At 68.7% G+C, this 45,662-nt stretch carries 67 protein-coding genes; 52 read left to right on the forward strand and 15 right to left on the reverse strand.

From position 1 onward, the window contains the following. Nucleotides 1-125: 125 nt before the first annotated feature. The 4 genes from DQW85_RS04480 to DQW85_RS04495 all read right to left on the reverse strand — a co-directional run bounded on the left by DQW85_RS04480 (nucleotide 126) and on the right by DQW85_RS04495 (nucleotide 2,625). Nucleotides 126-1,343, reverse strand: a complete 1,218-nt coding sequence (locus tag DQW85_RS04480; RefSeq protein WP_113699147.1) for a tyrosine-type recombinase/integrase — start codon at nucleotides 1,341-1,343, stop codon at nucleotides 126-128. Next, nucleotides 1,343-1,624: a hypothetical protein gene (locus tag DQW85_RS04485; RefSeq protein ID WP_113699148.1), complete on the reverse strand. Its 282-nt coding sequence runs from the start codon at nucleotides 1,622-1,624 to the stop codon at nucleotides 1,343-1,345. The genes DQW85_RS04480 and DQW85_RS04485 overlap by 1 nt, the downstream gene beginning before the upstream one ends. A gap of 17 nt (nucleotides 1,625-1,641) precedes the next feature. Further along, on the reverse strand, nucleotides 1,642-1,926 hold the full coding sequence (locus DQW85_RS04490) for a hypothetical protein (protein WP_162794723.1): 285 nt from the start codon (nucleotides 1,924-1,926) through the stop codon (nucleotides 1,642-1,644). A 246-nt stretch (nucleotides 1,927-2,172) separates the two neighbouring features. Further along, nucleotides 2,173-2,625, reverse strand: a complete 453-nt coding sequence (locus DQW85_RS04495) for a hypothetical protein (RefSeq protein ID WP_162794724.1) — start codon at nucleotides 2,623-2,625, stop codon at nucleotides 2,173-2,175. A 272-nt stretch (nucleotides 2,626-2,897) separates the two neighbouring features. Between DQW85_RS04495 and DQW85_RS04500 the strand changes: the two genes are divergently transcribed. From DQW85_RS04500 to DQW85_RS04605, 24 genes are all read left to right on the forward strand, one after another. Continuing rightward, nucleotides 2,898-3,320, forward strand: coding sequence for a helix-turn-helix domain-containing protein (locus DQW85_RS04500; protein WP_113699151.1), 423 nt, complete (start codon nucleotides 2,898-2,900; stop codon nucleotides 3,318-3,320). Nucleotides 3,321-3,395: 75 nt separating this feature from the next. Continuing rightward, complete coding sequence (locus DQW85_RS04505) at nucleotides 3,396-3,998, forward strand: hypothetical protein (RefSeq protein ID WP_113699152.1); 603 nt, start codon at nucleotides 3,396-3,398, stop codon at nucleotides 3,996-3,998. Continuing rightward, nucleotides 3,998-4,213: a hypothetical protein gene (locus tag DQW85_RS04510; RefSeq protein ID WP_113699153.1), complete on the forward strand. Its 216-nt coding sequence runs from the start codon at nucleotides 3,998-4,000 to the stop codon at nucleotides 4,211-4,213. Before DQW85_RS04505 ends, DQW85_RS04510 begins: the two co-directional genes overlap by 1 nt. Continuing rightward, the gene (locus tag DQW85_RS04515) at nucleotides 4,213-5,118 is read left to right on the forward strand and encodes a hypothetical protein (RefSeq protein WP_113699154.1); all 906 of its coding nucleotides are present in this window, start codon (nucleotides 4,213-4,215) and stop codon (nucleotides 5,116-5,118) included. Before DQW85_RS04510 ends, DQW85_RS04515 begins: the two co-directional genes overlap by 1 nt. Then, entirely contained in the window at nucleotides 5,115-5,291 is a 177-nt protein-coding gene (locus DQW85_RS44135; protein WP_162794725.1) for a zinc finger domain-containing protein, read from the forward strand. The genes DQW85_RS04515 and DQW85_RS44135 overlap by 4 nt, the downstream gene beginning before the upstream one ends. Next, a complete protein-coding gene (locus DQW85_RS04520) occupies nucleotides 5,288-5,488 on the forward strand; it encodes a hypothetical protein (protein ID WP_113699155.1) in 201 nt (66 codons plus the stop codon). Before DQW85_RS44135 ends, DQW85_RS04520 begins: the two co-directional genes overlap by 4 nt. Then, complete coding sequence (locus tag DQW85_RS04525; RefSeq protein ID WP_113699156.1) at nucleotides 5,485-6,477, forward strand: hypothetical protein; 993 nt, start codon at nucleotides 5,485-5,487, stop codon at nucleotides 6,475-6,477. Before DQW85_RS04520 ends, DQW85_RS04525 begins: the two co-directional genes overlap by 4 nt. Nucleotides 6,478-6,479: 2 nt before the next feature. Further along, complete coding sequence (locus DQW85_RS04530; RefSeq protein ID WP_113699157.1) at nucleotides 6,480-7,586, forward strand: recombination directionality factor; 1,107 nt, start codon at nucleotides 6,480-6,482, stop codon at nucleotides 7,584-7,586. Further along, on the forward strand, nucleotides 7,586-8,314 hold the full coding sequence (locus tag DQW85_RS04535; protein ID WP_113699158.1) for a 3'-5' exonuclease: 729 nt from the start codon (nucleotides 7,586-7,588) through the stop codon (nucleotides 8,312-8,314). Before DQW85_RS04530 ends, DQW85_RS04535 begins: the two co-directional genes overlap by 1 nt. After that, the gene (locus DQW85_RS04540) at nucleotides 8,311-8,724 is read left to right on the forward strand and encodes a hypothetical protein (RefSeq protein ID WP_113699159.1); all 414 of its coding nucleotides are present in this window, start codon (nucleotides 8,311-8,313) and stop codon (nucleotides 8,722-8,724) included. Before DQW85_RS04535 ends, DQW85_RS04540 begins: the two co-directional genes overlap by 4 nt. Further along, on the forward strand, nucleotides 8,721-9,248 hold the full coding sequence (locus DQW85_RS04545) for a RuvC family protein (protein WP_113699160.1): 528 nt from the start codon (nucleotides 8,721-8,723) through the stop codon (nucleotides 9,246-9,248). The genes DQW85_RS04540 and DQW85_RS04545 overlap by 4 nt, the downstream gene beginning before the upstream one ends. Continuing rightward, nucleotides 9,245-9,538, forward strand: coding sequence for a hypothetical protein (locus DQW85_RS04550; RefSeq protein ID WP_162794726.1), 294 nt, complete (start codon nucleotides 9,245-9,247; stop codon nucleotides 9,536-9,538). The genes DQW85_RS04545 and DQW85_RS04550 overlap by 4 nt, the downstream gene beginning before the upstream one ends. Then, nucleotides 9,535-10,053 (forward strand): WhiB family transcriptional regulator, encoded by a 519-nt coding sequence (locus DQW85_RS04555; RefSeq protein WP_113699162.1) that lies wholly within the window; start codon nucleotides 9,535-9,537, stop codon nucleotides 10,051-10,053. Before DQW85_RS04550 ends, DQW85_RS04555 begins: the two co-directional genes overlap by 4 nt. A gap of 55 nt (nucleotides 10,054-10,108) precedes the next feature. Then, entirely contained in the window at nucleotides 10,109-10,450 is a 342-nt protein-coding gene (locus DQW85_RS04560) for a hypothetical protein (RefSeq protein ID WP_162794727.1), read from the forward strand. Then, nucleotides 10,447-10,794 carry a hypothetical protein gene (locus DQW85_RS04565; protein WP_113699164.1) on the forward strand — a complete coding sequence of 116 codons (348 nt, stop codon included), beginning with the start codon at nucleotides 10,447-10,449 and terminating at the stop codon, nucleotides 10,792-10,794. Before DQW85_RS04560 ends, DQW85_RS04565 begins: the two co-directional genes overlap by 4 nt. 175 nt (nucleotides 10,795-10,969) lie before the next feature. Beyond that, nucleotides 10,970-12,376 (forward strand): AAA family ATPase, encoded by a 1,407-nt coding sequence (locus DQW85_RS04570; protein ID WP_113699165.1) that lies wholly within the window; start codon nucleotides 10,970-10,972, stop codon nucleotides 12,374-12,376. Between the two features lie 530 nt (nucleotides 12,377-12,906). Continuing rightward, a complete protein-coding gene (locus DQW85_RS44140) occupies nucleotides 12,907-13,122 on the forward strand; it encodes a hypothetical protein (RefSeq protein WP_162794728.1) in 216 nt (71 codons plus the stop codon). Further along, nucleotides 13,119-13,346 (forward strand): helix-turn-helix transcriptional regulator, encoded by a 228-nt coding sequence (locus DQW85_RS04575; RefSeq protein ID WP_113699166.1) that lies wholly within the window; start codon nucleotides 13,119-13,121, stop codon nucleotides 13,344-13,346. The genes DQW85_RS44140 and DQW85_RS04575 overlap by 4 nt, the downstream gene beginning before the upstream one ends. Further along, the gene (locus DQW85_RS04580; RefSeq protein WP_113699167.1) at nucleotides 13,339-13,602 is read left to right on the forward strand and encodes a hypothetical protein; all 264 of its coding nucleotides are present in this window, start codon (nucleotides 13,339-13,341) and stop codon (nucleotides 13,600-13,602) included. Before DQW85_RS04575 ends, DQW85_RS04580 begins: the two co-directional genes overlap by 8 nt. Continuing rightward, nucleotides 13,599-13,952, forward strand: a complete 354-nt coding sequence (locus tag DQW85_RS04585) for a hypothetical protein (protein ID WP_113699168.1) — start codon at nucleotides 13,599-13,601, stop codon at nucleotides 13,950-13,952. Before DQW85_RS04580 ends, DQW85_RS04585 begins: the two co-directional genes overlap by 4 nt. A 22-nt stretch (nucleotides 13,953-13,974) precedes the next feature. Next, entirely contained in the window at nucleotides 13,975-14,706 is a 732-nt protein-coding gene (locus tag DQW85_RS04590) for a hypothetical protein (RefSeq protein WP_113699169.1), read from the forward strand. Continuing rightward, nucleotides 14,703-15,200, forward strand: coding sequence for a hypothetical protein (locus tag DQW85_RS04595; protein ID WP_113699170.1), 498 nt, complete (start codon nucleotides 14,703-14,705; stop codon nucleotides 15,198-15,200). Before DQW85_RS04590 ends, DQW85_RS04595 begins: the two co-directional genes overlap by 4 nt. A 146-nt stretch (nucleotides 15,201-15,346) precedes the next feature. Next, a complete protein-coding gene (locus tag DQW85_RS04600; protein ID WP_113699171.1) occupies nucleotides 15,347-15,820 on the forward strand; it encodes a helix-turn-helix domain-containing protein in 474 nt (157 codons plus the stop codon). Next, entirely contained in the window at nucleotides 15,817-17,085 is a 1,269-nt protein-coding gene (locus tag DQW85_RS04605) for a PBSX family phage terminase large subunit (protein ID WP_240196920.1), read from the forward strand. The genes DQW85_RS04600 and DQW85_RS04605 overlap by 4 nt, the downstream gene beginning before the upstream one ends. 3 nt (nucleotides 17,086-17,088) lie before the next feature. Here DQW85_RS04605 and DQW85_RS04610 read toward each other — a convergent pair whose 3' ends face one another. Then, the gene (locus DQW85_RS04610; protein ID WP_113699172.1) at nucleotides 17,089-17,643 is read right to left on the reverse strand and encodes a hypothetical protein; all 555 of its coding nucleotides are present in this window, start codon (nucleotides 17,641-17,643) and stop codon (nucleotides 17,089-17,091) included. Between the two features lie 131 nt (nucleotides 17,644-17,774). Continuing rightward, complete coding sequence (locus DQW85_RS44145) at nucleotides 17,775-18,206, reverse strand: hypothetical protein (protein ID WP_162794729.1); 432 nt, start codon at nucleotides 18,204-18,206, stop codon at nucleotides 17,775-17,777. Between the two features lie 34 nt (nucleotides 18,207-18,240). On the opposite strand from DQW85_RS44145, the gene DQW85_RS04615 reads away from it, so the two are divergent. The 26 genes from DQW85_RS04615 to DQW85_RS04740 all read left to right on the forward strand — a co-directional run bounded on the left by DQW85_RS04615 (nucleotide 18,241) and on the right by DQW85_RS04740 (nucleotide 37,648). Continuing rightward, a complete protein-coding gene (locus DQW85_RS04615) occupies nucleotides 18,241-19,791 on the forward strand; it encodes a hypothetical protein (protein ID WP_113699173.1) in 1,551 nt (516 codons plus the stop codon). 21 nt (nucleotides 19,792-19,812) lie between these two features. Beyond that, nucleotides 19,813-21,852, forward strand: a complete 2,040-nt coding sequence (locus tag DQW85_RS04620) for a phage minor capsid protein (RefSeq protein ID WP_113699174.1) — start codon at nucleotides 19,813-19,815, stop codon at nucleotides 21,850-21,852. 11 nt (nucleotides 21,853-21,863) lie between these two features. After that, a complete protein-coding gene (locus DQW85_RS04625) occupies nucleotides 21,864-22,196 on the forward strand; it encodes a hypothetical protein (RefSeq protein ID WP_113699175.1) in 333 nt (110 codons plus the stop codon). Nucleotides 22,197-22,283: 87 nt separating this feature from the next. Further along, nucleotides 22,284-22,886, forward strand: coding sequence for a hypothetical protein (locus DQW85_RS04630; RefSeq protein ID WP_113699176.1), 603 nt, complete (start codon nucleotides 22,284-22,286; stop codon nucleotides 22,884-22,886). Between the two features lie 21 nt (nucleotides 22,887-22,907). Beyond that, nucleotides 22,908-23,924 (forward strand): major capsid protein, encoded by a 1,017-nt coding sequence (locus DQW85_RS04635; RefSeq protein ID WP_113699177.1) that lies wholly within the window; start codon nucleotides 22,908-22,910, stop codon nucleotides 23,922-23,924. A gap of 10 nt (nucleotides 23,925-23,934) precedes the next feature. Next, nucleotides 23,935-24,291 carry a hypothetical protein gene (locus DQW85_RS04640; RefSeq protein WP_113699178.1) on the forward strand — a complete coding sequence of 119 codons (357 nt, stop codon included), beginning with the start codon at nucleotides 23,935-23,937 and terminating at the stop codon, nucleotides 24,289-24,291. Then, nucleotides 24,288-24,878: a hypothetical protein gene (locus DQW85_RS04645; protein WP_113699179.1), complete on the forward strand. Its 591-nt coding sequence runs from the start codon at nucleotides 24,288-24,290 to the stop codon at nucleotides 24,876-24,878. Before DQW85_RS04640 ends, DQW85_RS04645 begins: the two co-directional genes overlap by 4 nt. 54 nt (nucleotides 24,879-24,932) lie before the next feature. Further along, nucleotides 24,933-25,229: a hypothetical protein gene (locus tag DQW85_RS04650; protein ID WP_205314876.1), complete on the forward strand. Its 297-nt coding sequence runs from the start codon at nucleotides 24,933-24,935 to the stop codon at nucleotides 25,227-25,229. 78 nt (nucleotides 25,230-25,307) lie between these two features. Beyond that, nucleotides 25,308-25,730 carry a hypothetical protein gene (locus tag DQW85_RS04655; protein ID WP_113699181.1) on the forward strand — a complete coding sequence of 141 codons (423 nt, stop codon included), beginning with the start codon at nucleotides 25,308-25,310 and terminating at the stop codon, nucleotides 25,728-25,730. Further along, nucleotides 25,723-26,037, forward strand: coding sequence for a hypothetical protein (locus DQW85_RS04660; protein WP_113699182.1), 315 nt, complete (start codon nucleotides 25,723-25,725; stop codon nucleotides 26,035-26,037). Before DQW85_RS04655 ends, DQW85_RS04660 begins: the two co-directional genes overlap by 8 nt. 12 nt (nucleotides 26,038-26,049) lie before the next feature. Then, the gene (locus tag DQW85_RS04665) at nucleotides 26,050-26,403 is read left to right on the forward strand and encodes a minor capsid protein (RefSeq protein WP_205314877.1); all 354 of its coding nucleotides are present in this window, start codon (nucleotides 26,050-26,052) and stop codon (nucleotides 26,401-26,403) included. After that, nucleotides 26,400-26,807: a minor capsid protein gene (locus DQW85_RS04670; RefSeq protein WP_113699184.1), complete on the forward strand. Its 408-nt coding sequence runs from the start codon at nucleotides 26,400-26,402 to the stop codon at nucleotides 26,805-26,807. Before DQW85_RS04665 ends, DQW85_RS04670 begins: the two co-directional genes overlap by 4 nt. After that, on the forward strand, nucleotides 26,804-27,262 hold the full coding sequence (locus tag DQW85_RS04675) for a phage tail tube protein (protein WP_113699185.1): 459 nt from the start codon (nucleotides 26,804-26,806) through the stop codon (nucleotides 27,260-27,262). The genes DQW85_RS04670 and DQW85_RS04675 overlap by 4 nt, the downstream gene beginning before the upstream one ends. Nucleotides 27,263-27,265: 3 nt before the next feature. After that, nucleotides 27,266-27,778: a hypothetical protein gene (locus DQW85_RS04680; protein ID WP_113699186.1), complete on the forward strand. Its 513-nt coding sequence runs from the start codon at nucleotides 27,266-27,268 to the stop codon at nucleotides 27,776-27,778. A 162-nt stretch (nucleotides 27,779-27,940) separates the two neighbouring features. Beyond that, the gene (locus tag DQW85_RS04685) at nucleotides 27,941-29,974 is read left to right on the forward strand and encodes a phage tail protein (protein ID WP_113699187.1); all 2,034 of its coding nucleotides are present in this window, start codon (nucleotides 27,941-27,943) and stop codon (nucleotides 29,972-29,974) included. Nucleotides 29,975-30,016: 42 nt separating this feature from the next. Then, nucleotides 30,017-30,283 (forward strand): hypothetical protein, encoded by a 267-nt coding sequence (locus tag DQW85_RS04690; RefSeq protein ID WP_113699188.1) that lies wholly within the window; start codon nucleotides 30,017-30,019, stop codon nucleotides 30,281-30,283. Then, a complete protein-coding gene (locus DQW85_RS04695) occupies nucleotides 30,280-30,663 on the forward strand; it encodes a hypothetical protein (protein WP_113699189.1) in 384 nt (127 codons plus the stop codon). Before DQW85_RS04690 ends, DQW85_RS04695 begins: the two co-directional genes overlap by 4 nt. 23 nt (nucleotides 30,664-30,686) lie before the next feature. Continuing rightward, on the forward strand, nucleotides 30,687-31,109 hold the full coding sequence (locus DQW85_RS04700) for a hypothetical protein (protein ID WP_113699190.1): 423 nt from the start codon (nucleotides 30,687-30,689) through the stop codon (nucleotides 31,107-31,109). Nucleotides 31,110-31,118: 9 nt separating this feature from the next. Then, the gene (locus DQW85_RS04705; protein ID WP_113699191.1) at nucleotides 31,119-31,622 is read left to right on the forward strand and encodes a hypothetical protein; all 504 of its coding nucleotides are present in this window, start codon (nucleotides 31,119-31,121) and stop codon (nucleotides 31,620-31,622) included. Nucleotides 31,623-31,632: 10 nt separating this feature from the next. Further along, nucleotides 31,633-33,423, forward strand: a complete 1,791-nt coding sequence (locus tag DQW85_RS04710; RefSeq protein ID WP_113699192.1) for a LamG-like jellyroll fold domain-containing protein — start codon at nucleotides 31,633-31,635, stop codon at nucleotides 33,421-33,423. Between the two features lie 53 nt (nucleotides 33,424-33,476). Next, nucleotides 33,477-35,282, forward strand: coding sequence for a hypothetical protein (locus tag DQW85_RS04715; RefSeq protein WP_113699193.1), 1,806 nt, complete (start codon nucleotides 33,477-33,479; stop codon nucleotides 35,280-35,282). Continuing rightward, a complete protein-coding gene (locus tag DQW85_RS04720) occupies nucleotides 35,279-35,698 on the forward strand; it encodes a hypothetical protein (protein ID WP_113699194.1) in 420 nt (139 codons plus the stop codon). The genes DQW85_RS04715 and DQW85_RS04720 overlap by 4 nt, the downstream gene beginning before the upstream one ends. Before the next feature lie 101 nt (nucleotides 35,699-35,799). Next, on the forward strand, nucleotides 35,800-36,075 hold the full coding sequence (locus DQW85_RS04725; RefSeq protein ID WP_113699195.1) for a hypothetical protein: 276 nt from the start codon (nucleotides 35,800-35,802) through the stop codon (nucleotides 36,073-36,075). Between the two features lie 2 nt (nucleotides 36,076-36,077). Next, nucleotides 36,078-36,857, forward strand: a complete 780-nt coding sequence (locus DQW85_RS04730; RefSeq protein ID WP_113699196.1) for a peptidoglycan recognition protein family protein — start codon at nucleotides 36,078-36,080, stop codon at nucleotides 36,855-36,857. 84 nt (nucleotides 36,858-36,941) lie between these two features. Further along, on the forward strand, nucleotides 36,942-37,319 hold the full coding sequence (locus tag DQW85_RS04735) for a hypothetical protein (RefSeq protein ID WP_113699197.1): 378 nt from the start codon (nucleotides 36,942-36,944) through the stop codon (nucleotides 37,317-37,319). Between the two features lie 71 nt (nucleotides 37,320-37,390). Next, the gene (locus DQW85_RS04740) at nucleotides 37,391-37,648 is read left to right on the forward strand and encodes a holin (protein WP_113699198.1); all 258 of its coding nucleotides are present in this window, start codon (nucleotides 37,391-37,393) and stop codon (nucleotides 37,646-37,648) included. A 68-nt stretch (nucleotides 37,649-37,716) separates the two neighbouring features. Here DQW85_RS04740 and DQW85_RS04745 read toward each other — a convergent pair whose 3' ends face one another. Next, a complete protein-coding gene (locus DQW85_RS04745; protein ID WP_113699199.1) occupies nucleotides 37,717-38,148 on the reverse strand; it encodes a hypothetical protein in 432 nt (143 codons plus the stop codon). Further along, nucleotides 38,145-38,813 (reverse strand): DUF4352 domain-containing protein, encoded by a 669-nt coding sequence (locus DQW85_RS04750; protein WP_113699200.1) that lies wholly within the window; start codon nucleotides 38,811-38,813, stop codon nucleotides 38,145-38,147. Before DQW85_RS04750 ends, DQW85_RS04745 begins: the two co-directional genes overlap by 4 nt. 143 nt (nucleotides 38,814-38,956) lie before the next feature. Between DQW85_RS04750 and DQW85_RS04755 the strand changes: the two genes are divergently transcribed. Beyond that, a complete protein-coding gene (locus DQW85_RS04755; RefSeq protein ID WP_162794730.1) occupies nucleotides 38,957-39,160 on the forward strand; it encodes a hypothetical protein in 204 nt (67 codons plus the stop codon). A 595-nt stretch (nucleotides 39,161-39,755) separates the two neighbouring features. Here the strand turns inward: DQW85_RS04755 and DQW85_RS04760 are convergent. The 6 genes from DQW85_RS04760 to DQW85_RS04780 all read right to left on the reverse strand — a co-directional run bounded on the left by DQW85_RS04760 (nucleotide 39,756) and on the right by DQW85_RS04780 (nucleotide 43,959). Continuing rightward, entirely contained in the window at nucleotides 39,756-41,843 is a 2,088-nt protein-coding gene (locus DQW85_RS04760) for an FtsK/SpoIIIE domain-containing protein (RefSeq protein ID WP_205314878.1), read from the reverse strand. Continuing rightward, a complete protein-coding gene (locus DQW85_RS44150; RefSeq protein ID WP_162794731.1) occupies nucleotides 41,834-42,004 on the reverse strand; it encodes a hypothetical protein in 171 nt (56 codons plus the stop codon). The genes DQW85_RS04760 and DQW85_RS44150 overlap by 10 nt, the downstream gene beginning before the upstream one ends. After that, nucleotides 42,001-43,002: a hypothetical protein gene (locus DQW85_RS04765; RefSeq protein ID WP_113699202.1), complete on the reverse strand. Its 1,002-nt coding sequence runs from the start codon at nucleotides 43,000-43,002 to the stop codon at nucleotides 42,001-42,003. The genes DQW85_RS44150 and DQW85_RS04765 overlap by 4 nt, the downstream gene beginning before the upstream one ends. Nucleotides 43,003-43,078: 76 nt before the next feature. Beyond that, nucleotides 43,079-43,330 (reverse strand): hypothetical protein, encoded by a 252-nt coding sequence (locus DQW85_RS04770; protein WP_113699203.1) that lies wholly within the window; start codon nucleotides 43,328-43,330, stop codon nucleotides 43,079-43,081. Nucleotides 43,331-43,345: 15 nt separating this feature from the next. Then, complete coding sequence (locus DQW85_RS04775) at nucleotides 43,346-43,591, reverse strand: hypothetical protein (protein ID WP_162794732.1); 246 nt, start codon at nucleotides 43,589-43,591, stop codon at nucleotides 43,346-43,348. Then, nucleotides 43,591-43,959 (reverse strand): hypothetical protein, encoded by a 369-nt coding sequence (locus DQW85_RS04780; RefSeq protein WP_162794733.1) that lies wholly within the window; start codon nucleotides 43,957-43,959, stop codon nucleotides 43,591-43,593. Before DQW85_RS04780 ends, DQW85_RS04775 begins: the two co-directional genes overlap by 1 nt. Nucleotides 43,960-44,044: 85 nt before the next feature. Between DQW85_RS04780 and DQW85_RS04785 the strand changes: the two genes are divergently transcribed. Then, nucleotides 44,045-44,809 carry a GntR family transcriptional regulator gene (locus DQW85_RS04785; protein ID WP_205314879.1) on the forward strand — a complete coding sequence of 255 codons (765 nt, stop codon included), beginning with the start codon at nucleotides 44,045-44,047 and terminating at the stop codon, nucleotides 44,807-44,809. A gap of 494 nt (nucleotides 44,810-45,303) precedes the next feature. Here DQW85_RS04785 and DQW85_RS04790 read toward each other — a convergent pair whose 3' ends face one another. Beyond that, nucleotides 45,304-45,594: a tyrosine-type recombinase/integrase gene (locus tag DQW85_RS04790; RefSeq protein ID WP_113699207.1), complete on the reverse strand. Its 291-nt coding sequence runs from the start codon at nucleotides 45,592-45,594 to the stop codon at nucleotides 45,304-45,306. Between the last annotated feature and the right edge of the window lie 68 nt (nucleotides 45,595-45,662).

Below are 45,662 nucleotides of genomic sequence, written 5' to 3' on the forward strand. Positions count from 1 at the left end.
CGTTCGGGACGAAGAGGTCGTGGGTTCAAATCCCGCCACCCCGACCAGCCAGGTAAGAGGCCCTTTTCGGAGAGATCCGGGAAGGGCTCTTTTCATGATCATGCGTCACCGATGCGTCAAGATCGCTAACTCGTGCGTCGGCTCCACGAAGCCGTCACCTTCTCGTGCGCATCCGGCGCCAGATGCGCATAACGCTGCGTAGTCTCGAACGACTCATGCCCCAGCAGCGCCTGGACGTCGTACAACGGCACCCCATCCTGCACCAGTCTGCTCGCCGCGGTGTGCCGCGTGATCCTCGGCGGGAACCGGCGGATTCGATGCGCCGGCGCATCGCAGATCTCGCCGCACTCCCCCTCGACGAACACATCCCCGTCCGCTGCCTCGCTCGGCGATCGGTGGCCGCACAGCCGGGCCGCCTCAACTGCCGGGTACCAGACCCTGTTGCGGAAGTCTCCGTCGTCCACGGACCCGCCGCCCGGCGCGGTGAAGACCAGGGCCTCGCGCGGCCGGCCTTGCATGAGCAGGCTCATCCGCTCCAGCGTCTGGGGAGGGATGGGCACGGTGCGGTTCGACTTCATCGACTTCGGGTACTCCCGGATGCCGTCGCGGGTCGCCACCTCGACCACGGAGAGCTTCCCGCGTATCCAGTCGACGCGGTGGCCGTGGAGCCCGTAGACCTCCCCAGGGCGTAGCCCGACGTCCATGCCGAGCTCTACCAGGGTGCGCCACTTCGGCCCATGCAGGCGCTCCAGGGCGGCGTACAGCGCGGCGATCTCATCGGGCTCATAGAAGTCGATCGCTGTGGCGGACCGCTTGGGCAGCTCGAGGTCGAGGAACGGGTTGACGAGGACGATCGGCGGGTGCTCCTTCATCGCCGCCTTGTATAGGCCAGTCATGATGTGGACGATGTCGTGAATCGTCGCGGCGCTGATGAACGGGATCTCGTCCGCGTCGTCGAATGCCGAGGCGGGCCGGCCTCGGTGGCGGGCGCGCCGGGTCTCCTGCAGGTCGCCCACCCATGCCTGTGCGTCGACGCGCTGGATGGCCTGCATCGGCCAGTCGCCCCACCGATCTTTGCAGTGGGTGTTCCAGAGGCTGGCGTTCTTGGCCTTGGTCGGGGCCTCGATGACGCGGGCGGCGGTGACGCGCTCGTGCCAGGCTTTCACCTTGATCTCGCCGGCCTTGGGGTCGCGGATGTCGCCCTGGTCGAACTGGGCCTCCAACGCCTTGGCCCACTTCTCGACCTTGGACTTCAGCTTGTTGGTCTTCGTGGTGCGTTTGCCGTTGGGCATGCGGACGGTGGCCTGGTAGAGGCCGCTCGGTAGGCGGCGGATGTAGGCCATCAGTCCTCCGCTCCGGCCAGCACTTCGATGAGGAGGCGCTCGAGGACCATGGCACGGTCCATGGTGATCAGGTTTTCGGGGATGTGGATGGAGAGACCGGCCGCGGTCCAGGTGAAGGTGGCGGTGGGGGCAGCGTGGGCCAGGCGCCGTGCGGCGACCTCTGTGTTGTCCGCCCACCGCCGCGCTTCCCTACGGCTCGGGAACGTGCGTGAGCGGCGTGCGCGCCCCACCCTGACGGTTGCCTGCCAGCGGCCGGACGGGGTCTTGCGCAGGGATGACATGAGTTTCCTCCAGGGTGTCAGGCGGCCGGGACCGGGCCTTGGCCGATGATCGGCGCGTGGCGCATGATCGCTTGGAGCGCGGCGGTGCCGTGCGCCCCGAGCTGCTGTGTGATCTGGCGAGTGACGAGGTCGAAGGGCATGAACACGTTGACGGTTGCGCCTTCGATGTGGGCAGCGATCAGGTCGTCGCCGCCGAGGGTGTGATCGCGGTAGACACGGACGCGTGAGAGTGGGGCGATGCTGCCGACGTCGAGGATGCTGTCGCTGAGGCCCGCTACGACGGGACCCAGGATCGGGTCCATCTGGGCCTGGTCGACGAGAACGTGGAGGTTCCCGGCCCGGGTGCGGTGGATGCAGATCGGCCCGTATGGGAGCCGATGGGATGGGAGCAGGCGATAGTGGACCGTTCCGTCCATTGGAGCATCACCGTGTCTTTCCGGGCGTTTTGCGTTTTCGAAGCTTCAGTGTGACGCCCGGGACAACGGAATGGTTGAAAATTCTTACGACAGGTAAGGGCACAGTCGCCCTATGGCTAGATAGTCACTAGATCAATCTTCTTGGTCCAATTCGCGGGCCATGTCCTCGGCCCACTTGATGAGGCGTTGCCGCCGGCGCTCGGACAGCCCGGCCGGGACGTTGACCGTGACCCAGGTGCCCCCGCCTGTGTCCACGCGCAGTACGTCGCCGAGGTCCAGCCACTGGATGGCCGCCACTTTCTTGATCTCTTCGAGTCGTCGCCGGTAGTCGCTGTCGTCTCGCACTGACGCGTCTGTGGCCATTCCTGCTGCTAGTGCGCGCAATCGCCACATGTCGGGGACCCTGGGGACCTCGTTGGCGGCCAGGGCGGACAGGTAGGTGTGGAGCAGTCTGTGACCGGTTTGGGGGTCGACGCATTGCCTTGCCAGCTGGCGCGCGCTCAGCTCTGTTCGCTCCAGGTATGCCTGGACGTAGTCGCTGAGAGGGTGCTGGCTGGTGGTGCCGTTCATGTCTCGCGGCGGCATCAGTGGTCGCCTCTCGTTAGCCCTCGCCTGTACTGCTGACCTTGCCGTCTGACACGTCTGTTGGAGGAATCCGACAGAGGTTCGCCTTACCTATGTAACCCGAGACTTGCTAGACAACAAGATGCGGCAATCAAACCAGATCTCCGGGGCTACATGAGGATGCATCTGGCCACCTAGTGGACAGGATTCGTTCAAAGGTCTAGGGTGTTGGAAAAATCTTCCAACGTCCCCCCAAGTCCACGGAGGTCTCCCGCGTGTCACGGCGTCCCGAGATGGCCCTACGCAGCCGCGAGCTACTGCGCGAGCTGATGAAGGGCCGCCACGACACGGTCACCCTGGCGAAGCAGGTCGGCCTCACCAAGCAGGCCATCCAGCACCTAACGTCCGGCCGCCGCACATCCTGCAGCCGAGGCACCGCCGAACTCCTGGCGGAAGCCCTCGGCGTCGAGGTCGGCACCCTTTTTTCGCATCCAGCGTCCGAAAATTCCAACACCAAGGAGCAGAAAGTGCTGCTCACCATCCCCGAGGCCGCGAAGGCGATGCGCGTCTCGCGGTCGCACGCCTACCGGCTCGTCGCCGACGGCGACCTGCCCATCATCGACGTCGGCCGCAAGTCCTCGAAGAAGCCCATGTCGCGCGTGCCCGTCGAGGCCATCCAGGCGTGGATCGCCAAGCGCGCCGCCGCTCAGTCCTGAAACGCGGCGAGGCCCAGCCTGCCGGGGCCGGACCTCGCAGACCGCAATCCCCAACGAGAAAGGGACGCAAGTCTCATGACCATTATCGCAGATCAGCAGCAGATCGATCCCCACGCCATCCGCTACGCCGTTCACATCTGGCGCGGCGCCGCAAAGATCAGCAGCACCGAGCCGACCACCGGCCAGGCTGAGGCCCGCGACATGTTCCGCGCGCTGACGGTGTCCTTCCCCGACTCCGTACTCGTGGTCCAGGGTACGGACGGCGAGTGGAGGCCAGCCTCCGACGAGATGCTCGATCGGCTGGCCACGCACCGCGCCGCCCTCGCGCTGGCGGACATCGTCATCAAGGGCCCGGACGGCATCAACTGGTCTCTACGGGCGCACTCCCCCGGCGAGGTGGACGGCCACACCTTCAGCCGTGAGCGAGTGGAGGAGGTCGCGAACTTCCTCGGGGTGGACGTCACGGAGCGGGTGAACGGCGAGCACCTCACTGTGCGCGCGGAGGGCACGTACCGCGGCGTCCCCGTTGAGGTGTACTGCGTTACCCGCATCGAGCAGGCCAAGTGCGTCGAGTGCGGCGCTCGCGAGGGACTCGCCCAGCAGCGGGACCACCGCACGGACACCCTGGTGTGGCTGTGCGCGGACTGCCACCACGAGGCAACCGCGGACGGTGCGTGATGGTGGCCGTTGACCTGCACGCCTGCCAGATCGTCTCCACACCGGAGTGGAACGACGGCGAACCCGTCCGCGTCCAGGCCGTGCACCCGGTGTACGGCGGCCGGGTGGCGGTCCGCTACCAGGACGCCCGCTGCCGGTGCGCGGCGCAGGCGGTCGTGGTGCCGGTGGGGATGGAGCTGACGCTCATCTCCGGCGGCTGTATCGGCGGTGCCTGATGCCGCTCATCACCTACGTCCCCAAGACCTTCAGGCGCTCCACCCTCGACATCATCGAGCGCGCCAACGCCATCTGCGCCGACTACGCCAGCCAGGGCTTCGACCTGACGCTCCGGCAGCTGTACTACCAGTTCGTCTCCCGCGACTGGATCGCCAACAAGCAGACCGAATACGACCGGCTCGGCTCCATCGTCAACGATGCCCGCCTGGCCGGCCTGCTCGACTGGAACTACATCGTCGACCGCACACGGAACCTTCGCTCGCTGGCGCACTGGGACAGCCCGGAGTCGATTGTGGATGCCGTCGCTCACCAGTACCGCACCGAACGATGGGCCAACCAGCCCACTCGCGTCGAGGTGTGGATCGAGAAGGATGCTCTCGTCGGCGTGATCGCCGGGGTCTGCCAGCGGTACGACGTCGACTACTTCTCCTGCCGGGGCTACACCTCCCAGTCGGAGATGTGGGGGGCGGCGCAACGCCTGAGTCGGTACGAGCGGAGCGGCCAGAAGACCGTCATCGTCCACCTCGGCGACCATGACCCGTCCGGCGTGGACATGACGAGGGATATCCGCGACCGCCTGGCTCTGTTCGGGGCGGACACCGACGTCGTACGCATCGCGCTCAACATGGACCAGGTCGAGGAGTACCAGCCGCCGCCCAACCCGGCCAAGCTGACCGACTCCCGCGCGTCCGGCTACATCGCCTCGCACGGGCGCTCGTCCTGGGAGCTCGACGCGCTCGACCCGACCACGCTGGCCCGCCTCATCGAGGACGAGATCTGGGCCTGGCGCGACCCAGAGCAGTGGGAACGGGACACCGCCGTCATGGAGCGTGAGCGGTCGCTGCTAACGGCCGTGTCGGAGCGCTGGTCGGACGTCGCTGAGTACGTGGACGGTGCCCGATGACCGCATCCGGGCCCGCCCGAGAGCTCCCCCAGATCGCGGCCGCCTGTCCCACCTGCAACGCACAGCCCGGCGACCTGTGCACCAGCCACAGCGGCACCCGCGTCCGGCGCCACGACACGCACGTGACGCGCACTGCCGCCTGGCTGGACACCGAAGAGGACGGCGAGAAGTGACCGGTCTGCTCACGCGTCTCCGCGCCCTGCACACCCGCCGTACCGCTGCCCTCGACGCCATCGCCAAGGCCGACGCCCAGGCGTGGCTCGCACCGTTCATCGACACCCCCGCCCCCACCCGGGCGGGGGCCCACCCCTACCGGCCGAAGGGCACCCGCAAGGGCGAGCTCACGGCCACCGAAACGAGCCGCGCATGACCACCACCACACGAGCGGACTGCCCCACCTGCAAGACCCAGCAGCAGGTCAACAAGGACGGCACCATCCGCAAGCACACCCCCGCTGGCAACGCCATCCCCTGCCCGGGGAGCGGCGTGCCGGTCGGCACCGCCCGCATCCCCCGCCGCTCGACGGCCGGGTTCTACAAGTGCCACGTCACCGGCCAACTCCTCCGCTCCGTGACCACCATCCTCAACCAGGGGTCGCCCAAGGAAGCGCTCATCCACTGGGCCGGGCGACTCGTCGCCGAAACCGCAATGGAGCACCTACCCCAGCTCGTCCGCGCATCCCGCCACCCCGACACCGCCAAGGAGATGACGGACTGGCTCAAGCGCGCCCACACCCGCAAGAAAGAGGAACGCGGCGACCTCGGCACCACCGTCCACGCGCTGATCGAAGCCAAGGTGCTCGACACCCCAGTCCCCGACGCGATCGCGAACGACCCAGAACTGCGCCCGTACGTGGCCAACTTCGAACAGTTCGTCGCCGACTGGCAGATCACCTTCACCGCCTCCGAGATGGTCGTCGCCGACTACGAGCACAAGTTCGCCGGCACCCTCGACTACCTCCTCCGCTCCCCGCTCCTCGCCGCCGAACTCGGCTGCCCGGCCGACATGGAGATCCCGGGCGATACGAAGACCGGTGGTGAGCTCGACAGCCGCACCTACGACGGCAACGTTCACGGCGTGTACCCCGAGGCCGGCGTCCAGATGTCCGCCTACCGCAAGGCCAAGTACGGCTGGCTACGTGACGGCACGCGGGTGGAGATGCCGCCACGCCACGAGGTCGGCGTCGTCCTGCACCTGCGACCGGAGGGCTACCGCCTCTACCCGGTGCGCTGCGGCGACGACGTGTTCGAGGCCTTCACCTTCATCCGCCGCGTGGCGGAGTTCCAGACCGGCCCGGCCAAGAACATCGTCGGCCAGGCCCTCACTCTCAAGCGTTCCCAGGCCCGGGAGGTGGCCTGACCATGCCCATCATCAACCTGCAGAAGCGCGCCCGCGAGCTCGGCCGCATCCGCATCGGCGAGGTCCAGCCCACCGCCCGCGGCGGCACTCGCCCGGCCAAGCTGGACCGGTTCCGGCTCACCAGCGCCTCCCGTGCGCTCCTGGACAAGGTGGCCAAGCTGTACGGCGGCGAGGTCCGCGAGTGGACCCCTGCCAACGGCGGACCCTCCGCATGGGAGGTCATCACCGACGCCACCCGCCTGCCCATCCTCGTCCCGCCGCAGCCTGTCTCCCAGTGGTACGAGCTGTGGTCCGGCGGCGGCTGCAAGCGCCGCTGCGACGGCCAGACTGAGATCCTCTCGGACTCCTCGTGCCTGTGCGCCCAGGCAGACGAGATGCTGTGCAAGCCCACCACCCGGCTAAACGTCGTGCTGCGGGACGTCGAGGGCATTGGGGTCTTCAGGCTGGAGACCCACGGCTACTACGCCGCCGTCGAGCTTCCCGACGTGGCCGCCTTCCTCGCGCAGGCGGGCGGCTACGTCGCCGCGAACCTGTCGCTTGAGGAGCGGGTGGTCAAGCGGGACGGGGAGACCCGCCGGTTCATGGTCCCGACCATCGAGGTGGAGGGGCTGACCCCTGGCGAGCTGGTCGCCGGTGGTGGCCGGACTGCCATCGGGGCGGGTACAGCTCCCGCCGTCGCTGGCGCGAGCCGTACTGCAATCGAGGCGCCGCGCACGGACTACGAGGTGCTCATCGCCGCCGCCGGATCCCGTGACGACGTCGTCAAGATCTGGGAGCAGGCCAAGCAGGACCCCAACGCGGACGGCAAGCAGGTCGAGGCCGCGGCCAAGGCGCGCGTCGCCGAACTCCAGCAGCCCGCCCCGGCCGTCGAGCCCGCCCAGGAGGCGCCCGGCTCCGACGCCGAGCTGCTGTGGCAGCAGATCGTCTCCGCCTGGCCGCGCGGCATGACGGAACTGGCCAAGATATTCGAGGGAGCCATGGGCATCCACCACAAGGCCGCGGCCGAGAACGAACTGGCCGCGTTCCTCAAGCTGGTCAAGGCCGGCAAGTACAACGGCCTCGCCCCTGCCACCACTCCGGCGGGCGCCGAAGAGGCGGTGCCGTTCTGATGGCCTGGCACAAGGGCATGCTGCTCGCCTTCGACCTGGAGACCACCGGCATCGACGTCGAGGCCGACCGGATCGTCACCGGCTGTGTTTCCCTCATCAACGGCACCACCGGCGAGGCCCAGACCAAGACCCTCCTCACCGACCCCGGCATCGAGATTCCCGAGGGCGCCACCGCGGTGCATGGCATCACCACCGAGTACGCGCGTGAGCACGGCGACGATCCGATGACCGTGGTCGGCCTGCTCACCGACATCCTCACGGGGCAGGTGTACGACGGGGTGCCGATCGTCGGCTACAACCTCGCCTACGACCTCACCCTCCTCGACCGCGAGAGCCGTAGGCACGGGCTGGAGTCGTTCGCCGAGCGGTTCCTGGGCGCGCGGCCGGTGGTGATCGACGGCTTCGTCCTCGACAAGCACCTCGACAAGTGGCGGAAGGGATCCCGGAAGCTCGCCGACGTGTGCGCGCACTACGACGTCCGCATCGACGGCGCGCACGACGCCTCGCACGACGCCCTTGCCGCAGCCCGGGTCGTCTACCGGATCGCCCAGCGCAACCCGCGCATCGCCGAGATGCCGCTGCACGAGTTGCACGAGCTCCAGGTGCGCGCAAAGGCCGAGCAGGCCCGCTCGTTCCGCGCCTACCTGGAGCGGCAGGGCAAGCCCTTCGACGACGTGCGCGAGGAGTGGCCCATCGTCCCCTTCGAGCGTCAGGAGGCCCTGGCATGACGCAGCTGCGACGCACCACCTTCACCCGCGTCACTCAGCCGATCGTCGGGGCCGTGATCAAGTACCCGTCCGGCCCCGTCGTCCCGATCGAGTTCCACGGGGCCGGCACGAGCGAGGACCTGGCCCTGCTCCTGTCCGACCCCGTAGAGGCCCGCGGGCTGGCTAACGCGAGCGCGATCGCGGCCAGCGTGCTGGAGGCCGAGCACGGCATGCCCGCGCCCGAGCGCGCCGAGTGCGGTGGCAACCCGGTCGAGTGCGCGCACGAGACGGCACGCGGCCAGCTGGAGGAGGAGCGGGACGTCTACCGTGCCATCCTCACCCGGCTCACTACTGCGGAGCGGCCGTCCGAGCTGTGGCCGGCCATCCGCGACGCCAGCGTGGCCCTGCAGCAGTGGGCAGGCCAGCCATGACCGCCCCGCGCGTGATCGGCCTCGACCTGTCCCTCACCGCCACTGGCATTGCCACCTGGGACGGGCGCCCCCTCTCCACCATCCGCACCGTGACGTCCGACGGCGACGAGCGCCTGCGCCGCATCATGGTCACCGTCCGGGCCAACGCCTACGACTACGTCCGCGACGAGCCGATCGAGCTGGCCGTCATCGAGGACCTGCCCACCCACGCGCACAGCGCGGGCATCACCGGAATGGTCCACGGCGCCGTGCGCATCGCCCTCATGGAGCTGAAGGTGCCGTACGCGCTCGTGCCCCCGGCCACCCTCAAGAAGTTCGCCACGGGTAAAGGCAACGCGACCAAGCCCGACATGCGCATGGCTCTCTACCAGCGCGCCGGACTCGACATTCGCGACGACAACCAGGTGGACGCCTGGTGGCTTCGCGCGGCCGGCCTCGACGCCCTCGGCCACCCGCTCGTCGAACTACCCAAGACTCAGCGCGAGGCACTGGCCAAGATGACGTGGCCGGAGGCGGCCAGGTGAGCGACATCAAGACCACCGTAGAGGTCACCTGCTGGTGCTGTGGAGAACCCGGCATCCACGGAGGCCGTGGCCTGCGCCGCGCCTGCTACAGCCGCTACCTCCGCGCAGGCACGCTGGACCAGTTTCCCCCGCTGAAAACCGGCCTGCCGTGCCTATGGCGGCTGGAGGAGTACGCCGAACTTCGCAACCGCCGCATCAGCGTACGCGTGGCCGCCGAGCGGATAGGGGTCTCCAAGCGGACCGCCGAGCGGTACGAGGCCCGGCTCAAGGCCCCGGAGGCGGCACGATGACCGCACTCGCCCTCGACTACATGCCCACCTGGACAGGCGTCGGCCTATGCATAGGCCAGCCCGAGCTCATGTACCCAGACAGCCCGGCCGCCCTACGGGCGGCCCGCGCTACCTGCCGCGCGTGCCCGGTGCTGGCCGAGTGCCGCGACTGGGTGCTGTCCATCCCCGACTACCTCGGCCCGGATGGCGTCGTCGCCGCCATGACCGCCTCGGAGCGCGAGCGCGTCATCCTCAGCCGCCTCCCGCCCAAGCAGTGCCGGAACTGCAGGGAGCTCAAGCCCCAGCAGGAGTTCGGCATCAACACGCCGGGACGGGCCGCCCGCCGCGCCATCTGCCGGAGCTGCGCAAATCAGCCCCCGGCCAAGACCGACGCCCTACCTGGTGAGCCCCTCAAGACCTGCCCCCGCTGCAACACACCGCGCGGAGTCAGCCGCTTCTACCTCAACCGCAAGAACCCCGACGGCCTCGCCGTCTGGTGCAAACCCTGCTTCCAATCTCTGAAGGGAAACCAGTGACCACCACCGACGAGCTCAGCATCGGCATCATGTGCGGCGCCCCGGCGAGCGTGTGATGCTGCGCGACTGGCTCCGCGGCCGGGCCGCGCTGGCGGCCGAGCTGTACGACACACGGGCAGCGCGCGACCAGCTGGCGGCCGAGCTGCACACCGCCGAGGCCGCCAACGCCCGGCTGACCAAGCAGCGCAACCACCTCGGCGACCAGCTCGACGAGGCCCGCCGTGCCCTCCTGCGGGAACGCCGAGACCGCGCGGTCGCCGAGGAGACCACCATCGCCATGCCCGCGGTTGTCACCCGCGCCGACCTGCTGAAGGAGCGCGCCCGCGCGGACGCCCTCGCCCAGCGAGTCGACCAGCTCCAGCACGCCAACATGGCCATGGACCGGCCCGCTCGATGAACCCCTGCGTCCACTGGGACGGCGCCGCGGCCACCCGCTGCGGGGCCGTCCCCACGCGCTTCTACATCCAGGGCTGGCGCTGCACAGCAAACACCCCCGCAGCCATCGCAGGCGAACCCGAACCGCCCGCCGGCTACTGCGCACCCAAGCGGTGCCTGTGCGGCGACTGCCCCAGCTGGACGCTGGGCAACCCGTATGCCTCGCTCGTCGACTCCTGGGTCACCGACGCCCGCAACATCGCCACCGGCAAACGCCGCGCCTCCCCCGAGCTGCAGGCCGCGGCCAAGGCCACCGTCGCCGAGCAGCGCGAGCGCGAGTCGCGCCTCCGTGCCCGCGCGCCTTGACGCGACCCGACTGAAATACATCACATCGTCTGACCTGCAGTCTTTCGCCCCAACAAGGGCGACCACGACCATCGGTCTCCGCTATCACCGCAGGTCACGCCCATCTTATGGACTTCAGTCGGAATACATCACATCCCGCCCCAACCTCCACCCCTGAACCACCCGGGAGACACGGTTGACCACCGAGCAGGACTCCAAGCTCTGGGACCTCGGCGCAGAGCAAGCCGTGCTCGGCACCTGCATGACCGTGCAGTACATCGTCCCCCACATCCGCACAGCACTCCCCGACCCCGAGGCCTTCTACAGACCCGCCCACCGGACCATCTACCAGGCCATCCTCGACCTACACGATGCCGACGCCCCTACAGACGCCGTCATCCTCGGCGACAAACTCCAACGCGAAAGCACCCTCGACAAGATCGACGGCGGGCTGCTCTACCTCCACGAGCTCATGGCCGCCGCACCCCTCGCCGGAGACCCCGCCTTCCACGCCGGAATCGTCGCCCGACACGCCAACACCAGGCGCAGCCTCGCCGCCCTCACCCGCGGCATCCAATGGGTCACCAACGCAGCAGCCACCGACAACATCCACGACGCGCTGACAGCCGTCCAGGAAGAGATCAGCAAGGCCCTCGGCGACATCGCCGGCTCCAACACCAACGCCGCCAACGCCCTCGCCGGGCTCTACACCCCCATCGACTGGACAGCCGCGTTCTCCTCCCAGCCCGAGGAGATCCCCTGGCTGGTGGAGAACCTCATCGAGCAGGGCCGCTCCATCGCCATCTACAGCCCGCCCAAGGCTGGCAAGAGCCTGTTCACGCTGGAGATCGCCGCCGCCCTCGCCACCGGCCGGCCAGTCCTCAGCCAACCCGCCCAGCCGCCCGCGCGCATCCTGTACATCGACATCGAGAACAGCCAAGCCGACATCGTCGAACGCCTCACCAACCTCGGCTACGGACCCGCCGACCTTGAGCTGCTCCAGACCAACCTGGTCTACTTCAGCTTCCCCAGCCTGCCCGTCCTCGACTCCGCGGCCGGCGGCCAGCACCTCCTGGCGCTCGCCAAGGCCCACCAGCCCGCCCTCGTCGTCATCGACACCGTCAGCCGGGTGATCGAGGGCAGCGAGAACGATGCCGACACCTTCGCCAACCTCTACCGCCATGCGCTCGCCCCGTTGAAGGGCATGGGCGTCAGCGTCATCCGCCTCGACCACTCCGGCAAGGACTTGGAGAAGGGCCAGCGCGGCAGCAGCGCGAAGGGCGCCGACGTGGACGCCGTCTGGCTGCTCGTCAAGGTCAGCGAGACCTCGCTGTACCTCAAGCGGGAGATGTCCCGCGCGAACCACGGCGTGCCGCTGATCGAGCTGCGCCGCCGGGCCGATCCGCTGCGCCACGAGCTCGCCGTGGGCGGCTCCGGGCTGCCGCCGAAGGTGACCGCGCTCATAGACAAGCTGGACGGCCTCCAGGTGCCTCTGGACGCCGGGCGGGACGCGATCCGCGACGAGCTCGCCCTGGCGGGGTTCAAAGCGTCGAACGAGACCATCTCGGCGGCCATCGCGGCGCGTCGTGCGGGGCTCCGATGAGGGGCCGCGGAGCGGCTGTCCGGGACGCTGTCCGGGCCTGTCTAAAGATCTTGGAACTGTCCGGGACAGACCCCCGAGCAAGATCGTTAAATACCCCCCGGAGGGTGTGTCGCAACTCTGCGACCTGCCGTCCAAGCTGTCCCGGACAGGAGGCAGAACATTTGTCTGTTACGCGAACCCGCAGATCACAACGCCGCAACCCCCCAATACCCCCCGAGGGTTTAACGGCCCTATTCGACCTGTCCCCACCCCAAGACGATCACCCACAAAACCCCAGCACACACCTGTCCCGGACAGGTCCCGGACAGCTAGACGATCTTCAGCCGGGCAGCGTGGCCGGGACCTGTCCCCGTCCTCTCCTCTCTACAGAGAGGACGGGGTCCCGGACAGCCCCAGTCCCGGACACCCGAACCCGCCACCGAGCCCGCCCCAAGACCCTCATCACAGGCGACTGCGACCCCCACTGCACCACCTGCGGACGACCCGAAGGCGCCGGCTACTGCAACCCCTGCACCACCCTCTGCGAACACATGAACCAGCCCCACAACGCCGACATCTGCATCACCCTCACCCGAGCAGACGCCCACATCGTCATCAGCCCAGCCACCGGCTACATGCTCCTCCACGTCAAGGAATGCCCCCACTGCGGCAACACCCACTGGCACGCACCCCTCGACCACCCACACCGAACCGCCCACTGCGGCAAGCCCTACATCCTCAACATCAAGGAGCCACACACCCCATGAACAGAAGCACCAAGCCGCCAACGTTGGCCCAGGCCGCCGCGCGCGAAGAGAAGTACCTGACCGTCCGGGAGATCGCCGCGCGCATGCGCGTCTGCAAGATGACCGCCTACCGCCTCGTCCACGGCGACGCCTTCCCCGGCACGATCCGGGTCGGCCGGTCCATCCGTGTCCCAGCCACCGCCGTCGACGCGTACCTGAAGGGCAGCGTGATCAGCCATGGCTAACCGCCTTACGCCAGAACAGTCCGCGAAGATCGACCGAGCGTCCCGGCGCGTCCTGAAGGCCACGGGCGCAATCTCGGCGATCGTCTGGCTCCTGTTCGCCGCCGCCATCTGGCTCGGCGACTGGAGGCTCGCCGGTCTCGGCGCCCTCACCGCGCTCCCGGCGCTCCTCAGCGTCGCTGTGTACGGCCTGATGTCCAGCGACTCCTGGCGCCAGCAGCAGGCCGACCGGCTCAACGCCCCGAAGGCAGACGAGTGACCCCCGAGGAGGCCACCTGGGTGCGCACCAACGTGCTCGCCCGCGGGGGAGCCGCCCACCTGAGCATCATGTGCCGCTGCACCAACCCCCCGCTGTGCCACTACTGTTCCGGCGGCGGGACACCGCCCATACACGGCGTCGGCGACGGCATCGAAGTCATCGCCGAGTCGCACCTGCTCCGCAGGCGCAGCGGCAATCCCGTCACGGTCGGATCCGGCTGGAAGTGGCGGACGATCGACGTCTGGCTCGCCGATCGCGTCTGCCGCAATGTGTGCCCGTGCCGCTGCCATACGGAGACGGACTGGCTGCCCGCCGGCACCCAAGCCGCCCTTTTCGACCTGTCCGTCTAACCACACCTCGGGGGAGCTGCCCGTGTCCCACCCCACGATTGAGACCCTGGACTGGCTCATCGAGTACTGGCCCGACCTCCTCGACGCCCGCCTCCCCATGGCCACCCGCCGGCCGTGGCAAACGCCCACCCTCGACGCCGAGGGCAAGGAACTGCTCGACGCCGCCGCCTACCTGGACAGGTACTTCCGCAACCCGCTCGGGGTCAGGGAGTCGCCGGCCCCGCTCGACGTCAACGTCCTCCAGACCGTCCTCGACGTCCTGGTGCACGCCGACGACCTCGCGGCCGAGCTCGGCGAATGGTCCGTCCGCCCACTCCTCGCCTCACCCGGCATGGGCGAGCTGGACGCCCGCCCCTACCTCGCGTACGCCCGCGCCCGCCTGGCCGAGGAGCAGGAGGACCTCGGGGAGCCGGGCCCGTGGAGCGAGTGGGCCGAGCCGATCGTGCACCGCGTGTACGAGTCCGTCGCCCGCGCCCTGGCGATGCTGTACACCGGCCAGACCGTGCGCGTCATCTGCCCCTGGTGCCTCGGCCGGACGGCTGAGAACCCGATCGGCGGCGAGTACACGTGGCGGATCCACGAACTCCCCGGCCGGCCGCCCCAGATCGCGATCATCTGCCATGGCCAGTGCGAGCCCCCGCAGCGCGAGGTGGGCACGTGGTGGGGCGGCAAACCGTGCTGGCCGTTGTGGGACTGGGAACGGCTGGCCAAGCGGGTACGCGACCACGAAACACACGAGACCATTGGGGCATGAGCATCCTGTTGCTGGCAGCAACTGAGCCCGACTGGTTCGCGCGTGGCATCGGAACCGCGGGCCTCGCCGTGGCACTCGTAGGCCTGATCTTCACATGGCGTACGTACAAGCGCGGCGGCTACCAGATCAAAGTTGCTGCGTCCGTGGAGACCGAGATGCTCCAGAACTACCCCGAGGGTGGTTCGACCCGGATGACGTACGTGAACGTGATCGTGAGCAACCACCGGGCGGGGGAAGTCCAGATCGTGCGCTTCCATGGTCACGATGGCCTCAACCCGCCGCACGAGATCGGGCTGATCGGCGACGCCCAGCACACGCTCAAAGGAATCTCGCAAGCGAAGTGGCGTACGCACAGGGCTGGCTCCCCAAATGAGCCTGCTCACGGCGGGCGCGTCCGTATCGGCGCGGAACTCGCCAACGGCCGGATCGTCTGGAGTAACTGGATGGAGATAGGACCGAAAGCTGCAGCGGAAGTCCTGGCATCTCGTTACTGACCTGGCTTGACACCGGGCCTGTGGATAACTCATGATCGAGGCGTCTTCGGCATGCCCGAAACCCGGAGGTGGTCACCATGGCCTAACCTCCCAACACAACAAGGCCCCGCCCCGCGCGGGGCTTTCGCACATCCGGGGGGTGAACGATGCCCGCCCCCGCCCCACTCAGCGACGACGAGCGCCAGCAGATCCGCGACCTCCACGCCGCCGGCCACGGATGCAACGCCATCGCCCGCCAGCTCGGACGCGACCGCGCCACCATCAGCAAGCACGCCAAAGACCTCGGCCTGAGCTTCGACCGCACCCAGACCAAGGCCGCCACCGAGGCCCGCATCGCCGACGCCAAGCACAAGCGCGCCCTGCTCGCCGACCAGCTGCTCGACGACGCCCTCCGACTGCGCACGCAGCTCTGGGAACCCTGCAAGGTCTACAACTTCGGAGGACGCGACAACACCTACGCCGAGGCCCATCTCGACCACCCCGACTTCGCCGGCCAAGAGAAGATCCTCCGCTCCCTCGCCGTCGCCGTCGACAAGCACGCCCGTCTCATCGAGCTCGACCGCGACCCCGAGGGCCTGGCCGCCGTCGACGTCTGGCTTCGCGGCATCACAGGCCAGTGATCGTCACACCCCTCGTTGGCAAGCAGGTCGACTCCTACCGCCTCGCCGACGCGCGCCTCAACATCTGGGATGGCTCCGTCCGCTCCTCCAAGACGATCGTCTCGCTCCTGAAGTGGATGGAGTTCGTACGCCAAGCCCCACCTGGCCCGCTACTCATGGTCGGCAAGACCGAGCGCACACTCCGCCGCAACATCATCGACGTCCTCGTCGAGATGCTCGGCGACAAGCGCTGTCATCTCGTGGCCGGCACCGGAGAGCTGTTCCTACTGGGCCGCAAGGTGTACATCGTGGGCGCGAACGACGAGCGCGCGCAGGAGAAGATCCGCGGCTTGTCCCTCGTCGGGGCGTACTGCGACGAGGTGAGCACCCTGCCGGAGTCGTTCTTCGTCATGCTGCTCACCCGCCTCTCGATCGCGGGCGCACGCCTAGTCGGCACCACGAACCCCGACGGGCCGCAGCACTGGCTGAAGGCCAACTACCTCGACCGGGCCCGGCTCTGGCTGGACTACGACGGCCAGCTGCATCGCGAGACCGACGACACGCTCAACCTCGCCCGATTCTCCTTCCAACTGAAGGACAACCCGAACCTGTCAGCGGAGTACGTCGCCGACGTGTCCTCGGAGTTCACGGGGCTTTGGCACAAGCGGCTGATCTTGGGTCAGTGGGTGCTCGCCGAGGGCGTCATCTACGAGTCGTGGGATCCGGCCCGGCACGTCGTCCAGGAGCTGCCCGCCATCACGCAATGGCTGTGCATCGCACTCGACTACGGCACCACGAACCCGTTCCACGCCCTCGCCATCGGTCTCGGCACGGACCAACGCCTCTACGTCGGGCATGAGTGGCGCTGGGACTCGAAGAAGCAGCGCGGCTCCCTGACGGACGCCGAGTATTCGGAGCGGCTGCGCGCATGGGAGGCCGGTCTCGGCATCACGCCGTCCTATCGCATCGTCGACCCCTCGGCCGCATCGTTCCGCGTGCAGCTGCACCGCGACGGCTGGAACTCGACCCTCGCCGACAACGAGGTGGTCGACGGCATCCGCGACGTCGCCTCCCTCTTCGCCACCGGCCGGCTCCTCGTCCACGCCGGATGCAAGGAGCTGATCAAGGAGATTCCCGGCTACGCATGGGATCCGGACGCTTCCGAGAAAGGCGAGGACAAGCCACTCAAGGTCAACGACCACGGGTGCGACGCGCTCAGGTACGGGATCAGGACCACGCGGAACGTCTGGCATGGACGGCTTGCTCCGCCCAACAAGGCCGCGTGACGGTTACGGGACCAGGAGATTGATCAAGACGCCGATCGGAATCGAGACGGCAACACCGAGACCAAACAGAATGAGGTCACGTCGCTTCGCCCTTGAAGCATCCTTCTCAGTTGCCCCGAGCAGGATCTGCCGGATCTTCTCAGCATGCTGCGCGTTGATCTCAAGCAGACGCTCCTGCTCCTCTGACTGGGCCAGGAGCGCATCACGAACAGCCTGCTGCGCGTCGATGTCCCGCTGGAGCTCCTCCATGAGATGCCCTGCCTGATCGAACGCCGCTCTCACCTTTTCGGCCCGCATGCGGACTCGCTCGCGAGGGTCGAGTTTGGCTTCCTCGATCGCTGCTCGGTAGCGCTCTACCGCCTCTTTTCGGCTCTCCCGCCAGACGGCGAAGCCTGCGGCAGAAAGGCCACCAACTCCGAGGAGCCCATACGCGATGGTTTCCCAGGGATCACCCAGGTCTTCTAGCAGGCTTAAGCCCACTGCCACAGCGACCATGCTCACCAGCAGGCCGCCGACACTCCAGCACCCAGCGAGGGGGCCCGGCTTCTTAACCGTCATGCCGTCATCAAATGCCTCGTTGAGTACGGGCAGGCACGGCGTAATCGAATCGGGACACAGCGTTCGCGTGAGCGCCGCTCTACTGATCGTTAACTTGGGGGAATCTTTACTTCCCGCAGGCAATTAAATGATCATGAAAGTAGCTTCTCGACTCCGACGAGAGCGGCGAAGAACACCAGCGCGGCGCCGACCCGCCACCGGGTTCGCCTGCCTGGCTCACCCCGCCGGGGATCTCCCGCAAAGAAGACCCGGAGTACCGACTCGCCCACCGGAACGAGAAATGCGCATGCGATACCTACCACAAGAGCGGCGCTCAGCCAGTCCTCAGAGGTGAGAACAGGACCGCGCACAACAGCCAATGCTCTCACCTCGCCAACGGTGAGCACGATCTGTGCCATCGCCATGAGAAGAACGCCAACCCCTTGGTGACTCCCGTCCGTCTTCTCGTCACGGACGAGGTACAGCTCAGCTGATCTCTTGGCAAGTGCTCGCGCTTCGATCGCAATGGCTAGTGCGACGACCGGGATTACCTGCGCCAAAAGGGCTGCGTATTCCTTCGTCACATCTCGTCTGTACCACGACATAGGAGAGCGATCCATGCCGCTGCCGAGCGGCGGCACCTGGCCGCCCCAACACCTCCAACCCATCTACAGCCACTACCAGGTGCTCGACACCTGGTACCGAGGCTCACCCGAGGAGCTCGCGGCCCTCTACACCGGCCAGCAGCCCGCCAACCGGCCATCCCAGCTGCGCGGCGGCATCGTCGGCGCGTTCGCCCGCATGTTCTGGGGCGCACCCACCCCCGCCGGCGAGAAGCTCACCAAACTCCACGTGCCCGTCGCCTCCGACATCGCCACCATGAGCGCCGACCTGCTCTTCTCCGAGCCACCGACCGTCACCGTCGAAGACGAGGCCACCCAGGAGCACATCGACCAGATGATGCCCCAGCTCCAGGCCACCCTCCTCGAAGGCGCCGAAGTCGGGGCCGCGCTCGGCGGCTACTACCTGCGCGCCGTCTGGGACGAGCAGATCGCCACAGCCCCCTGGCTGGCCGTCGTCCATGCCGACGCCGCCGTACCGGAGTGGCGGTGGGGCAAGCTCTGGGCGGTCACGTTCTGGCGGATCCTCGACTCCGACGACCAGACCTGCTGGTGGCACCTCGAACACCACGAGCCCGGCGCGATCCGGCACGCCCTCTTCAAGGGCAAGCCGGGCCAGCTCGGCGACTCGCTGCCGCTCTCGGCCCACCCCGAGACGGAGAACCTGCAGCCGGTCGTCGAGACTCACATCGACCGGTGCACCGCCGTGTACGTCCCCAACATGCGGCCCAACCGGACCTGGCGGAACTTCCCGGCCGGCGCCAACCTCGGCCGCAGCGACTTCGACGGGCCCGTGCTCGGCCTGATGGACGCGCTCGACGAAACCTGGACGTCGTGGATGCGTGACATCCGCCTCGCGAAGGCGAGGTTGATCGTCCCCCGCTCCTACCTGCAGTCCCTCGGCAAGGGCCAGGGCGCCTACTTCGACCCCGACCGCGAGCTATACGAGGCGCTCGACGTGCTCGGCGGCGACGACCGCATGGAAATCTCGGCGCAGCAGTTCGCCATCCGCTACGCCGAGCACAAGGAGACGCAGGCCGAGCAGCTGGCCGCCATCCTCCGCGCCACCGGCTACTCCGCCCAAAGCTTCGGCCTGTCCGGCGAGGTGGCCGTCACCGCCACCGAGGTAAGCGCGAAGGAACGCCGGAGCCTGACGACCAGGGCGAAGAAGGGCCTCCACACCATCCCCCCGGTGGGCGACGGCCTGGAGATGCTGCTGGAGCTCACCGCGAAGCTCTTCCCCCAACTGGGCGTCACCCCGGAGCGGCCAGCCATCGTGCTCGCCGACTCCGTGTCGCCGGACATGCTGCAGCTGGCGCAGACGGCCGAGCTGATGCGCCGCGCGGAGGCCGCGTCCGACGAGACGCTCGTCAGGATGCTGCACTCGGACTGGGACGAGGACCAGGTCAAGGCCGAGGTGGACGCGATCGCGGATGCGAGGCCCGATCCGATGGAGGATCCGTTCGCGCTGCCCGGCGAGATGACCGGCCCCGACGCCGAGGGCGATCCCGAGGAGCCGAAGGCCAAGGACGGGCCACCGCGGGAGTAGCACGCTGGGGAGGTCCTCGCGATGGCTGTGGACCAGGACCTCCTCGACCGCATTGCGAGCTCGGTCGCCGACCTGTATCGCGAGGTCGAGACCGCGCTCGTACGCACCGTGGCGCAGCGCCTCCGCGCCGACCTTGACGAGCAGCCCCAGACGGTCGCCTTCTACCAGGAGAAGCTCGACTCCGTCCGCAAGCTCCAGCAGTCGGCCCGGCTCATCCTGGCCAGCCTGCAGGCGGCGCGCGCCGGCCGGATCCGGGAGGCGATCGCCCGCGCGTACCGGTCCGGCTCGGATGCGGCGATCGCCGACCTGCCTGAGCGCTGGTTCCCGAAGTCCGGGGTCGGCCAGCAGGCGCGCCGCGCCACCGCGGTGATGCCGAACGCGCGCGTCCTCGAGAACATCGCCCAGGCCCTCCACAGGGACGTCGGCCGAGTCGACATGAACATCCTGAGGGCGCCGCTCGACGCCTACCGTGCCGTCCAGGCCGGGACCGCAGCCCGCGTCACCAGCGGAGCATTCACACGCAGGGAGGCCAGCCAAGCAGCGTGGCAGCGGCTCATGGACAAGGGCATCGTCGACTTCACCGACCGCGCCGGCCGCCGCTGGAAGCTCAGCTCCTACGTCGAGATGCTGGCCAGGACGAACGCGCAGCGGGCCGCGGTGCAGGGCCAGACTGACCGGCTCGCCGACATCGACATCGACCTGGTCTATGTCAGCGACAACGTGCAGGAGTGCAAGGTCTGCAGGCCCTTCGAGTCGAAGGTACTGCGCCGCGACGTGGGGCCTACCGGCCCAATCCAGGTCGAGCATGCGACCCGCGACGACGAGTACATCACCGTCGACGTAACCGACACCCTGCCCGGCGCGATGGCCAAGGGCCTGTTCCACCCGAACTGCCGCCACTCTGTCAGCGCGTACCTGCCCGGCGTCACCACCCTCAAGACAGGCACCGCCGACCCGGAGGGCAACAAGGCCCGCCAGAAGCAGCGCGCCCTTGAACGGAGAATCCGGGCGGCCAAGGAGGCTGCGGTGGGGGCGCTCACCCCCGAGGCGAAGAAGGAAGCAGGCGCCCGCGTGCGCGCCGCCCAAGCTGCGCTCCGCGCCCATCTCGCCGAACACCCCAAGCTCAAGCGGTTGCCCTACCGCGAGCAGATCGGCGCCGGCAACCTACCGAAGGCAGGAGGCCCGAAGGGCGGGCCGGTCACCGACCTACAGCCGCCGGTCCAAGAAGCCCTGCCTGACACCCCCGACGCTGACGCCGCGGCGAAGGCAGCAGCCGCCCAGGCCGCCGCCGAGGAGAAGACGCGGCGAGAAGCAGAGGCCGCGCGGAAGGCAGCAGAAGAGAAGGCCCGCCGAGAAGCCGAAGAACGGGCCCGCGCGCAGGCGCCTGGCATGCGCAAGGCCGTACGGCACCGCAAGAACGCCGACGGCCTGGCCTGGGCCGGCGACCGCCTACCCATGCCCGACCTCACCGACGCCGAACGGCAGGCACTGCGCGCCTACACCGGCCCCGAATACATGCTGGTCAACGACGGCCTGCGCGGCAAGCTCCCCGACCACCAGTCGATCCGAGATCGGTTCCATCAGCTGCTCGGCGGCCTCGACGCAGCGTTCCGTAAGGCCAAGGCGCCCGAGTCGTTCATCGTCCACCGCGGTGTCGGCGCGCAATACGCCGGATTCCTCGGCGCGGATGTCGACCGGCCTGAGACAATGAAGGATCTGGTCGGCCGGACTTTCCCTGAGCTGGGCTTCATGTCCACCAGCGTGGGTGCCCGGGCGAGATTCACCGGCGATGTCTACTTGATGATCCGCGTCCCCAAGGATCACGCCGCCATGAACGTCATGCCCGTCAGCGGGTTCGGGGAAGACGAGCGGGAAGTCTTGATCCGCAGGAACTCCCGGTACGTCGTGCACGCTGTATACAAGAGGTACGACGGACGCGCCAAGCGGGACGCGTGGTTCATGGAGCTGGAGATCGTGCCCGACGATTGGGAGAAGCCCGCAGGCTGGGCGCCGGACCCGTACGGCGACGCCGACGACGGCTACACAGACGACGGCGAGTGAGGGAGGCGAACATGGCAGACCAGCCGCATGCGCGGTGGACCGACGCCGCGTTCGCCCCCGTCGACGTGTCCGACTCCGGCACCTACCCGGGCGTCCCGGCCGGGCCCGTCCGGCGGGCCGAGCTGCGCGACGCCGCCACCGGCCAGTTGCTCGGCCACGTGTGGGCCGACAACCGGGAGGCGGCGGGGTTCGCCGACTCCGACGAGGCTGGTGCCGCCGGGGTGCGTGCGGGGGCCCGGGTGTGGCGGATCCTCGCCGACACCTACCAGGCCGGACGGCCAGCTTCCGACGTGCTCGACCCGAGCCTGTTCGAGCCCGACTACCAGCTGGTCATCACCGACTAGCTGTCGCACATCCTTCACGGCCCGCCTGGTGCGGGCCTTTTTCATGCCCGCACGGGCCACCCCACCGATCCCGCACGGGAGACCACCATGCACCTGTCCCACGCCCCCGGCGCCATCATCGGCTACCGCAAGAACGGCCGGCCCATCCGCCTCATCGCAGGCGGATCCGAAGGCGCGCCCGAGGGCGGCACCGGCGAGAACACCCCGCCCGCGAACCAGCCGCCCGCACCTCCTGCACAGGAGGGAACGGAGACCGACTGGAAGGCCGAGGCCCGCAAGTGGGAGAAGCGGGCCAAGGAGAACAGCAGCGCGGCCGAAGAGCTCGACAAGGTCCGCAAGGCGTCCATGTCCGAGCAGGAGAAGGCCGTCGAAAAGGCACGCAAGGAAGGCGAGACCACCGCCACGGTGGCCGCCGGCCGCAAGCTCGCCGAGGCCAAGTTCGAGACCGCGCTTGCCCGCAAGGGGCTCGACCTGGGCGACGCTGCCGACCTGATCGACGTCGGCAAGTTCGTCGACGACAAGGGCGACGTCGACGACGCCGCAATCAAGAAGGCCGTCGACAAGCTGGCCAAGCTCGCCCCCAAAGCCCCGCCCAGCTCCGGCGGCGACTTCGGCGGCGGCAACGGCAGCGTCGGCAACCAGGAGCGACCGAAGTCCATCCGCGAGGCATACGCCCGCCAGCAGACGTAACAACCAGACAGGAAGTGAGAGATGGCCATCACCCTCGCGGACGCCCAGCGCAACGCCGCGTCGGACGTCGATTACGCAGTGATCGACGAGACCCGGCGCGGGAGCTGGCTCCTCGACCAGATCACGTTCGACGACACGGCGACCCCGGGCACGGGTGGCGGCACGCTCACCTACACCTACGCCAGGCTCACCCAGACCCGCGGCGGCCAGTTCCGCGCCTTCAACACCGAGTACACGCCCAGCGAGGCGAAGCGCACCCAGATCACCAGCTCGCTCTACCCGTTCGGTGGTGCGTACAACCTGGACCGGGCGCTCGCACACCTGGGCCCGCGGCTCACGGACGAGATGGCGTTCCAGACGTCGGAGCTGATCAAGGGCTGCCGGGTGACGTTCGCCGACCAGCTCATCAACGGCGACCACGCCTCCAACGTGCTCGGCTTCGACGGCCTCGACGTCGCCCTCACCGGCTCGGTCACCGAGCACTTCCAGAACACCAGCACCTACTACGTGGACTGGTCGCCGGCCACCATCGACACCGTCGACGAGTCCATCACCGTCTCCGACCAGCTCGACGAGTTCCTCAGCCTGCTCAACGGCGAGCCCGACGCGCTGCTCGGCAACCGCCTGCTGATGAACCGCGTCAAGGCCATCGCCAAGCGGGCCGGCCAGTACAACATCACCCAGGACAGCCTGGGCCGCACCATCGAGCGGTACGGCAACGCTGTCCTGGTCGACCTGGGCACGAAGAACGACGACTTCACCGGCAACAGCTACATCGTCCCGGTCGAGACGCGTGACCCTGACGGCGGCGGCGGTGGCGGCAACATCACCAACCTCACCGATCTGTACGCGGTGCGGTTCGGTATGGACGCCCTCCACGGTGCTTCCGTCGCCGGGTCGCCGCTGATGAAGACGTGGGACCCCGACTGGACCACCAGCGGCGCGGTGAAGACTGGCGAGCTGGAGATGGGCCCAGCCACGCTCGTGCTCAAGCACGCCAGGAGCTGCGGCGTCTTCCGCAACATCAAGGTCAAGTAGGAGGCGCATCGTGAGCATCAGGTACTTCGAGATCCGCGCCCCGCGCGCCGATTTCACCGGCCGGGTCGGCGCCGTCTCCTTCGCCGACGGCGTCGCCCGCGTCTCCTTCGACGACACCCGCACCGACGGCATGTGCATGGCCGACGAGCACGCCGTCCAGGTCGGCCGCTCCGCACTGCTGTTCGCCCAGCGGCGTCCCGGCTACACCGTGATCGAGACCGACGCCGCCGGCCAGCCGCTCCCCGAGCCGGAGGAGAAGCCGAAGAGGCGCACCTCCGGCAAGCCTCCGGCACCGCCGAAGGGGCCGGCCGCGCCGCCAGCCTCACCGACCGACCCCAGCGACCCGAAGAAGGAGGGCGAGCAGTGACGACGCTCGGCCGCTACTACGAAGGCGTCATCGCCGACGCCGCCGCTCTCGACGTGCCCTTCAACGCTCTCCCCGGCGTCAACCAGGGCAACTTCGTCCGCTCCAACATCCCCGCCTGGGCCTGCACGTCCGACCTGGCCGCCACCGCCACCGGCGTCGCCATCGGCACCCGCATCTGGCTCCGCAAGGGCGACGTCGTCACCAGCGTGAGCTTCGTGGCCGGCAACACCGCGCTGGCCACCGGCACCGCCGGATGGCACGCCCTGTACGACCCCGACGGCGCGCTGCTGGCGCAGTCGGCCGCCCAGGGCAGCACAGCGTGGGCGGCCAACACGGCCCGCAAGCTCGCCCTCACGACACCGAAGACGATCACGGTGGACGGCTGGTACATCGCCGCCACTTCGGTCACCGCCTCGACGGTGCCGACCCTGATCGGGTGCGCGCCGATCGTCACCGCGTCGGCTGCGCTGCACACCGGGTCGAAGGCGCTCGGGTTCACGTTCGGGTCGGCGACCGGAGACGTGGCTCCGGCCACCACCGGCACGCAGACCGGCGTGGCCAAGTGCCCGATCGCGATTGTGAGCTGACCCATGGCACGAGTCGCACTTACCGCAGTCGCCTCGTCCGAGTCCGGAGTGGACTTGGACGCCGTCGACCAGGCGGCCGAGATCACCGACGGCAACAGCTTCGTGTGGACACCCACGCGGCGCTTCTACGTCCTCAACGGCGACGACGCGTCCCTCACCGTCGGCATCCCCACCGCGGCCACGGTCGGCCGGTCCGCGCTCGCGGTCGCCGACCTGTCCCAGGCCATGAGCGCCGGCACGAGGCGGGTCTTCGGCCCGTTCGGGCCGGAGTTCCGGCAGGCGGACGGCACGGTGCACGTCAACTACACGGGGACGACGCCGACCGGCGTGATGGTGGCCGCCCTCGACTGAGGGCCTTCGAGCGCGTGGGCGGGCCGGTGTTCGTGAGGGTGCGCTGCCCGCCCACGTCCGACTCCGAGGAGGTACGGCATGGCGTACGCGACCGTCAACGACCTCGCCCCCACCTACGTCACCCCGGCGCCGGCAAACGCCGCGCTGCTGCTCGACCGCGCCACCCGACTCGTCGACCAGGCGCTGCTCACCGCCGTGTACGAGGTGGACGAGGACGGCCTGCCCACCGATCCTGAGCACATCGCAGCGCTGCGGGACGCAACCTGCGAGCAGGTGGCCGCCTGGCTGGAAGTCGGCGAGACCGGGACGGGCGCGTCGGCCGAGTACAGCGACGTGCAGATCGGCTCCGTCCGGCTCGGCCGCGGGTCCCAGACCGGGGCGGGTGGTGGAGGCTCGGCCGCCACCCGCCTCGCACCACAAGCGTGGGCGATCCTGCAGCAGGCCGGGCTCACCGGCCACGAGCCGTACACGTACCGGCCGTGCGCGGTGGCCGATGGGTAGCCTGCCGTCATACCTGCTCAGGCACACCGTGACCGTCGAGCCGTCCATCGAGCAGGGCACGTTCGAGCCCCTTTACGGCCCGCCGGTCACCGTGACGTGCTTCGTCGACGACCGCCTTCAGAAGATCCTCAACAACGAGGGCGAGGAGATCGTGGCGCGCACGGTCATCTACATGCCGCTCGACACCACCTGCCCGCCCGGCTCCCGAGTGACCATGACCGGCCGCCAGGCGCAGGTCCTGGCCGCGCTGCGGCGGGACGGCGGCGGCCTCCCCACCCCGGACCACCTCGAAGTCGCACTCCAGTAGGAGGTGGACGCCGTGCCGCAACGTGCACGCCTCAAGCTCAACACCCAGCAGATCAAGGCCCGGCAGCGCGCCGGCGCCGTCAAGGGCCTGAAGGTCGCGGCCGAGCACCTCCTCCAGGTCAGCCGGGAGCTGGTGCCGCACGAGGAGGGCACCCTGGAGCGCTCCGGGACCGTCAGCGCGGACGAGGCCAACCTGCGAGCCGCCGTCTCCTACGACACCCCGTACGCGGTCCGCCAGCACGAAGAGCTCACCTGGAAGCACGACCCGGGCAGGCAGGCCAAGTACCTGGAGGAGCCGCTCAACACCGAGGCGGCCACGATGATGGAGCTGGTCGCAGCCCAGATTCGGCGGAGCCTCCGATCATGACGCTCCTGGAGGAGTTCCAGCAGCTGCTCACCGCGATGGCCCTCGACCTGGGCCCCGTCTTCAGCACGAAGATGCCAGCGTCGCCGGACCGGTGCGTGGTCCTGGCCAGGTACGGCGGAGCCGAGAGCAGCCTCGCCGACAACTACGACGAGCCCCGCATCCAAGCCCGCGTCCGCGGGCCCGCGACCGACGTGCGCATCGCTGAGCGGGACGCCGAGCTCGTCTACGACCGGCTCAACGGCCTCGGCACGCTCACCCTCCCGGGCGGCACCTGGCTGCAGCTCGCCGTCGCCCTCCAGGCCGGGCCCGTCTTCATCGGCCTCGACAGCAATCAGCGTCCTGAGTACACCGTCAACCTCCGCTGCGACGTCAGCAGGACCAGCACGAACAGGAGTGACCCGTGACCCAGCGGAAGATCAACGCGAGAGACATCGTGGTCGAGGTGGAATCCTCGACTCCGGACACGTGGCTGCGCGTCGAGAACCTCGCCGGCGTGACCATCAACCGCGGCGAGAACGAGGAGACCGCGGACACCGGCGATTTCGACTCGGAGGGCGCCTACGAGCAGGAGATCATGCAGCGTGGCGCCACGATGGAGCTGGCCGGCCTGGAGCTGAAGGACCACCTCACCGGGGCGCTGCAGCCGGGCCGGGCCCGGGTGGAGGAGATGGCGGGCGAGGACAAGGTCGGCTCCGACAGTCTCGGCCGGATCCGGTTCCGGCACCCCACGCAGACGACGTGGCGCATCTGGACGTGCACCTTCTCCCTTGGCGAGTCCGGCGGCGAGTCGAACGCCAAGAGCGCCTGGGCGGCCACCATCACCAAGTCCGGACTGAGCACCACGGCGGCGGTGAGCTAACCCATGTCGAACTCCGAGCCACTCGACACCGACCTCGACAACGTCGAAGAGCCCAACGAGCATGAGAGCTGGGACGACTTCTGGGCCGAAGTCCAGCGCAAGGAAGCAGCCGAGCGCACCGGCCCGCCAACCCAGACCATCCGCGGCGTCGAAGTCCGCGTCCCGCACGATCTGCCGCTGCTGTTCGAGCGGAAGGTCGACCAGCTGAAAGACGCGAGCGACGAAGCGGCCTTCGCCGAGCTGGTCGCCGAGCTGTTCGGCGTCGATGTCCTCGACGCGTGGATCGACGCCGGCATGACGGGCCGAGAGTTCGAGGTCGTGCTCGCCTGGGGCATGGCCAACGGCAAGGGCCGCACGATGTCGTTCCGCGAGGCGTACGAGCTCATCCAGAAGCGGAACAACAACCAGGGAAAAGCCCCGGCGAGCTCGACCCGCAAGAGCGCCAGATCCGGCGGTTCTGGCCGTTCATCGAAGCGGACTTCCGGCGCGAGTACGGCCTCTCGCCGCAAGAGATAGGCCAGCTCACCCGTCGGCAGTTCCAGACCCTCCTGGCCGGCCTGTCGAGGGACGCCGTGTACCGGCTGGTCGTACAGAACGAGCCCATTGAGCTGTCAGGGGAGCAGGCCCAGTCCTACCTGAACACTCTCTGACCCAGCGCGCGGGAGGCGGTGACCTCTCATGTCGATGACCGTGGGCGAGCTGGTCGGCTACATCGACCTCGAAGACAAGGGCTTCGACCGCGGCCTCGTCAGAGCCGAAGGGCGGCTGCGCCGCCTGGAGTCCACCACCAGCAGCACGACAGGCAGCATCGAGTCCACGGTCGCCACGGCGTTCACGCGGGTGGCGGACGCGATCGGCGAAGGCATGGACCCAGACGAGGCCCTCTCCGACCTCGCGCGGCTCGTGGACGGCGTCGAGGACGCCCTCGACGGGGTCGAGAAGAAGGTCCGCGACTCCGGCGACGTCATCAGCGACGGGATCGGTGACGGGGCGGAGCGCGGCGGCAGCCGCTTCAAGAACGCCCTGAGCGGTGCGTTCGACGTGGCGCAGGCCGGGCTGGGCGGCGTCATGGCCTTCTCCAAGGTGGCCACTCTCGGCGTGGTCGGGCTCGGTGTGGCCGCGCTCGCCACCGCGGCGGCGGTCGCGGCGATCGGTGGCGCGATCACGCTCGGTGTGCTGCAGCTCGGCGTGTTCCTGGCCGCGAACAAGCAGGTCAAGAAGGAAGTCGAGTCTCTCGGCAAAACGGCCCTGAAGGCGTTCCGGGAGGCGGCCGAGCCGCTGCGTGGGCCCTTGCTCGAAGGTCTGCAGCGGATCGAGGGCAAGATCAAGCCGTTCGCGGCCATGCTTGGCAAGGTCTTCGTCGAGGTCGCGCCGCTGATCGAGACCGCCTTCGACGTCGCCATCAACGTCATCGACACCCTGATCGAGACCCTGCCCACGATCGTCGAGCACGGCAAGCCCGTCGCGGAGTTCTTCCTCACCACCCTCGGCGGGGCGATCTCGAAGTTCTTCGAGTTCATCGCCTGGGGCCTGACCAAGATCGAAGCTTTCAAGACCGCGTGGAACGACAGCTCAACCACCCTGGGCGCTTGGGCCGAGTGCATAGGCGAGATCTTCACCAAGGTCAAGACGTTCTTCTCCGAGGTCTTCGAGACGGTCGCACAGTGGATCTCCGACAACCAGGGCAAGATCAGCGAGTGGGGCGCCAAGCTCGAAGAGGGCTGGAACCACATGTCGGAGGCCATCAAGTCGGCCATCGACGTTGTCTCCGCCCTTTGGTCCGAGTTCGGCGACGACATCCTCAACGCGCTGTCGATCCTGGTAGACACCTTCCTTGGCGTCTGGAACGGCTTTTGGCAGACCGTCAAAGGCATCCTCGACGTGGCCGCCGGCCTGCTCACCGGCGACTGGCAGCGACTCAAGTCCGGCCTCGAATCCATCTGGAAGGGCCTGTGGGAGATCGTCAAGTCGATCCTGACCGGCGCCCTCGGCCTCATCCAGAACCAGATAAAGGCCGCCTGGGACTTCGTGCAGAACGCTACCGGCGTCTCCTGGGAGCAGATCAAGAAGCGGGTCTCCGACGGCATCGCCAACGTCGTCGCCTACGTCAAGAGCATGCCGGACCGGATCAAGACGGGGCTCGGCAACCTCGGCGCGCTGCTCGCCCAGGCCGGCCAGGATCTGATCAACGGCCTGATCAACGGCATCAGAGCCAAGGCGGCCCAGGCGATCGAGGCGGCCAAGGGCGTCGTCCGCGACGCGGTCCAGGGCGCGAAGAACCTGCTCGGCATCAAGTCGCCGAGCCGCGTTTTCCACGAGATCGGCGTCCAGACCATGCAGGGCATGGCGAACGGCGCCGCGTCCATGGGGCCGACCCTGCAGCAGGTCATGAAGGCCGTCATCGGCAAGGCGGTCGCCTCGGCGCGCGCCGAGGCCAAGACGCAAATGGACCGGCTGGCCGAGGACATGGCGAAGTGGAACGCCAAGCGGCAGCAGAAGCAGTCGATGACGATCAGGGAGGACCGGATCGCGCCGATGACCGGCGTGGACTACGTGTCCAGGCCAGACGCGGCCCTGACGAACGCGGCGCAGCCGAGCGGCGGGACGTTCATCAACGTCGACATGTCCGGCTCGACGATCCGCGAGGAGGCGGACGTCCCCCGGCTGGCGGCGCAGTTCGGGTTCGAGTACACCGCCCGCGCCCTGGCCTGACACCACCCCCAATTCCACCAGTTGAGAGGAGGCGATCTCAGCATGTCCACCTACGAGCGGTACGACCCTGCCGTGCACGGCACCTACGGCGCCTATCTGCGCGGCAAGGGCCTCCAGGTGCACGGCGGCCGGTCCACGCCGGTCCGGCGCGAGCGGCGCGACGAGGACGGCCGGCGGCACCGGGAGGTCACCAGCCTGACCGAGTCCGGCGCGGTCGCGACCACGACGAACCGCACCGACAAGGGAGGTGACCACCAGGACGTGCACGTGCGCGCCCCGCTGGTCACCGGGAAGGCGGTGGTCTGGTGAGCATCCGTTCCCGGGCAGAGGCCCGGCTGGTCCTGGCGTGCGCCGACGTCGAGGACCAGCTGGCCGGCGCGAAGTCCGAATACGCCGACGAGCTGAGCGACGAAACGCGGGCGGCAAAGCGTGAGGCGATGGCCACCATGCACGAGACGCGTGCCTGGCTGCGCGCCAAGGACGAGCTGGCTATCCTCCCCGACAAGATCGCCGACGTGCAGCGCGAGCTGAAGTCGGCGCGGCTGGCCAAGGCTGGCACGGCGGACAAGCGGATCGGCGAGCTGGAGGCCGCGCTCGCCTTCCTGGAGGCCAGGCACAAGCGCATCCAAGCCCAGTTCGGGCCTCTGGTGCAGGCGATGGACGAGCTCGCAGCAGCTGGGGGTGCGTGATGGCGTGGAGTGCTTCCGGTGTGATGGGCGGCACCCAGATGGACCAGTGGGACCCGTCCGACCTGTCCATCGACCTGACTGTTGAGACGATGAAGGCGGCGTTCTGGGGGGCGTCGGTCACACCCGACTTCTCGCAGGCGGCGCCCGCCTACGGCTCCGCGCCGTGGAACTCTGGCGAGAGCTCGGGCGCTGGGTACACGGCGGGCGGCATCCTCATCCTCAACACCACGTTGGCGCTGGTCTCCGGTCAGCTGCGGTGGGATGCGGACAACCTGCAGATCACCAGCTCGACGATCATCGCGCACGGCTACATCTCCTACGTCCCCAGCATCTCGAATCGGATCTTCCACGCCACCTGGTTCGGCGCCGAGTTCGAGACCCAGGACGGCACATTCTTGGTCACGCACGATCCGGTCGGCCTCGCCGCGCTGGACTACACCCCGTAGGAGGAGCGCGTGGCGACGGTACGACAGACGCTGCTGCCCGAAGAGGCCCAGGTCCTCGGCAGCAACCTGGCCGCATTCGACAAGATCAACGGCACCAACTTCCCGGTCGCCCGGCTTCTGTACGACGCGGCCACCGACGAGGCGGCGTTTTGGAAGATCGAGGCGGTCAGCTACGGCTCCGGCAACCTGACCGTGGATCTGATCTGGTACGCGGTCAACGCCACCACCGGGGTGGTCCGCTGGGAGGTGGCCATCGCCGCCATCACTCCCGAGTCGGACAGCCAGGACGTGGAGACCAAGTCGTTGGCGACCGCTCACACGGTGGACGACACGCACCTGGGCACCACCAGCAAGCGGCTGCACAAGGCCACCATCACCGTGTCCAACCTCGACTCGGTGGCGGCCGGCGACGAGGTGTATGTGCGGGTGCGGCGGATTGGCTCCAACGCCGCCGACACGATGGCCAACGACGCCGCCCTGACCGAGGTCCGCATCAGCTACTCCGACACGTAGGGGGTGCTCTGTGGCGGTCAGGTTCTCCGCGGACGGCGAGGACTACAGCCGGACGATCAGCCTGGGCACGGTCACCGCGTTCTCTATCGCCTGCTGGGTCAAGCTGTCGACCGACCGGAACACCAACGTCACCGTCTGGGAGCTGACCGACGGGCTGGACGAGGACTACGCCATGCTGCGCACCGGCGCGGACGGCACCAGCGTCTCCTTTCAGCAGGTCGACGACGGTTTCGGCGACCCGCTGCGTGGCACCCGCAACCTGACTGTCGGCACCTGGTACTACGTCGCCGTCGCGGTGAACGGCGCCAACGGCGTCATGCTCACCCGCAGCCTTACCGACACGTCGTTCACGGTGTCGACCTGGTCGAACGGTACCGCCGGCGGCACCGTCCAGGACATCTTCCGTCTGGGCGAGTCCGACGTCAGCGGTGAATGGCTGGACGGCTGCCTGGCCGCGTTCAAACACTGGACCACGAACCTGTCGCAGGCCGAGCTGGAGGCCGAGTTCGGCTTCTACCAGCCGCGCCGCACCGCCAACCTGCGGGCGTGGTATCCGTTCACCCGCAACGAGACAACCGACTACTCCGGAAACGGCCAGACCCTGTCCGGCGGCGCCAACACCTCGACGGAGGATGGGCCGGGCATCTCCTGGCGGCCAACTCGTCGCAAGGTTCGCACCCCGCTGTCGGTGTCCGCCGAGGCCACCCCGGGCCCGGTCACCGCGCCCTGGTCGGTCCCGGCACCTGGCATCTCGCTCGGCACGGGCGTCCAGCCCGGACCGGTCATCGCCCCGTGGTCGGTACCGACGCCGGATGTGTTCACCGGCACCACCCCGCCCACCCAAGTCCAGCCCGGACCGGTCATCGCCCCGTGGTCTGTGCCCACGCCGGCGGTGTCGGTGTCGGTGAACGTGCACGCCGCGCCTGTCGTGGCCGCCTGGAGCCTGCCGAGCCCCGGCGTGGTCGTCCCGATCAATCCTGGCGACGATCTGGACGGGCCCGGCCAACTGTCGTTTAACGGATTCAAGATGGGTAGCGGCACCCCGTACCGGCTGGTCCAGCTGGTCGGCGCCGACATCGACCTGCCAGCGCTCGACAACGGCAACGTGCCGCACCCGACCGAGGACGGCGCCATGTCGGGCGAGAAGCTCGCCCTGCCCCGCATCATCGAAGCCACGTTCTTGGTCTCGGTGCCGCGCGAGCAGATGCGCGAGGTGATGGAAGACCTGCGCCAGAACACGCCGAAGGCCGAAGCTGACGAGGAACTCTCGCTGGCGATCCAGGTGTTGGACCGGATCTACATCACTGAGGGCGCGGTCATGCGCCGCTCACCGGGCGGCATCGAAAGGCGCTACCGGATCGGGCACGCATCCGCCGTGGTGGTCCAGTGGGAGTGCTCCGACCCGCGCCTGTTCGACCGGTCGCTGCAGAACGCCGTCATCGCTGACGGTGGCACAGTCACCGTGCACAACGCCGGCAACACCAGCGTGAAGCCGATCATCCGGTTTCCGGGGCCGGCGACGCAGCCGCGCATCGAGATCGAGCGCACGCTAGGCGACGGTTCCACCGACCTGCGCGTGCTGGAGTTCGACGTCACGGTCGGCTCCGGCCAGGCGCTCGTGGTCGACGTCAAGCAGCTGACCGCGGTCATCGGCGCCACCTCGCACATGAACGCGCTCACCGGCGCCAGCGCGGCGGTCAAGGACTGGGTGCTCGGCCGCGGCGACTCCTCCATCTCGTACGAGACGACCGGCGGGACCGCACCTGCGGCGCTGGTGTTCTGGCGGCACGGCTGGATCTGACCCGCTTCAACACCAGGGGGGTGTGATCGCTGGTGGTTGCCTCCGTGCGGTCTGTGGCCGCTGCCGCCGTCTCCACCCCTACCGCGTTCGTCCTCCGTGACGAGGTCCAGGCCGGGGATGTGCTGCTGGCCTGGCAGTCCAGCGACACCGGCGCCATGATCAGCATGGAGTTCGGTGAAGCCGACGGCTGGGTCGAAAAGCAGCAGCAGACGGGGTTCGGCTGGGTCGGCACCAAGGTCTACCAGAAGACGGCCCAAGCCGACGAGACCGACGTCTACGGGCTGCAGCAGGGCCTGACCGCCAAGGGCACCATCCACATCCTGGCCATCAGCGGCGCCAACCCCGCAGGCGTGCTCATCGTGGTCGGCGGCACCGACACCTGCCCGGCCGCCGTGCCGAGCTCCTCGTCCGGGCTGGAGATCCGCTATCAGGCAGGCATCCCGTTTACCCCCGGCACGGTGTCCTGGGACTCGCCGCCCGGATATGAGCAGCGCTCCATGCAGTCCGGCACCTCCACGACCAGCTGCCTGGCCGTGCGCGCCTACTCCTCCTCGGCGCCACTGGATGAGGTGGCGCTCACCCCGTCGGCGCTGCTGGCCGATCGGCTGGGCATCACCGTGCTGGTCGCCTCCGCCAGCGGCAGCGGCGGCGGCACCCCGCCCACGCCGCCCGAGTTCCCCGCCACGTCACCCTCGCGCGGCACCACGCGGATGCGCTACACGGTGCATGACCTGCTCACCGGCGTGTACGTCGGCGAGTTCACCAACCTGTCCGGCGTGACCATGGACCGGCGGCTCGGCGAGCCCGGAACCTTCCAGGCCAGCCTGGCCGTGCCAAACCGGCGGGTGGCCCGCCGCATCCAGGAGATCATCCCCGCCGACCCCACCGACCTCAGCGTGGGACCCGGCCGGCTCGTCGTGCACTGCTGGCGCTCCGGGATCCTCTGGGGCGTCTACTGGCTGCACACCGCCGTCATCGAACGTCCCGAAGGGGCCAAGGGCGTCGGCATCCAGCTGCAGGGATCCACGCTGGACGGCTACCTGCACAGCGTGAACCTGGAAGACGACGTGTCTTTCGCCGCTGATCAGATCGCCAACGCCCGCGACCTGATCCTGCACATGCAGGCCACGGCCGCCTCCAACATCGGCCTCGGGTTGATGGCCGGCACCTCCGGCAGCGTACGCGCGTTGGCTGCGGCGACGTCGGCGAACACGACCTACGGGCGGCTCCTGACCGACTACGCCAGGACGGACGGCGGCTTCGAGTGGGTGGTCAACCCGACCGTGATCGGCGGCTCGATCGTCCGCTCGTGGGAGTGGGGCGCCCCCAAGATCTCCAACCCGTCTGCTGTGCACGTCTTCCAGGAGGGCGGCGACCTCACCACCTGGCGCGAGGAACGCTCCGCGCTCCGCAGGGGGACACGGTTCGGCGTGATCGGAGGCACCCCGGAGGGCGACGCCACCGAGACCCGCGTCCCGGCACGGTCGGCGCTGATCGAAACGCCGCACATCGCCGCCGGGTGGCCGATCATCGACAAGCGCATCCAGCACCCCGGCCAGTCCACCACCGTGGGCGTCCTGGATGCCTACGCCCGCTACTGGGCCGACCGCGCTGCCGGTTCAACCCGCGTGTTCTCGGCATCCCTCGTACTCGGCAAGAACCCCTCTCTCGATCCGAACGGGCTCGGCGACTGGGCCCGCTTCGTGCTGTCCAACCCCTGGCACGCGATCACCGCCGACGGGGCGGCCGGGCTCAACGTGAGCCAGCGGATCATCGGCTGGGCGCTGTCGCCGGCCGACCGCGGCTCGCGCGGCAAGGACAAGGTGCAGCTGATCACCGAACAGGAGGTGCCTGAGTGAGCAACTTCCTTGACCCGTTCCCGACCGACCCGAACCGGATCCTGCAGGAGCTCTCGCGCCGTGTCGCCGCCCTCGAAGCTCAGGCCGGCCAGGCGCAGGGACTGACGGTCACCAAGGCGTCGGACGCGTTCCTGGTTCCCTCCAGCGGCACCCCGGCCACGCCGTCGGATGGCGCCTACCTGTACGTCACCGTCGGTGGGGAGATGCGCTGGCGCTCCACCATGGGCGACCGCTCCATGATCCACCCTCAGGCCGCGGCCATCGACAACCAGGCCAACATGCTCGCCGGCGCCTCCGCTCCCGGCAGCTACAGCGCCAGCTACGTGACCGACCTGCGCGAGGACGTGCGCGCCACCCGCCAGTACGGCTTCGACCTCACCACCCGCCTGCGCGACGCGGGCATCGTCGACGTCTGACCCGGCCGCCCGCGCGGGCCGATGCGCGCCCCAAAGGGAGGCGCGGGCGGCCACCCCCTCCACACCACGGCGCGCCGCCGTGCCCACGAACGGAGCGCCTTGTGACTCAGCTCGACCCGCTCGGCCCTGTCCAGATCGGAGCACGCGAGATCTACGACCAGCTCTTGGCCACCGATCGGAAGGTCGACGCCGTACGGGGCGAGGTACAGCAGGTGGCCCAGGCGCACGGCGAGCTCCTCAAGGACCTGACCGACCACGAGACCCGCATCCGTGTGCTGGAACGCGGACGGTGGCCGCTCCCCTCGTTGGCCGCCGTCATCTCGCTCGTGTCCGTGGTCCTGGCCGTCATCTCGTTCATCGCCACCCGAGGAGGCTGACCATGGCCCAGATCGTCTCCCGCGCTGCCTGGGGCGCGAAACCGCCGTCCAAGCCGCTCGCCCGCATCGCGAGCACCAAGGGCGTGAAGGTCCACTACACGGGCGGACACGTCCCCGTGACGATCGTGGACGACCACCAGGAGTGCGTCGACCTCGTACGGTCCATCCAGCGGATGCACATGGCCGGCGGGCGAGAACAGCCGTATTCGGACATCGGCTACAACCTGGTCGCCTGCCCGCACCGGCGCGTGTTCGTCGGCCGCGGCCCCCACATCCTCTGCGCCGCGAACGGCGCCGGGCTGAACTCGGCGCATTATGCGGTGCTCGCCCTCGTCGGATCCAGCGGCTACACGGTGCCCGGCGACCAGCTGCTGCACGCCATCGTCGACGCGATCGAGCACCTGCGTGAGCACGGCGACGCTGGCCGCGAGATCCGGGGGCACCGGGACGGGTTCGCCACGGATTGTCCGGGCGACCGGCTGTACGAGTGGATCCGGCGCGGCGCACCCCGGCCCAAGACGACCACCCCCACGACCCCCTCGTGGACGGAGGACCTCGTGAAGGACCTGCCCACCCTCAAGCCGGGCGCCGAGCACCGGCACGTGAAGACCATGCGCGCGCTGCTGCACGCCCGCGGCTACACCCCGGCCAACCTGCACTCCACCGAGTACAGCAAGGAGGACACCGACCTCGCCGCGCAGGTGGCCGCGTTCAAGAAGGCCAAGAAGCTCGGCACGAGCACCACGTGGGATCGCTCCTGCTGGGTCGCTGCCCTCTCGTAGCCCTCCCCTCCCCTGAGTCGTCCCGGCCGCGCGTTGGGCGTTGCTGGGTTGTGAGTCCCTTGTCCCCGAGCACAGGAGCACCTCGTGCTGAAGAAGATCCTGCCCCTCCTCGCCCTCGCCGCCCTCCTCCTCGGCGGAGCAGGCATCGCCGCCGCCTCCGTCGCCGCTAAGGAGCCCGCCAAGTCCTACGGCCTCTGCATCTCCAAGACCGGCGCGGTGCGCGTCCTCGAGGCCAAGAACCTGCCCAAGAGCCGCCACGGCAAGTGCCGGGCAGGCGAGCGCAAGGTGCTGGTGCCGTCGATCGACGGGGTGCCGAAGCCGTTCCAGATGCCGGCCAAGATGCAGTTCTCGTACGACGGCACCACGGTGCTGTGCACGCGCGGCACGGACGCGACCGGCGGTGTCCCGGCGTACGCGTGCGCGAAGCCGACCCCGAGCGCGTCCCCGTCGCCCGCCTCCTGACGTCTCGACGTCACCCCCTGCCCCGGTGCCGCTCGGCCCGGGGCTTTCGCATCTCCTGAAGGAGGAGAAGCATGCACGGAGAGCCCATCAGCTACAGCAAGCCCAAGGTCGAGTCAAAGGTCAAGGCTGGCACAGCAGGGGCCTACCTCGGCCTGCTCGCCATCCTGGCCCCGCTGCAGGCCGTCCAGGCGAACCTCGACCTCATCGCGTTCCTGCCCGACTGGCTGGAGACCCTCGCGATCCCGCTCGTGCCTGGCCTGGTCACCTACGTTGCCGGGTACGTCGCGAAACACGAGCCACGCCCGGACTTGCCCGCGTCCCAGCGGTAGTCACGACACGAAGACGGCCCCCACCCCACCATCACGGTGGGGTGGGGGCCGTCTTCGTCGTGGGTACGTCAACCGCCGAGCAGGGTCCCCAGCATGCTGCCGAAGGCGCCGCTCACGGTGTCCCGGCCGCCCTCGGCCAGCCAGGCGCCGAGGGCTCGCAGCTTGCCGCGCTTCTCCTCGTCAGGCTCTCGCTCGGCCGCCTGGAGGAGTGCGTCGCGCAACAGCTCGGCCACGTTGTCGGGTGTGGGCCAGAACTCCGCTGCCCGCTTCCCATTGCCGAGCACCCTCTTGACGTACTCGTGGTTGTCGATCAGTGAGCCCCCCGTCTCCAGGTAGGGTTCATCCATCAGCGAGTAGATCGCGCGACGCACCGTCTCCTCGTCCATCCCCGTCGTCTCGGCGACATCCTCACGAGGAATGGGCTGCCCCGGGTTCTCATCCTTCAGTTGAACGATCGCCTGCAGAACGCGCAGGTCTCGCTCGTACCAGACGCGGGTCACGAGAGGCTCACCTTGACCCCGTCAGAGAACACACTGTCGTGCAGTTCGAGAGTCTCAGGCTTCAGGTTCTTGGGCACGTCGAAGAGCACGACGCCCTTCACGTTGTTGCCGGGGTTGATCTTCTCGTACAGCGACTTCGAGTCCTTGAGGTAGATGGCCGCGCCTGCGTCGGCCTCGTACTCCTTGCCGCCCGCGTGCAGCTTCTGTGCGGTGCTGGTGAACGCCTGCGCTTCGTCGCCGATGTTCTCGACCGTGATGTGCACGAGCAGGAACACGCCCTGGGCGTCCGTGCCGAGCAACTCGCTGCCGACGCGGGCCCGCTTCTCCACCTTGGTCACCGTGAACGCGAACTTGCCGTCCCTCACCTCGGTGCCGATGCCCGCGGTCTTCGCCTCACCCTTCGGCTCGTCGTCGCCGGCGGGCTGCTCTGCCGCTGTGGTCGAGCGCGGCTTGCCGTCGCCGCCTCCCCCCACCGCGGCGACGAGCACGGCGCAGCCGCCGAAGAGCACGAGGACCACGGCGCCGATGATCGCTAACACCATCGGGGCGTTGCTCTTCTTCTTGCGGCGCGGCGGCGGGCCGGGCGGGTAGCCGTAGCCCCCTTGGGGCGGGTACGGCTGCTGCGGCGGGTATCCGGGCTGATCCTGCCCATAGGGGTAGGTCATGGGGTCTCCTGATCTTCGGGAGAGCGGGTGGGGGTTGGGACGTTCCAGTGACGGGTGTGGTTTGCGTTACATGCGTGATCGGCATGTCCGGAAGCGGACACCCGTGCGAACGCGCGTTCGAGTCGAGTAGTAGGGTGGCCTATGTGAACGCCCGCGACCGCATCCTGGTGTCCGTGCTCCACCCGGTACGGCACGCGGCTGAGGGCATCCTCGACCAGATGACGGCAGCCGCACACGACCGCTCGCCGGACCCCGAGGAGGCACTGCGAGCCCTGGAGGTCCTCCAGACAGAGGTCGCGCGCGCGGCCACGCTCGTGCAGCACCTCGTCGACGAGCAGCGTCCATAGTCAGGCGCAGTCTGGCCAGCGCTCCCCGATCGAGCAGCGGCGGGCGACAGTCCTGCTCGTCTCATGTCGCGCTTCACGACCACTGCCGTCCTCGACGACCGCTACCCAGCGGCGTCCGCGGTCGACCACCCTCCCGGCCGGGCTCGTGGTGTAGTCGGCGCATGCCCCCACGAGCGGCAACGTGAGCGCGACAACAGCACAGATGCGCCTCACTTCGGGCCGCGAACGCCTGCGCCACCGCAGCGAGGGCACAGGCGCCATCGGCCCGACAGGCTGCTGTAGATGCGGCCTCCCTTGCACCCGCAGTTGCTCCACCGGTGCCGGGACCGGTCGTAGACGACCACGATGGCGGCGCGCACCACCAAGCAGAAGAAGATGAGTGCACCAGCGGTTTCATCGCTCACGGTTCCCTGCGCTTTCTGTGAGGTAGAGGGGACCCCCTCTACCGGTGGGCGGATCGAACGAGCGGCGGCCGGCCTCTACCGTGAGCACCTCATGTAGAGGGGGCCCTCTACCCGGGTCATGGGGGCGGTAGCGGCCTGCCACCAGGCAGGTAGCGGGGGTAGAGGGGGGCCGCGCCGTCCCTGGTGGTTGCTCATCTGGGCGCTGCCAGCGGTGTGTCGAACAGCTCGACCGGCACCGCGTCCTCGATGTCGCGTCGGTTGTATCCGGCCCGGTTCTGGCCGTCGATCTTCACCTGCTTCGTCTCGCGGCGGACGCCGGCGCGCTCGAGCTCCTCGGCGAGGATGCTCGGGTCCCAGTCGCCGTAGGTGTCCTCATCGACGTTCACCAGCCCGGTGAGGATGTCGCTGGTGAACATGCGCGGGCTGTTGTGCATCACGTACAGCACGTCCGAGATGACCGCGGGGATCGCTCGGCCGGCTGCCTCCGCGGCGGACACCACATCGCCCACGGCGTCCCCGGACAGCAGGCCCGCATCTTCGCGCAGCTTTCGGCCGCGTTGGCAGATGTCGGCGAACGCCGCGTTGTCGAGGTAATCGCACTTCGGGATGACGTAGGAGCCGGGCCCGGTGATGAGCACCCCGACGCCCTTGTGCTCCTCCTGCAGGATGCTGGCGTCGGCGCCCTGGGCGGCCTTGCCCTTGCCGAGCACCATGTCCGAGCTGGTCTTGTCGACGACCTGCGTCGAATACCGGATGGTGATGATCTCCCGCAGCTTGGTCGGCACCGAGTCGGCGTCCGGCCGCTGCGAGGCGAAGTTGCAGATGAAGCCCGCGGCAGGGCCGCGCCGGGCGATTCTGCACAGCTTGTTGATGACCTCGTCCTTGAGGTCCTTGTCCATCGCGGTGAAGTACTCCTGCAGCTCGTCGATCGTGACGAAGATCAACGGCATCCGGTATTTGCGCATGATGTGCGGCGTCAGCTTCGACTCCGGGCACACCGACGTGGGCAGATCCCGGAAGATCCGGAAGCGCCGCTCCATCTCCACGATCAGCTCGTCCAGCATGGCCACCAGGGCGGCGATGGCGTCGTCCTCGGCGCCGAGGATCAGCCGGTGTGCCACCGAACGCATGGGCATCCAGTCGGCGCCGCCCTTGCCGTCGGCGACGTAGTGGCGCACCCACGCGTCGAGCACGCCGGCCGCGGTCAGCAGCCGCTGCGAGAAGGTCTTGCCGCGCCTGGGGAGGCCGCCGAAGAACATGGACTGCCACAGGATCGACAGGACGATCCGGTTGCCGCGGGCGTCGACGCCGAACGGGATCGGATCCCATACCGACCAGGTGTCGGCCTTGGCCATGGGCGAGGTGGTGGGCGGCCCCATGTAGGGGTCGTCGTCTGCCACCCACAGGGCGATCCGGCCGCCGTGCCCGCCGGCGTGGGCGCGCACCCGGGACATGATGAGCTGGATCTCGTCGACGCCGAGCTCGGCCGCGAGGAGCTCCCTGCGCGATAGGACGTCGTTGGCGGTCCGGCCGCAGCCGCGTGGCAGGTCGATGACCGCGGACCAGCCCTTGCCGTCGCGGATGACGCCCTGGACGAGGGTGAGGGCCTGCCCGGCCTTGATCAGCCCGGCCGCGCGGAACGCCTCGTTGAGGTGCTCCGGGGCGAGGTCGAGGCGAACGGGCAGGGCGGGGGCGTCCATGACGGCGGCCTCGCTGACCGTGGTCCCGGTGACGGCGGCGGCGGACGCGGCCAGCACGCCGAGCCCGTACGGCAGCAACGGGTAATGCGTGACCAGCGCGTTGAGCAGCCCGAGTCCTGGCAGGCCGAGCCCGGCCGTCCACTTGGTGCGGCGCCAGATCTCCGCCCGCCTGGTGGCCCGCTCGTTCGCGGCGTCCTTCTTACGCCCCTCGGTGAGCGCCTGGTCGACGACCAGCTTGTGATCGTAGGCGGTGACGAACCGCCAGCCCGCGCGCACCCCCACCGCGGACCCGATCAGCGTGCGCAGCGCGAGCCGGCCGCCGTACTTGGGCGAACGGACAGCGTGCCAGGCAGCGATGTAGGCCATCTTGCGGGTGTGAAGCTTGATCTGCGCCTGCCAGCCCTGCCGCGTGGTGGCCCAGGTGGGCAGGATCGGGCCGAGCTCGCGCTCGTAGTCGGGCACGACGTGCCCTTCGAGCTCGATCTCGCGGGATGCCGGCGTCGAGGGGACGGCGGGCGGCGGCGACTCCTGGACTGCGAGTTCGCCGCCGCCCTCCGCGCTGGCCGTGTTCAGCTCCACCGCCGCTTCCTGGCCTGGTCGGTGGACTGCTTGCGCTGCCGCACCTCGTCCGGGTCGAACATGCTGCGGGTGCGGCCCTTCTCGCGGCGGCGCATCAGGTCGGCCCACTGCTCGTCGCTGATCGTCTTGGGCGACGTCGGCCGGTTGTCCTGGTCGCTCATGCCGCCGCCTCACCCGTACGGAACACCTGCATGCGGGCTTCCCGTACGCGCTTCTCCACCCATGATCGGGAGCGCCGCGTACGGGTCATGAGCGCCTCGTAGTCCGGCCCCCACCGATCGCCGCGCTCGGCCGCGGCGAGGATTTCCTCGCGGAGCGTACGGACGAACGCCTCCTTCTCGACGGGCAGGTCGACCGGCGCGGGAGCCGGTGCCGGCGGGTGCTCCGTACGGGCGGTACGGGCGCCGGGCTGGAAGGTGAACGCCCTCCGGAGGACGCGTACGGGCTCGATCACGGGCCCCGTACGGAAGGCGAACGTACGGGCGATGCGCACCACGCGAGGCCCCTCCGTACGGGGAGCCGTACGGAACACGAGGGAGCGCCGTAGGGGAGCCGTACGGACGGGTGCGGGGGCGGCGGCACGGGCCCGTACGGCGGCTGTCTCGTACGCCTTGTGGACGGCCTCGGTGATCTGGTGCTTCAGCGTGGTGATCGCCTCGGCCGCGCAGAACACGATCGCGGGCGGGACGCTGTGCAGCAGGATGGCCGCCGGGTCCTTCGCCTGCCACGAGCTCCACGTGTTCATCAGGTACGTGAGAAGCAGCGCGATCCACTTCGTACGGCGGATCCACGGCCCCGCCTTGATCTGGTGGCGGGCGATCACCTGCTCACCGAGCAGCGTCCCCAGGAGGATGAGCGAGACCGTGGGGTCCAGCAGCCAGGCGATGCACCACGGGATCGACCACGGTTCGGCGTCGCGCGCAGCGAACTGCTGCACATTGGCCGCGGTGAACGCCAGGCCGATGACGACGCCTGCCCACATGAGCCGGTCGACGCGGGCCCGCATCCGTTCGATGCGGTAGGCGATGACGTCGGGATTGGTGTCGTAGGCGCGGACGTCGGCGGCGGCCTGGGCGGCGGCGGCGAGCTTCTCGGCGGCCGTCGGCTTCTTCTTTGTTCGTGCTGGCGCGGCGGTGGGCTCGCGCTTATCGTTCTTCACGGGTCGGACTCCAAGGTTGAGTTGGTGTCTGAGCTGGAAGAACCCCGTCGGCGTTGGCGCGCCGGCGGGGCCTTCTTCATTCAGTCGGGAATCGGTCGATCCACCGGCGCGGGAACGCCAGCGTGTGTCCGCGGTCGTGCTCCTCCACCAGGTCCTCCCACAGCTCGCGCGCCCGCCTGTAGGGGCCGCGGCCGGCCTCCTCCGTCCCGCTCTTGCGCAGGACCATGTACTGGCCGCCCTGGCACGCCCACTCGTAGGCGCCGCAGCACGACGTCTCAGTAACGCGGAGCCGCCCGCGGCGGGGATTGTGCGGTTCCCACGCGACCACGCGCGTTCTCCTTGCTCAGTGGCGCCTTACGCGCCGGGTGTGGAGGATGCGGGCCTGGTTGGACAGGGCGGCGCTAAGCGCGTCGACCGAGGTCCGGGCGATCGCCTGGTAGAGGCCGACGGCAGCGAGGTCGGCCGAGGGTTGCTGACGCTGGATGGCCCACCACCAGCGCTGCCCGTGCCGGTCAGTGCGGCAGGAGAGCCGCCAGGAGGGATACATCTGCGCGAGCAGCTGCAGCACTCTCAGGTCGCGATCCTCCATCAGCGCTCGGCCCACAGTTCGGCGTAGATCATCCGGCCGCCACGTTTGGTGGGCCGCTCGCCGTAGGCGTCAGCGAGCTTCGACACCGCCTGGTAGGCGGTGGCTGCGCTGGTCGGGTCCGGCTGGTCGTTGGGGAAGTACAGCTCAAAGCGAATCTTGCTGGGCTCCTCCACGGTGATGAGGTTCATGTCGCTGCCGGGGCTCGACTTGGCCAGCCCAGCGGAGAAGAGGTGCTCGACGAGCGTGTAGGCGTCGGAGGCGCGCCCGGGGAGGTGCTGGTTCGCGACGGTGTAGGCGAGCTGCGCGGCAGCGTCGGCGCTGCCCGCCAGCGCGGGATAATCCTGGGTCCAGGTCGTCACAGTCACCACCAGACTGAGGGGAAATCTGTCTATGCAGCTCGATGGCCGCACGCACAGCTTGCAAGCTGCATATGCAGCCCGTCAAGCTGTCTTCGTGGATCAACCCGCTTACGTCCGTATCGCGAACGACCTGAGGGCCCGCATCGTCAGCGGCCAGCTGGCCGCAGGCACGCGACTGCCCTCGCGCCAGGAGCTGGCCGTCGAGTACGACGCCGCCCAGGGCGTTATCAGCGAGGCAACCAAGCTGCTCACCCGCGAAGGGTTGCTCGTGTCCAGGCCGGGCGCGGGCATGTTCGTACGGCAACGCCCTCAACGCCGCAGCCTGGTCCGCTCATGGTTCCGCGAGCGGCAGGCCGGGAGCCCGTTCCGACAGCAGATGGAGGAGCAGGGGCGCCGCGGCTCCTGGGAGTACGCATCGGAGACGCTGCAGGCGCCGGCGGAGGTGCGCGAGCGGCTGGGCCTGGGCGAGCCGGACGGCGACCGCCACGACGTCATGCGCACCACCTACACGTTCTCCTCGGACGACGAGGGACCGTGGATGCTGTCGACCAGCTGGGAGCCGCTCGAGCTGACGAAGGGCACGCCCATCGCGTGGCCAGAGGCCGGCGAGCACGCGGGACTCGGCGTGACGCACCGCATGGCCGCTATCGGCATCACCGTAGACGCGTGGGACGAGGAGGTGTGGGCGCGGGTGGCGTCGCCGGAGGAGGCGAAGCATCTGGGCATCGGCGCGGGTTCGATCGTGATGGTGGTCGAGCGCAGTTACTTCGCCGGTGAGTTGGCGGTGGAGACCTGCGACATCGTGGTGCCCGCGGAGACAACGAAGTTGGTCTACAACGGGCCGGTCGGCGACAGCTGAAGGCCTCCGGGAGCCTGGCCGCCGGGCGAGGGCTAATCGCAGCCGGCGGCCAGGCCGCTCGGGGGAGCGACGTCCCAGCATCACTCCTTGAGCACACTAGTTCACTTATTGCGCACAGTCCAGCCTCCTGCATATGCAGCTTGCGAGCTGTACGGAGATCGCGAAGGGGCGCTTCGTGGCGACAGTGTCGATCCCCTGCCCGATCACGCCCCGTCATCCGGTTGGATGGCGGGGCGTTGTCATGATCGTGCGCCACCCATGCGTCATGATCTTGGAAATCCCAGACACTCCTAGGTGATTCCGAGAGACGCATTCCGTTGTCTTTAAGCTGGTCAGAGCCACGGCGTACGCCATGACCAGCACTCGCCCGATACGGCCTGATACGTTCGGGACGAAGAGGTCGTGGGTTCAAATCCCGCCACCCCGACAGAGTTTGGCCAGGTAGAGGGTCTGATCCGCTAAGCGGGTCGGGCCCTTTTCCATCTCACGCGGACTCAACCTGTCGGCTTGTCGACGAGATCGGCGATGGACTCGATGGGTACGCCCTGGTCACTCATGATGGAGACGAACGAGTGACGCAGCTCGCGAGATGTCCAGTTTGTTCCGATCTTGGCATCCCCGGTGATCTTGCGGAATGCCCGCCGCACGTTCGCAGCGTCCAGAGGGGTGCCGACGCTCGTACAGAACACCAGGTTGTGATCTTGCCATACCTCGCCGGCCTTGAGCTTGTGGGCGGCTTGGTGTGCGTGGTGTTGCTTGAAGCTGTGAGCGGCGAGCGTATCCATTCAGGCCTGTGATTGATCAGGCGTTTTGTGGTGGCATCCAGGGGGTTCCGGCCAGGGCCTCGCGGAGG

Source organism: Nonomuraea lactucae (genome assembly GCF_003313395.1).
In the GTDB taxonomy this organism is placed as follows: Bacteria; Actinomycetota; Actinomycetes; order Streptosporangiales; family Streptosporangiaceae; genus Nonomuraea; species Nonomuraea lactucae.

What these genes read in the sequence shown, in the direction of transcription:
- DQW85_RS04685 (WP_113699187.1), top strand. Translation starts at nt 27,941, where the DNA reads ATGTCGATGACCGTGGGCGAGCTGGTCGGCTACATCGACCTCGAAGAC.
- DQW85_RS04580 (WP_113699167.1), top strand. Translation starts at nt 13,339, where the DNA reads ATGGCTAACCGCCTTACGCCAGAACAGTCCGCGAAGATCGACCGAGCG.
- DQW85_RS04525 (WP_113699156.1), top strand. Translation starts at nt 5,485, where the DNA reads ATGACCACCACCACACGAGCGGACTGCCCCACCTGCAAGACCCAGCAG.
- DQW85_RS04495 (WP_162794724.1), bottom strand. Translation starts at nt 2,625, where the DNA reads ATGCCGCCGCGAGACATGAACGGCACCACCAGCCAGCACCCTCTCAGC.
- DQW85_RS04485 (WP_113699148.1), bottom strand. Translation starts at nt 1,624, where the DNA reads ATGTCATCCCTGCGCAAGACCCCGTCCGGCCGCTGGCAGGCAACCGTC.
- DQW85_RS04600 (WP_113699171.1), top strand. Translation starts at nt 15,347, where the DNA reads ATGCCCGCCCCCGCCCCACTCAGCGACGACGAGCGCCAGCAGATCCGC.
- DQW85_RS04625 (WP_113699175.1), top strand. Translation starts at nt 21,864, where the DNA reads ATGGCAGACCAGCCGCATGCGCGGTGGACCGACGCCGCGTTCGCCCCC.
- DQW85_RS04480 (WP_113699147.1), bottom strand. Translation starts at nt 1,343, where the DNA reads ATGGCCTACATCCGCCGCCTACCGAGCGGCCTCTACCAGGCCACCGTC.
- DQW85_RS44135 (WP_162794725.1), top strand. Translation starts at nt 5,115, where the DNA reads ATGACCGCATCCGGGCCCGCCCGAGAGCTCCCCCAGATCGCGGCCGCC.
- DQW85_RS04775 (WP_162794732.1), bottom strand. Translation starts at nt 43,591, where the DNA reads ATGGAGGATCGCGACCTGAGAGTGCTGCAGCTGCTCGCGCAGATGTAT.
- DQW85_RS04700 (WP_113699190.1), top strand. Translation starts at nt 30,687, where the DNA reads ATGGGCGGCACCCAGATGGACCAGTGGGACCCGTCCGACCTGTCCATC.
- DQW85_RS04555 (WP_113699162.1), top strand. Translation starts at nt 9,535, where the DNA reads ATGACCGCACTCGCCCTCGACTACATGCCCACCTGGACAGGCGTCGGC.
- DQW85_RS04510 (WP_113699153.1), top strand. Translation starts at nt 3,998, where the DNA reads ATGGTGGCCGTTGACCTGCACGCCTGCCAGATCGTCTCCACACCGGAG.
- DQW85_RS04505 (WP_113699152.1), top strand. Translation starts at nt 3,396, where the DNA reads ATGACCATTATCGCAGATCAGCAGCAGATCGATCCCCACGCCATCCGC.
- DQW85_RS04615 (WP_113699173.1), top strand. Translation starts at nt 18,241, where the DNA reads ATGCCGCTGCCGAGCGGCGGCACCTGGCCGCCCCAACACCTCCAACCC.
- DQW85_RS04740 (WP_113699198.1), top strand. Translation starts at nt 37,391, where the DNA reads ATGCACGGAGAGCCCATCAGCTACAGCAAGCCCAAGGTCGAGTCAAAG.
- DQW85_RS04670 (WP_113699184.1), top strand. Translation starts at nt 26,400, where the DNA reads ATGACGCTCCTGGAGGAGTTCCAGCAGCTGCTCACCGCGATGGCCCTC.
- DQW85_RS04635 (WP_113699177.1), top strand. Translation starts at nt 22,908, where the DNA reads ATGGCCATCACCCTCGCGGACGCCCAGCGCAACGCCGCGTCGGACGTC.
- DQW85_RS04500 (WP_113699151.1), top strand. Translation starts at nt 2,898, where the DNA reads ATGGCCCTACGCAGCCGCGAGCTACTGCGCGAGCTGATGAAGGGCCGC.
- DQW85_RS04515 (WP_113699154.1), top strand. Translation starts at nt 4,213, where the DNA reads ATGCCGCTCATCACCTACGTCCCCAAGACCTTCAGGCGCTCCACCCTC.
- DQW85_RS04620 (WP_113699174.1), top strand. Translation starts at nt 19,813, where the DNA reads ATGGCTGTGGACCAGGACCTCCTCGACCGCATTGCGAGCTCGGTCGCC.
- DQW85_RS04540 (WP_113699159.1), top strand. Translation starts at nt 8,311, where the DNA reads ATGACGCAGCTGCGACGCACCACCTTCACCCGCGTCACTCAGCCGATC.
- DQW85_RS04690 (WP_113699188.1), top strand. Translation starts at nt 30,017, where the DNA reads ATGTCCACCTACGAGCGGTACGACCCTGCCGTGCACGGCACCTACGGC.
- DQW85_RS04490 (WP_162794723.1), bottom strand. Translation starts at nt 1,926, where the DNA reads ATGGACCCGATCCTGGGTCCCGTCGTAGCGGGCCTCAGCGACAGCATC.
- DQW85_RS04565 (WP_113699164.1), top strand. Translation starts at nt 10,447, where the DNA reads ATGAACCCCTGCGTCCACTGGGACGGCGCCGCGGCCACCCGCTGCGGG.
- DQW85_RS04560 (WP_162794727.1), top strand. Translation starts at nt 10,109, where the DNA reads ATGCTGCGCGACTGGCTCCGCGGCCGGGCCGCGCTGGCGGCCGAGCTG.
- DQW85_RS04530 (WP_113699157.1), top strand. Translation starts at nt 6,480, where the DNA reads ATGCCCATCATCAACCTGCAGAAGCGCGCCCGCGAGCTCGGCCGCATC.
- DQW85_RS04575 (WP_113699166.1), top strand. Translation starts at nt 13,119, where the DNA reads ATGAACAGAAGCACCAAGCCGCCAACGTTGGCCCAGGCCGCCGCGCGC.
- DQW85_RS04655 (WP_113699181.1), top strand. Translation starts at nt 25,308, where the DNA reads ATGGCGTACGCGACCGTCAACGACCTCGCCCCCACCTACGTCACCCCG.
- DQW85_RS04790 (WP_113699207.1), bottom strand. Translation starts at nt 45,594, where the DNA reads ATGGATACGCTCGCCGCTCACAGCTTCAAGCAACACCACGCACACCAA.
- DQW85_RS44150 (WP_162794731.1), bottom strand. Translation starts at nt 42,004, where the DNA reads ATGAGCGACCAGGACAACCGGCCGACGTCGCCCAAGACGATCAGCGAC.
- DQW85_RS44140 (WP_162794728.1), top strand. Translation starts at nt 12,907, where the DNA reads ATGAACCAGCCCCACAACGCCGACATCTGCATCACCCTCACCCGAGCA.
- DQW85_RS04630 (WP_113699176.1), top strand. Translation starts at nt 22,284, where the DNA reads ATGCACCTGTCCCACGCCCCCGGCGCCATCATCGGCTACCGCAAGAAC.
- DQW85_RS04750 (WP_113699200.1), bottom strand. Translation starts at nt 38,813, where the DNA reads ATGACCTACCCCTATGGGCAGGATCAGCCCGGATACCCGCCGCAGCAG.
- DQW85_RS04595 (WP_113699170.1), top strand. Translation starts at nt 14,703, where the DNA reads ATGAGCATCCTGTTGCTGGCAGCAACTGAGCCCGACTGGTTCGCGCGT.
- DQW85_RS04545 (WP_113699160.1), top strand. Translation starts at nt 8,721, where the DNA reads ATGACCGCCCCGCGCGTGATCGGCCTCGACCTGTCCCTCACCGCCACT.
- DQW85_RS04610 (WP_113699172.1), bottom strand. Translation starts at nt 17,643, where the DNA reads ATGACGGTTAAGAAGCCGGGCCCCCTCGCTGGGTGCTGGAGTGTCGGC.
- DQW85_RS04535 (WP_113699158.1), top strand. Translation starts at nt 7,586, where the DNA reads ATGGCCTGGCACAAGGGCATGCTGCTCGCCTTCGACCTGGAGACCACC.
- DQW85_RS04660 (WP_113699182.1), top strand. Translation starts at nt 25,723, where the DNA reads ATGGGTAGCCTGCCGTCATACCTGCTCAGGCACACCGTGACCGTCGAG.
- DQW85_RS04680 (WP_113699186.1), top strand. Translation starts at nt 27,266, where the DNA reads ATGTCGAACTCCGAGCCACTCGACACCGACCTCGACAACGTCGAAGAG.
- DQW85_RS04730 (WP_113699196.1), top strand. Translation starts at nt 36,078, where the DNA reads ATGGCCCAGATCGTCTCCCGCGCTGCCTGGGGCGCGAAACCGCCGTCC.